General features: G+C 63.5%; 64 protein-coding genes and 1 tRNA gene (2 of these 65 only partly in view). 35 read left to right on the plus strand and 30 right to left on the minus strand.

Annotated features, from left to right (window positions below; all coding sequences use genetic code 11):
* Positions 1-1962, minus strand: partial view of a response regulator gene (locus tag LB535_RS19775; protein WP_224633388.1) — the 5' portion only. 1383 nt of this gene lie to the left of the window's left edge; the window shows 1962 of its 3345 coding nt (coding positions 1-1962); it begins with the start codon at positions 1960-1962; its stop codon lies beyond the left edge, outside the window.
* 198 nt (positions 1963-2160) lie between these two features.
* On the opposite strand from LB535_RS19775, the gene LB535_RS19780 reads away from it, so the two are divergent.
* Both LB535_RS19780 and LB535_RS19785 read left to right on the plus strand, forming a co-directional pair.
* A complete protein-coding gene (locus LB535_RS19780) occupies positions 2161-2508 on the plus strand; it encodes a hypothetical protein (RefSeq protein ID WP_224633389.1) in 348 nt (115 codons plus the stop codon).
* A gap of 170 nt (positions 2509-2678) precedes the next feature.
* On the plus strand, positions 2679-2906 hold the full coding sequence (locus tag LB535_RS19785; RefSeq protein WP_224633390.1) for a hypothetical protein: 228 nt from the start codon (positions 2679-2681) through the stop codon (positions 2904-2906).
* Between the two features lie 62 nt (positions 2907-2968).
* On the opposite strand, the gene LB535_RS19790 is transcribed toward LB535_RS19785, so the two are convergent.
* The 6 genes from LB535_RS19790 to LB535_RS19815 form a co-directional block, all read right to left on the minus strand.
* Positions 2969-3325: a hypothetical protein gene (locus tag LB535_RS19790; RefSeq protein WP_411969588.1), complete on the minus strand. Its 357-nt coding sequence runs from the start codon at positions 3323-3325 to the stop codon at positions 2969-2971.
* Between the two features lie 290 nt (positions 3326-3615).
* Positions 3616-4470, minus strand: coding sequence for a glutathione S-transferase family protein (locus LB535_RS19795; RefSeq protein ID WP_224633392.1), 855 nt, complete (start codon positions 4468-4470; stop codon positions 3616-3618).
* Positions 4471-4493: 23 nt separating this feature from the next.
* The gene (locus LB535_RS19800) at positions 4494-5075 is read right to left on the minus strand and encodes a VOC family protein (RefSeq protein WP_224633393.1); all 582 of its coding nucleotides are present in this window, start codon (positions 5073-5075) and stop codon (positions 4494-4496) included.
* 143 nt (positions 5076-5218) lie between these two features.
* Positions 5219-5293 (minus strand) — tRNA-Glu (locus LB535_RS19805).
* Between the two features lie 85 nt (positions 5294-5378).
* Positions 5379-5792, minus strand: coding sequence for a VOC family protein (locus LB535_RS19810; protein ID WP_224633394.1), 414 nt, complete (start codon positions 5790-5792; stop codon positions 5379-5381).
* Positions 5789-6172: a fimbrial protein gene (locus LB535_RS19815; protein WP_140693096.1), complete on the minus strand. Its 384-nt coding sequence runs from the start codon at positions 6170-6172 to the stop codon at positions 5789-5791. The genes LB535_RS19810 and LB535_RS19815 overlap by 4 nt, the downstream gene beginning before the upstream one ends.
* Before the next feature lie 26 nt (positions 6173-6198).
* Here LB535_RS19815 and LB535_RS19820 point away from each other — a divergent pair, with 26 nt between their 5' ends.
* On the plus strand, positions 6199-7269 hold the full coding sequence (locus LB535_RS19820) for an RluA family pseudouridine synthase (RefSeq protein WP_224633395.1): 1071 nt from the start codon (positions 6199-6201) through the stop codon (positions 7267-7269).
* A 215-nt stretch (positions 7270-7484) separates the two neighbouring features.
* Entirely contained in the window at positions 7485-8396 is a 912-nt protein-coding gene (gene rpoH, locus LB535_RS19825) for an RNA polymerase sigma factor RpoH (protein ID WP_095767360.1), read from the plus strand.
* 266 nt (positions 8397-8662) lie between these two features.
* Here rpoH and LB535_RS19830 read toward each other — a convergent pair whose 3' ends face one another.
* From LB535_RS19830 to LB535_RS19840, 3 genes are all read right to left on the minus strand, one after another.
* The gene (locus tag LB535_RS19830) at positions 8663-9322 is read right to left on the minus strand and encodes a peroxiredoxin (protein ID WP_140847021.1); all 660 of its coding nucleotides are present in this window, start codon (positions 9320-9322) and stop codon (positions 8663-8665) included.
* A gap of 187 nt (positions 9323-9509) precedes the next feature.
* A complete protein-coding gene (locus tag LB535_RS19835) occupies positions 9510-9875 on the minus strand; it encodes a cell division protein ZapA (protein ID WP_140847018.1) in 366 nt (121 codons plus the stop codon).
* Positions 9876-9879: 4 nt separating this feature from the next.
* Positions 9880-10152, minus strand: coding sequence for a DUF4164 domain-containing protein (locus LB535_RS19840; protein ID WP_023763725.1), 273 nt, complete (start codon positions 10150-10152; stop codon positions 9880-9882).
* A 260-nt stretch (positions 10153-10412) separates the two neighbouring features.
* On the opposite strand from LB535_RS19840, the gene tkt reads away from it, so the two are divergent.
* The 6 genes from tkt to LB535_RS19870 all read left to right on the plus strand — a co-directional run bounded on the left by tkt (position 10413) and on the right by LB535_RS19870 (position 19117).
* Positions 10413-12404 (plus strand): transketolase, encoded by a 1992-nt coding sequence (gene tkt / locus LB535_RS19845; RefSeq protein WP_095767357.1) that lies wholly within the window; start codon positions 10413-10415, stop codon positions 12402-12404.
* 144 nt (positions 12405-12548) lie between these two features.
* Entirely contained in the window at positions 12549-13559 is a 1011-nt protein-coding gene (gene gap / locus LB535_RS19850) for a type I glyceraldehyde-3-phosphate dehydrogenase (protein ID WP_095767356.1), read from the plus strand.
* A 271-nt stretch (positions 13560-13830) separates the two neighbouring features.
* On the plus strand, positions 13831-15720 hold the full coding sequence (locus LB535_RS19855; protein ID WP_224527131.1) for a potassium/proton antiporter: 1890 nt from the start codon (positions 13831-13833) through the stop codon (positions 15718-15720).
* 160 nt (positions 15721-15880) lie between these two features.
* Positions 15881-17077, plus strand: a complete 1197-nt coding sequence (locus LB535_RS19860) for a phosphoglycerate kinase (RefSeq protein WP_224633396.1) — start codon at positions 15881-15883, stop codon at positions 17075-17077.
* 117 nt (positions 17078-17194) lie between these two features.
* Entirely contained in the window at positions 17195-18220 is a 1026-nt protein-coding gene (locus LB535_RS19865) for a class I fructose-bisphosphate aldolase (RefSeq protein ID WP_224633397.1), read from the plus strand.
* Between the two features lie 156 nt (positions 18221-18376).
* Positions 18377-19117, plus strand: coding sequence for a DUF899 domain-containing protein (locus LB535_RS19870; RefSeq protein WP_224633398.1), 741 nt, complete (start codon positions 18377-18379; stop codon positions 19115-19117).
* 50 nt (positions 19118-19167) lie between these two features.
* Here the strand turns inward: LB535_RS19870 and LB535_RS19875 are convergent, their stop codons facing one another.
* A complete protein-coding gene (locus LB535_RS19875; RefSeq protein WP_042641561.1) occupies positions 19168-19347 on the minus strand; it encodes a hypothetical protein in 180 nt (59 codons plus the stop codon).
* 187 nt (positions 19348-19534) lie between these two features.
* Between LB535_RS19875 and LB535_RS19880 the strand changes: the two genes are divergently transcribed.
* The 3 genes from LB535_RS19880 to LB535_RS19885 all read left to right on the plus strand — a co-directional run bounded on the left by LB535_RS19880 (position 19535) and on the right by LB535_RS19885 (position 20769).
* Entirely contained in the window at positions 19535-19699 is a 165-nt protein-coding gene (locus LB535_RS19880; protein WP_095767353.1) for a hypothetical protein, read from the plus strand.
* A gap of 206 nt (positions 19700-19905) precedes the next feature.
* The gene (locus LB535_RS28870; RefSeq protein ID WP_263490834.1) at positions 19906-20031 is read left to right on the plus strand and encodes a hypothetical protein; all 126 of its coding nucleotides are present in this window, start codon (positions 19906-19908) and stop codon (positions 20029-20031) included.
* 18 nt (positions 20032-20049) lie between these two features.
* Positions 20050-20769 (plus strand): helix-turn-helix transcriptional regulator, encoded by a 720-nt coding sequence (locus LB535_RS19885; RefSeq protein WP_095767352.1) that lies wholly within the window; start codon positions 20050-20052, stop codon positions 20767-20769.
* 70 nt (positions 20770-20839) lie between these two features.
* On the opposite strand, the gene LB535_RS19890 is transcribed toward LB535_RS19885, so the two are convergent.
* The 3 genes from LB535_RS19890 to LB535_RS19900 all read right to left on the minus strand — a co-directional run bounded on the left by LB535_RS19890 (position 20840) and on the right by LB535_RS19900 (position 23240).
* Positions 20840-21538 carry a DUF1013 domain-containing protein gene (locus LB535_RS19890; RefSeq protein WP_095767351.1) on the minus strand — a complete coding sequence of 233 codons (699 nt, stop codon included), beginning with the start codon at positions 21536-21538 and terminating at the stop codon, positions 20840-20842.
* A gap of 254 nt (positions 21539-21792) precedes the next feature.
* A complete protein-coding gene (locus tag LB535_RS19895) occupies positions 21793-21933 on the minus strand; it encodes a DUF1127 domain-containing protein (protein ID WP_095767350.1) in 141 nt (46 codons plus the stop codon).
* 296 nt (positions 21934-22229) lie between these two features.
* On the minus strand, positions 22230-23240 hold the full coding sequence (locus LB535_RS19900) for an NAD(P)H-quinone oxidoreductase (RefSeq protein WP_224633399.1): 1011 nt from the start codon (positions 23238-23240) through the stop codon (positions 22230-22232).
* Positions 23241-23454: 214 nt separating this feature from the next.
* Between LB535_RS19900 and LB535_RS19905 the strand changes: the two genes are divergently transcribed.
* The 3 genes from LB535_RS19905 (at position 23455) to LB535_RS19915 (ending at position 25286) form a co-directional block, all read left to right on the plus strand.
* Positions 23455-23649 (plus strand): DUF1192 domain-containing protein, encoded by a 195-nt coding sequence (locus LB535_RS19905; RefSeq protein WP_095767348.1) that lies wholly within the window; start codon positions 23455-23457, stop codon positions 23647-23649.
* 81 nt (positions 23650-23730) lie between these two features.
* The gene (locus LB535_RS19910) at positions 23731-24978 is read left to right on the plus strand and encodes an MFS transporter (RefSeq protein ID WP_224633400.1); all 1248 of its coding nucleotides are present in this window, start codon (positions 23731-23733) and stop codon (positions 24976-24978) included.
* A 32-nt stretch (positions 24979-25010) separates the two neighbouring features.
* Entirely contained in the window at positions 25011-25286 is a 276-nt protein-coding gene (locus tag LB535_RS19915) for an ArsR/SmtB family transcription factor (protein WP_140841513.1), read from the plus strand.
* Positions 25287-25347: 61 nt separating this feature from the next.
* Here the strand turns inward: LB535_RS19915 and LB535_RS19920 are convergent, their stop codons facing one another.
* The 4 genes from LB535_RS19920 to LB535_RS19935 form a co-directional block, all read right to left on the minus strand.
* The gene (locus tag LB535_RS19920; RefSeq protein ID WP_224633401.1) at positions 25348-25842 is read right to left on the minus strand and encodes an SRPBCC family protein; all 495 of its coding nucleotides are present in this window, start codon (positions 25840-25842) and stop codon (positions 25348-25350) included.
* Positions 25843-25853: 11 nt separating this feature from the next.
* A complete protein-coding gene (locus tag LB535_RS19925; protein ID WP_095767344.1) occupies positions 25854-26189 on the minus strand; it encodes an ArsR/SmtB family transcription factor in 336 nt (111 codons plus the stop codon).
* Positions 26190-26195: 6 nt separating this feature from the next.
* Positions 26196-26852: a glutathione S-transferase family protein gene (locus tag LB535_RS19930; protein ID WP_224633402.1), complete on the minus strand. Its 657-nt coding sequence runs from the start codon at positions 26850-26852 to the stop codon at positions 26196-26198.
* A gap of 93 nt (positions 26853-26945) precedes the next feature.
* Complete coding sequence (locus tag LB535_RS19935; RefSeq protein WP_224633403.1) at positions 26946-27773, minus strand: alpha/beta fold hydrolase; 828 nt, start codon at positions 27771-27773, stop codon at positions 26946-26948.
* An 88-nt stretch (positions 27774-27861) separates the two neighbouring features.
* Here LB535_RS19935 and LB535_RS19940 point away from each other — a divergent pair, with 88 nt between their 5' ends.
* A complete protein-coding gene (locus LB535_RS19940; protein ID WP_224532573.1) occupies positions 27862-28380 on the plus strand; it encodes a winged helix-turn-helix transcriptional regulator in 519 nt (172 codons plus the stop codon).
* On the opposite strand, the gene LB535_RS19945 is transcribed toward LB535_RS19940, so the two are convergent.
* From LB535_RS19945 to LB535_RS19955, 3 genes are all read right to left on the minus strand, one after another.
* Positions 28372-28773 (minus strand): hypothetical protein, encoded by a 402-nt coding sequence (locus LB535_RS19945; RefSeq protein ID WP_140545089.1) that lies wholly within the window; start codon positions 28771-28773, stop codon positions 28372-28374. The two genes, LB535_RS19940 and LB535_RS19945, sit on opposite strands and share 9 nt — an antisense overlap.
* 229 nt (positions 28774-29002) lie before the next feature.
* Positions 29003-29185: a 50S ribosomal protein L32 gene (gene rpmF, locus LB535_RS19950; protein WP_006203806.1), complete on the minus strand. Its 183-nt coding sequence runs from the start codon at positions 29183-29185 to the stop codon at positions 29003-29005.
* A gap of 294 nt (positions 29186-29479) precedes the next feature.
* Entirely contained in the window at positions 29480-30238 is a 759-nt protein-coding gene (locus LB535_RS19955; RefSeq protein ID WP_095767340.1) for a transglycosylase domain-containing protein, read from the minus strand.
* Between the two features lie 76 nt (positions 30239-30314).
* Here LB535_RS19955 and LB535_RS19960 point away from each other — a divergent pair, with 76 nt between their 5' ends.
* Both LB535_RS19960 and LB535_RS19965 read left to right on the plus strand, forming a co-directional pair.
* The gene (locus LB535_RS19960; RefSeq protein ID WP_411969139.1) at positions 30315-31232 is read left to right on the plus strand and encodes a polyprenyl synthetase family protein; all 918 of its coding nucleotides are present in this window, start codon (positions 30315-30317) and stop codon (positions 31230-31232) included.
* Positions 31233-31444: 212 nt separating this feature from the next.
* A complete protein-coding gene (locus tag LB535_RS19965) occupies positions 31445-31663 on the plus strand; it encodes a tautomerase family protein (RefSeq protein ID WP_095767338.1) in 219 nt (72 codons plus the stop codon).
* A gap of 75 nt (positions 31664-31738) precedes the next feature.
* Here the strand turns inward: LB535_RS19965 and LB535_RS19970 are convergent, their stop codons facing one another.
* Complete coding sequence (locus LB535_RS19970) at positions 31739-32713, minus strand: alpha/beta fold hydrolase (protein WP_224633404.1); 975 nt, start codon at positions 32711-32713, stop codon at positions 31739-31741.
* A 244-nt stretch (positions 32714-32957) separates the two neighbouring features.
* Between LB535_RS19970 and LB535_RS19975 the strand changes: the two genes are divergently transcribed.
* Positions 32958-33557, plus strand: coding sequence for an HXXEE domain-containing protein (locus tag LB535_RS19975; RefSeq protein ID WP_224633405.1), 600 nt, complete (start codon positions 32958-32960; stop codon positions 33555-33557).
* Here LB535_RS19975 and LB535_RS19980 read toward each other — a convergent pair.
* On the minus strand, positions 33548-35551 hold the full coding sequence (locus tag LB535_RS19980) for a PAS domain-containing sensor histidine kinase (RefSeq protein WP_224633406.1): 2004 nt from the start codon (positions 35549-35551) through the stop codon (positions 33548-33550). The two genes, LB535_RS19975 and LB535_RS19980, sit on opposite strands and share 10 nt — an antisense overlap.
* 95 nt (positions 35552-35646) lie before the next feature.
* Here LB535_RS19980 and LB535_RS19985 point away from each other — a divergent pair, with 95 nt between their 5' ends.
* From LB535_RS19985 to LB535_RS19995, 3 genes are all read left to right on the plus strand, one after another.
* On the plus strand, positions 35647-35970 hold the full coding sequence (locus tag LB535_RS19985; protein WP_224545567.1) for a hypothetical protein: 324 nt from the start codon (positions 35647-35649) through the stop codon (positions 35968-35970).
* A 14-nt stretch (positions 35971-35984) separates the two neighbouring features.
* Positions 35985-36203, plus strand: a complete 219-nt coding sequence (locus tag LB535_RS19990; protein ID WP_224611154.1) for a hypothetical protein — start codon at positions 35985-35987, stop codon at positions 36201-36203.
* 182 nt (positions 36204-36385) lie between these two features.
* Complete coding sequence (locus LB535_RS19995; protein WP_224633407.1) at positions 36386-38719, plus strand: response regulator; 2334 nt, start codon at positions 36386-36388, stop codon at positions 38717-38719.
* Positions 38720-38954: 235 nt separating this feature from the next.
* Here LB535_RS19995 and LB535_RS20000 read toward each other — a convergent pair whose 3' ends face one another.
* The 5 genes from LB535_RS20000 to LB535_RS20020 form a co-directional block, all read right to left on the minus strand.
* Positions 38955-40091, minus strand: coding sequence for a sterol desaturase family protein (locus tag LB535_RS20000; protein WP_224633408.1), 1137 nt, complete (start codon positions 40089-40091; stop codon positions 38955-38957).
* Positions 40092-40328: 237 nt separating this feature from the next.
* The gene (locus LB535_RS20005) at positions 40329-40445 is read right to left on the minus strand and encodes a hypothetical protein (RefSeq protein WP_224545660.1); all 117 of its coding nucleotides are present in this window, start codon (positions 40443-40445) and stop codon (positions 40329-40331) included.
* Positions 40446-40473: 28 nt separating this feature from the next.
* Positions 40474-41334 (minus strand): lytic transglycosylase domain-containing protein, encoded by an 861-nt coding sequence (locus LB535_RS20010; protein ID WP_224627830.1) that lies wholly within the window; start codon positions 41332-41334, stop codon positions 40474-40476.
* A 4-nt stretch (positions 41335-41338) separates the two neighbouring features.
* Positions 41339-42589 (minus strand): flavodoxin-dependent (E)-4-hydroxy-3-methylbut-2-enyl-diphosphate synthase, encoded by a 1251-nt coding sequence (gene ispG / locus LB535_RS20015; protein ID WP_224627831.1) that lies wholly within the window; start codon positions 42587-42589, stop codon positions 41339-41341.
* Positions 42590-42828: 239 nt separating this feature from the next.
* The gene (locus tag LB535_RS20020; RefSeq protein WP_042641511.1) at positions 42829-43008 is read right to left on the minus strand and encodes a YdcH family protein; all 180 of its coding nucleotides are present in this window, start codon (positions 43006-43008) and stop codon (positions 42829-42831) included.
* A 239-nt stretch (positions 43009-43247) separates the two neighbouring features.
* Between LB535_RS20020 and LB535_RS20025 the strand changes: the two genes are divergently transcribed.
* Positions 43248-43451: a YdcH family protein gene (locus LB535_RS20025; protein ID WP_040985243.1), complete on the plus strand. Its 204-nt coding sequence runs from the start codon at positions 43248-43250 to the stop codon at positions 43449-43451.
* A gap of 18 nt (positions 43452-43469) precedes the next feature.
* Here LB535_RS20025 and LB535_RS20030 read toward each other — a convergent pair whose 3' ends face one another.
* Positions 43470-44270 carry an IclR family transcriptional regulator gene (locus tag LB535_RS20030; protein WP_224633409.1) on the minus strand — a complete coding sequence of 267 codons (801 nt, stop codon included), beginning with the start codon at positions 44268-44270 and terminating at the stop codon, positions 43470-43472.
* A 122-nt stretch (positions 44271-44392) separates the two neighbouring features.
* Here LB535_RS20030 and LB535_RS20035 point away from each other — a divergent pair, with 122 nt between their 5' ends.
* The 8 genes from LB535_RS20035 to LB535_RS20070 all read left to right on the plus strand — a co-directional run bounded on the left by LB535_RS20035 (position 44393) and on the right by LB535_RS20070 (position 50869).
* Entirely contained in the window at positions 44393-45265 is an 873-nt protein-coding gene (locus LB535_RS20035) for a transporter substrate-binding domain-containing protein (protein WP_411966407.1), read from the plus strand.
* Positions 45266-45382: 117 nt separating this feature from the next.
* Positions 45383-46048 (plus strand): amino acid ABC transporter permease, encoded by a 666-nt coding sequence (locus LB535_RS20040; RefSeq protein ID WP_140841553.1) that lies wholly within the window; start codon positions 45383-45385, stop codon positions 46046-46048.
* A 1-nt stretch (position 46049) separates the two neighbouring features.
* Positions 46050-46700: an amino acid ABC transporter permease gene (locus LB535_RS20045; RefSeq protein WP_224545560.1), complete on the plus strand. Its 651-nt coding sequence runs from the start codon at positions 46050-46052 to the stop codon at positions 46698-46700.
* A gap of 3 nt (positions 46701-46703) precedes the next feature.
* Positions 46704-47495, plus strand: a complete 792-nt coding sequence (locus LB535_RS20050; protein WP_224633410.1) for an amino acid ABC transporter ATP-binding protein — start codon at positions 46704-46706, stop codon at positions 47493-47495.
* 37 nt (positions 47496-47532) lie between these two features.
* Complete coding sequence (locus LB535_RS20055) at positions 47533-47994, plus strand: RidA family protein (protein WP_140841559.1); 462 nt, start codon at positions 47533-47535, stop codon at positions 47992-47994.
* A gap of 19 nt (positions 47995-48013) precedes the next feature.
* The gene (locus LB535_RS20060; RefSeq protein WP_224633411.1) at positions 48014-49219 is read left to right on the plus strand and encodes an aminotransferase class V-fold PLP-dependent enzyme; all 1206 of its coding nucleotides are present in this window, start codon (positions 48014-48016) and stop codon (positions 49217-49219) included.
* Positions 49220-49298: 79 nt separating this feature from the next.
* Positions 49299-49796 carry a 5-(carboxyamino)imidazole ribonucleotide mutase gene (purE, locus tag LB535_RS20065; RefSeq protein ID WP_224627836.1) on the plus strand — a complete coding sequence of 166 codons (498 nt, stop codon included), beginning with the start codon at positions 49299-49301 and terminating at the stop codon, positions 49794-49796.
* Complete coding sequence (locus LB535_RS20070) at positions 49793-50869, plus strand: 5-(carboxyamino)imidazole ribonucleotide synthase (RefSeq protein WP_224633412.1); 1077 nt, start codon at positions 49793-49795, stop codon at positions 50867-50869. The genes purE and LB535_RS20070 overlap by 4 nt, the downstream gene beginning before the upstream one ends.
* A 7-nt stretch (positions 50870-50876) precedes the next feature.
* On the opposite strand, the gene LB535_RS20075 is transcribed toward LB535_RS20070, so the two are convergent.
* Positions 50877-51302, minus strand: coding sequence for a lysozyme inhibitor LprI family protein (locus LB535_RS20075; protein WP_224633413.1), 426 nt, complete (start codon positions 51300-51302; stop codon positions 50877-50879).
* Between the two features lie 184 nt (positions 51303-51486).
* Here LB535_RS20075 and ykgO point away from each other — a divergent pair, with 184 nt between their 5' ends.
* From ykgO to LB535_RS20090, 3 genes are all read left to right on the plus strand, one after another.
* Entirely contained in the window at positions 51487-51612 is a 126-nt protein-coding gene (gene ykgO, locus LB535_RS20080) for a type B 50S ribosomal protein L36 (protein ID WP_040974291.1), read from the plus strand.
* Positions 51613-51747: 135 nt separating this feature from the next.
* Positions 51748-52368, plus strand: coding sequence for a tetratricopeptide repeat protein (locus tag LB535_RS20085; RefSeq protein WP_224633414.1), 621 nt, complete (start codon positions 51748-51750; stop codon positions 52366-52368).
* A gap of 154 nt (positions 52369-52522) precedes the next feature.
* Positions 52523-53069 carry the 5' portion of an alpha/beta fold hydrolase gene (locus LB535_RS20090; RefSeq protein WP_224633415.1) on the plus strand. Its footprint extends 515 nt past the window's final position, so the window shows 547 of its 1062 coding nt (coding positions 1-547); it begins with the start codon at positions 52523-52525; its stop codon lies beyond the right edge, outside the window.

Consider the following 53069-nt stretch of genomic DNA (forward strand, 5'->3'; position numbering starts at 1 on the left):
CGACACCAGCGTCGCCACATCCTCGATCGCCTCGGCCAGATTGAAGGGTGCAGGGTCGAGCACCAGTTGGCCGGCATCGATCTTCGAGAAGTCGAGGATGTCGTTGATGATGGTGAGCAACGCATTGCCGGATTTGACAATGATGTCGGTGAACGTCTTCTGCTTCGGATCGAGGTCCGACTTTGCCAGCAGCTCTGCCATACCAAGAACCCCGTTCATCGGCGTGCGGATCTCGTGGCTCATATTGGCGAGGAACTCCGACTTGGCCCGGTCGGCGAGCACGGCGCGCCGGCGTGCCTCGCTGAGCTCCGCCTCGCGCTGCTTGAGTTCGGTGATGTCGGTGGTGGAGCCGATGAGATAGAGCGAGCCGTCCGAGGCGATCATCGCGCCCTTGCGCGCGAATTGATGCCTGACGCTGCCGTCCGGCATCGTCACCGTCTCTTCGATCTCCTGCGTCTCGCCGGTGCGCAGCACGGCAAGGTCGCCGGCGACGAAGGCTTCGCCGTCCGCGCCGAAAATCTCGACATCTGTCCTGCCGACGGCTTCTTCCTTGCTGAAGCCGGTGAGATCGCACCAGCCCTTGTTGACGTAGAATTGCCTGAGGTCCGAACGCTTGGCATAGATCGACACCGGCACATTGTCGATGAGGCTGCGGAACACCTCGTTCTCGCTCATGCTCCGCCGCAGCGCCTGCTCGCGCGCCTTGACGTCAGTGATGTCGGTGCTGGAGCCGACCAGATGCACCGACCCGTCGATCGCCACCAGCCGACTCTTGCGCGTCATCAGCTGGCGCACCGTGCCGTCGCGGTGGGTGACGGCTTCCTCGATCTCGCGTCCCGCGCCGGTCGCCACGACTTCGTTGTCGTCATTGCTGAAACCGTCCGCCTCTTCGGTCGCGAAAAGCTCGCGATCGGTCTTGCCGAGCACCTCGTCCTTGGGCAGTCCGGTCAGCGCGCACCAGGCCTTGTTGACGAATTCTATGGTGAGATCGTCGGCCTTGATGAAGGCTGCCACAGGCAGTTCGTCCATCACATGCCGGTAAAGGTCGATCTGGCGCATGGAATCGCGCAACGCCTTCTCGCGCGCCTTGATGTCGGTGATATCGACACGCACGCCGATGAATGTGCCGTCGTCGGTGCGCATGTCATAGACCTGGTACCAGCGCCCGTCGGCGTTGAGGCGTTCGTAGGCCGAGCTCGGCAAACGGTACCGCTTGAGCATGGCGTCAAGCCAGCGCTCGGTGTCGACGCCATACAGGCCGTCGATTCCGGGGTCGCCGCTCGAGCGGAAATAGCCGACGGAATGGCCAAGCGCCAACGCCTCGCGGAACGTGCGGCCAGGCTGCCAGGCCGGCTTCAGCGCCGGCAGCGTATCCTGCAGCTTGCGGTTGGCGAAGACGAAGCGGTCGTCGCGATCGTAGATGATGACCCCCGCCGGCAGCGACTCCAGTACGGTGACGAGATTCTTGCGCGCGTCCTCCGCCTCGTTCTCGCGCTGTTTCATGTCGGTGATGTCGACATAGGAGATCAGCCGCTTGCCGCCTGGAAGAGGCGCCAGCGAGGCGATCAGCGTGCGGCCGTCCTTGCGCGGCAACTGCCTGGACCCTGCGCTTCCAGCCCGGATTTCGGCCTCCCGTTCGGCCACATGGCTTTGCCAGGCCTGTTCCTCGGCGCCGAACGGATCGGCATCACGACTGGCTTCCATGAGGTCGCGAAAGCGACTGCCGGCCGGTGCGCGCCGAGGATCGATCTGCCAGAAGTCGTAAAATGCCCGGTTGACCACCTCCGCCCGCAATTCGGCATCGAGAACGATGACGCCGATCGGCATCGAATCGACCATCAGCCTGAGATTGGCAAGCGCCTCCGAGGTCCCGGCCATATCGTGGACGTCGCCGAGAAAGGCCTCGTTGCCGCGTCTGTCCGCCTTGTTGTCCGCCTCGACAGTCCCGTCCGTATCCGCCATTCCTACCCCCAAGGCCGAACTGTGCAGGTTCGTCGGGGGAATGTGCCCGACAAGCATTAACGATCCGCTAACCATATTGATTGCAACCGCCTGCCCCCGGTGCCGTTGAGCCAGCTTCCGGCCCTGGCGCCGGCTGCGGTAATCCGCCCGTTGGCGATCATGGCAACAACGCATTATAAGGTGCCTGAGGTGTTGCTAATGTTTGGTCGAATCGCGGCTTTCATCCTGTGCCCGGCGCTGCTTGCGGCGGGCGGCTGCGCGCGCAGCGACGACGGCACGGTGATCGTCCCGAGCCGGATGGACGTCAGACGTGTCTGGGACAAGGCGCCGCCGGGAACGACCGCGTCGCGGCAGATCGCGCCGGACGTGTTTCCTTTGCCGCCGCCGGGCGCGCCGCAAGGCCCGTCGGTCCGGCGCTATTCCAGGTCTCCGGCAAGGCCTTCATATAACCAGAATCTGGCTGATCAGTCTTCGGACGAGCAGACCGCTCTTACCTGCAGGAATGTCGGCGAAACCGGCAAGCGCTACCGCGTCATCTGCGAGTAGCCTCAATCCGCCGATCGATGCCGGCTGGATCCACTGCCCGTGAAGAAAGACAGCCCGACAGATTCAGCCCGGCCGCGACCGCGGCGATCACGGATCGCTGATGAAACCTTTGCCCGGTGACGGACGTTGTTGGCGTTGATGTGACGCGCGCTGCGCAGAGGAGACTGAAGATGTCCATTCACTTCACCGTCTCTGGCCTGACCAGGAACCTGATCCATTCGCTTGGGCTGGATCATGAGCATGCGCCGAGAGCCCTTACCCCCGAACAAAGCCTTCTGCTGGATTGCTACCTGGCCGGGCAGATCCCGGACTCCGCCTGGAACGATTATGTCTTCGAGATGCCGGAGCTGGAAAAGCACGCCCAGATCAGGCGCGCACGCGGACATGCCAAAACCTGAAGCGCATGGAGCGAATCTAGAAAGATCGCGACGCGCCTTAGGCTCGGTGCCTTCGCCGTGGCCTACTTCTTCGGCGAGTTGAACTGCAGCGTGAAGACGTTTCCGGCGATGCCTTGCGCCAGCGAGGGCGAAAGGCTGAGCGGCAGGCAATCGTTCAGGGCCTTGGTCGCAGCGTCGATATACGCCTTACGCGCCTTGTCGTCGCCGCTGACATGGATAGCAGTTGTTTTCGGCGGCCCGATCAGCGTGCCGTCGCGTTTGAAGCTGAAGCTGAGCGTCACCGAGGAATTGTCGGAATTGGCCGGCGGCGTCCAGCAGGCGAGCAGGGCGGCGCCAACCTCGTTCATACCGTTGAGCGGCGCGGCTTCGGCCGCGGCGCTCGCCAGGAGCGCGCTCGCGACCGAGGAAAGTTTCACCATTCTTTTCATCGCAGCCCTCATCGCTTTTTGCCCGGCTCGCAACTGTCAACCCTAGGTAATGGTAGGATCAATCACGCCGATGACAATAGGATTTCAACCGGTTCGGCACCGGATAAGTCGTATGTCGTCATTGCCGTGGGAGGCGATACAACCGCCGGAAAAGCAAAAGGCCGGCGCTGGGCCGACCTTTCCCTTCGCCTCCGCTTCGCGCCAGTACATCCGTGGTCGCGGCGAGGACTGTGACCAGTAGACAGGCGTTGGGTAAATGAAACCTTAACCTGAGCCGGCTGTTAGGCCCTGGCCTGCGATTTCACATGCGCGATGTAGCCGCGCACGTCGCCTGCCGGCTCCGCATAGGCCTTGCCGAGCTTCTTCTCCATGGCCGCCATGTATTCCTTCGCCCAGCTGGGCAGCGCGTAGTCGATGACCGCCAGGAACTCGAGCGTTGCCGCCAGCCTTATGTCGGCGATCGACGGGTTGTTGCCGCCGATGAATGGTTTGCCGTTGCGAAAGAAGGAGTGAAACACCTCGAGCGGCTCGGCGATCGCAGCCATCGCTGCCTTCTGCGCTTCCGATTTCTTGTCGGGATGGGCGTCGCTGTGGCCGACCTCGCCGGCATATTGCGGAAAGCCGAGCGCCGGATACGTCGCGCGCGCGACATAGGGATAAAGCGTGCCGACAAGGTAGAACATGGCGCTATCGATCATCGCCCGCTTTGCTGGCGCCTTCGGATAGAACTTGTCCAACCCGTGCTTGTTGGCGAGATACTGCATGATGGCGCAGCTTTCCCACAGCACGCCGCGCGGCAGGCCCTTGTCCTCGATCATCGGCGTCAGATGCGCCGGATTGCGCGCCAGGAATTCGGGCGAACGCGTGAGGCCCCAGGCATCGGTCTCCGCCGGATCGAGCCCGGCCGCGCGCGCGAACACTCGCACCGTCATGTTGTTGACGCTCGGCCTCAGCATGCTGAGTTTTATGCCAGGCTTCTTAGCTGGCTTCGCCATTTTCGATGTCGCCTTCGCGGCCGCTTTGGCAGTCGCCTTCGCCGATGTCTTGGCGCCCGATTTCGCGGCGGCTTTTACTGCGGCTTTCGGCGCGGTCTTGGCAGCGGGTTTCTTCGCGCTCTTTGTTGCGGCTTTTGCCATTTCATGTCCCTCCCTTTGCTTGCTCAGTACGGATTCCTCGGCACCCTGTTTTCCGACAGGGTTTCGCGTGACCGCTCGACCAGCGCCTGGATGGCGTCGGCAAGGTGCAATTCGGCGATGTTGTAGTCGCCCCGCGCCACGCGGATCTTGTGCGCCTCCATCAGCACGTCGGCATGGGTGAAGCCGGCCGGCGGGTCGAAGCGGTAGGACGCGAGCTCGATCAACAGCCCGAGCGGATCTTCGAAATAGATCGAATCCATGAAGCCGCGATCCTTGACGCCGCTGTGCTTGATGCCGCGCTCGTCGAGCCGCGCGACAGCCTGCAGGAAGGTGACCCGCGACACCGAGAACGCGATGTGATGGACGCAGCCGATATCGGTCGGTGTCCGCCGCTTGACCGGGACCCGGGTCTCGTCGGTGAAGACGGTGATCAGCCGCCCGTCGCCGGGATCGAAATAGAGATGGCTTTCGCTCGCCTTGTCGAGATTGGGCTGCTCGAAGATGAAAGGCATGCCGAGCACGCCCTCCCAGAAGTCGATCGAGGTCTGGCGCCCGGCGCCGACCAGCGTGATGTGATGAACGCCTTGCGACTGCAGCTTCCGCATTGGACTCCTCCCGCCCGCACTTGCGGCAGGCTTTGTGCAGAGAATGCTAAAGCAACTGCAAGCGCTGCGCCAGAACGGACGAACGCGCGAACGCCAGATTGGACCCAGCAGGGATTGGTCTTTCGGTCTACAGGAGAGTTGCTTGGTACGCCCAAGGGGAATCGAACCCCTGTTCCCGCCGTGAGAGGGCGGTGTCCTGACCGCTAGACGATGGGCGCGCTCAAGAACCGGCTACATAGGCTGGCCGCTGGGAAAAAGCAACTGGGGTTTCAGGTTGTCCGTAGACTTAGCGAAATGCCCCGGTCAGCCCTGCCGTTTCGGCTCGATCAGGTCCCAGAGATTGCCATGGAGATCGGAAAAGACCGCCACCGTGCCGTAGGCCTCGAAGCGCGGCGCCTCGCGGAACTCGACGCCCTTGGCGAGCATCGCCTGGTGATCGCGGGAAAAATCGTCGGTCTCGAGGAAGAGAAACACCCGGCCGCCGGTCTGGTTGCCAATGCGGCTTGCCTGCTCTTCGCCGGATGCTTCCGCCAGGAGCAGCCTCGCCCCCTTGCCCTTCGCCGGCGCGACGGTGACCCAGCGCTTGCCGCCGCCGAGATCGACATCCTGGCTCAGCACGAAACCGAGCCGCTCGACATACCAGGCGATCGCCTCGTCGTAATTGCCGACGACGAGCGCGACGGTCGCAATGCTGCGCTGCTCGGCAAAGCCGCTCATTTGTTGCGAACCGCGAATTGGCCGATGATGCGGCGCTCGGCGATGTCGTAGACGAAGATCGAACGGCCGCCATCGGCAAGCTCGGCGTCGATCGACAGGCGGTTGCCGGAGAGCGACTGGCTGATCACCTTGGCGCCGACGGGCAGCACGATGTCGCCCGAGAGCGGCGCACCGGCCGGAGCCTGAACATCGCCGGCGGGCGCCGATCCGGCCACCGGCGCGTTGCGGGCTTTGTAGACAAGCGCCCCGATCACCACCATAAGGGCCAGGAACAGAAGGCCGAGATTGACGATCATGAAGCGGACGAGCTTGCGGCGCACATTCTCGGCCGCGGGGTCGAGCGGCTTTTCCTCATCTTCTTCGGCGATCGGCCGGGCCATGGCTAAACAATCCGCAACGGGTTTCGATGAGCGCTCATAACGAAGAGAGTTCGACATTGATAGGGGAGGAGCCGACGGACGATGAGTTGGCCGCAGGCGAAGCCACCGTGCTGGAAGCCGGCGCCGATGCCGCCGGCCAGCGCCTCGACCAGTGGCTTGCCGCCAAGCTCGGTCCGGAGCTCTCGCGCAGCCGCGTGCAGGCGCTGATCAAGCAAGGCGCGGTCTCCGTTGCCGGCAGGAAGGTGCTGGAAGCCAAGCGCAAGCTGACGGTCGGTGAGAAGATCGAGATCCTGGTGCCCGCTCCGGAGCCGGCAGCGCCGCAGGGCGAGGATATTCCCCTCGACATTCTTTACGAGGACGACGAGCTGATCGTCATCAACAAGCCGGCGGGACTGGTCGTCCACCCCGGCGCCGGCAACTGGACCGGCACGCTGGTCAACGCGCTGATCCATCACTGCGGCGACAGCCTGTCCGGCATTGGCGGCGTCAGGCGTCCTGGCATCGTCCATCGCCTCGATAAGGAAACCAGCGGCGTCATGGTCGTGGCCAAGACCGACCGCGCCCACAAGGCGCTGTCGGAAGCCTTTGCCGATCATGGCCGCACCGGCGACCTCGAGCGCGCCTATCTGGCGCTGGTCTGGGGCATCCCGCCGCGGCCGGCCGGCACCATAGAGGCTGCCTTGGGCCGCGCCGCCGACCGCGTCCGCCGCGCGGTGGTGTCTGAAAGTCGCGACGACGCCCGCCATGCCGTCACCCATTTCAGCGTCGTCGAACGTTTCGGCGAAGGGCAGCAGGCTTTCGCCACGGCAAGCCTGGTCGAATGCCGGCTGGAGACAGGCCGGACCCACCAGATCCGCGTCCACATGGCCCATATCGGGCACCCCGTGATCGGCGACCCGGATTACGGGCAGGCCTTCCGCACCAAGGCCAACCGGCTGCCCGAGCCCTTGAAAACCAAGGTCAAAGCCTTTCCCCGGCAGGCCCTGCATGCCTGGCTCCTTGAATTCCGGCATCCGACCACCCATTTAACGATGAGGTTCGAAGCGCCGATACCGGGAGACATGGAGGAACTCGTCGGCGACTTCCGAAAACTCTGAACCGACCTGCTACGAACAAGCTGCAAACCAGCCATCAAAAAACCTGACCGGCGTTGTTCACTTTAGCGTGACAGACTGTTTAGCGTTGAACAAATGCCTGTCTTTTCTGGTTTTGTTCCTATATACACAGGTTGTCGCGGATGAGCCTTTGGCATCCGTGACGAACGCCCGCCGCGTTTCGGGGGCATCCACTCCAAAGAGAGAGGGGCGCTATCATGGCCCAATCATTACCCAGTATCGTTTCCGGTGAAGGCGGTCTCGCCCGTTACCTGGAAGAAATCCGCCGCTTTCCGATGCTTCAGCCGCAGGAAGAGTACATGCTCGCAAAGCGTTATGCCGAGCATCAGGACACCACGGCTGCGCACAAGCTCGTCACCAGCCATTTGCGGCTCGTCGCCAAGATCGCCATGGGCTATCGCGGCTACGGCCTGCCGATCGGCGAGGTGATCTCGGAAGGCAATGTCGGCCTCATGCAGGCCGTGAAGAAATTCGAACCGGAGCGTGGTTTCCGGCTCGCCACCTATGCCATGTGGTGGATCAAGGCCTCGATCCAGGAATACATCCTGCGCTCGTGGAGCCTGGTCAAGATGGGCACCACCGCCAATCAGAAGCGTCTGTTCTTCAACCTGCGCAAGGTGAAGGGCAAGATCCAGGCGCTCGACGATGGCGACTTGAAGCCCGAGCAGATCGCCGAGATCGCCACTCGCCTCAACGTTTCCGAGGCCGAAGTGGTGTCGATGAACCGCCGCCTTTCGGGCGACGCTTCGCTCAACGCCCCGATCCGGGCGAGCGAAGGCGAGTCCGGCGAATGGCAGGACTGGCTGGTCGACGATCACGAGAGCCAGGAAGAGATGCTCATCGAGCAGGACGAGCTGGAAAACCGGCGCACCATGCTGTCGGGCGCCCTGTCGGTGCTCAACGACCGCGAGCGGCGCATCTTCGAGGCGCGTCGCCTGGCCGAAGAGCCGCTGACGCTAGAAGAACTCTCGGCCGAGTTCGACATCAGCCGCGAGCGCGTGCGCCAGATCGAGGTGCGCGCCTTCGAGAAGGTGCAGGACGCGGTCAAGGCGGCCGCCAAGCGCCAGACCCAGGCGCTGCGGACCATCGAGGCGCAGCCGGCGGCGTAAAGCCACCACGCATTGAGCAGCAAAACGGCGGCGCCAGAATCTGGCGCCGCCGTTTTTTTGGCGAAAGCGGTCGCGCGCCCCTTTTTCCCCGTCACTATACGGGGAGAAATGACCGGTAGGACAATGAGGGGCAGCGCCGACGCTGCGAGGTTATCGTTCAGGGCAACAATCGCTTCAAAGGGCCGGCGCGCTGATCCTCGACCGCGGCGCCGCCCCTCATCCGCCCTTCGGGCACCTTCTCCCCGTGAACGGGGAGAAGGAAAGGCTCAGGCCGTCGGCTGCTTGGTCTTCCTGAGGTACGGCAGCACCGTCTCATACGCGCCGAAACGCTTGATCGCGTCCTCGTTGGAGACGGCGGCGGTGATGATGACGTCGTCGCCCTGCTTCCAGTTGGCCGGCGTCGCCACCTGGTGCTTGGCCGTCAGCTGGATGGAATCGATGACGCGCAGGATCTCGTCGAAGTTGCGGCCCGTGGTCATCGGATAGGTCAGCGCCAGCTTGATCTTCTTGTCCGGGCCGATGACATAGACCGAGCGCACGGTGGCGTTGTCGGCCGGCGTGCGGCCCTCGGAGGTCTCGCCGGCGCCTGCAGGCAGCATTTCATAAAGCTTGGCGACCTTGAGGTCCTTATCGCCGATCAGCGGATAGTTCACCGTCTGGCCGGTGGCGGTCTTGATGTCAGCCTGCCACTTCTCGTGGCTCGATACCGGATCGACCGAGATGCCGATGATCTTGACGTTGCGCTTTTTGAACTCGCCTTCGAGGCCGGCCATGGTGCCGAGCTCGGTGGTGCAGACCGGCGTGAAATTCTTCGGATGGCTGAACAGCACCGCCCAGCCGTCGCCGATCCAGTCGTGGAACTTGATGGTGCCCTGCGTGGTTTCGGCCGTGAAATCCGGCGCGACATCGTTGATACGAAGACTCATGACCTATCCCTACCCTTTTTTATGAAACGATGGCCGGCGCGGCCGGCAAGCATTCTAAGCTACCACCATCGCGGCATCGGTCAAACGCCAGGAGCCGTAACCTAGCCCGCTGCAGCCAAATATTTTTTTGGCGAGCACGGCGCTCTTCGGCAGGATTTTGCACTTTCGCGAGAGGGTGGGCCCCCGCTCAGGCTTTCCTTATCGCGAGCGTCGCCGTGAGGTCTTCCATGCGCTGCGCGAGCGCGCCGAGCGCGGTCGTGAGCACGCTGTCGCTCTTGTCGGCCTTGGTCAGCGCCTCGTCGCGCGTCTTGCGCAAGGTCAGCACTTCGCTCTCCATGCCTTTGACACGCTTGGCGAGCTCCGAGAGCTCGTCCATCACCATGATGCCCGCCATGACGGTTAGCCTCTGGTCGCCGATCTCGCCGAAGGAATCCTTCAGGTGCGAGACATAACGGTCGAAGCGCTCGGCAAGGTCGATCAGATGCTCTTCCTGGCCCTCGTCGCAGGCCATCCGGTACTGCTTGCCGTCGATGGAAACGGTGACCTGTGCCATTGCCTTACCTGTCCAGAACCGCGCGGATAGTTTCCATGGCGGTCACCAGCCGCCGCGACACTTCCTTGTTGGCGTCTTCCAGCCGCTCGGCGCGCGCTTCGGAATTGTCGAGCTCCTGCGCCAGGCGCGAACGGTCGGCGTTCATGCGCTGCACCTCGGCCTCGGCTTCCGAATAATCGCGCTCATGCTCGAGCTTCGCCGCCACGGCGTTTTCCAGCCCTTCCATGGCCTTGCCCAGCCTGGCGATGACTTCCTTGAGGGTCGTTTCCCCGGTCATGGCTTCGTCCTATGCCCTGCCCATCACCGAATCGCACGCGTTCAGAATGCGTTACCTGGGAAAGATTAGGCGCCGGGTGAAGGGCGCGTCAACAAAGCTCTCGCGACTGTCCCCCGCTATCGCTAATGTAGGCGCCGGGCGCCATCACAAGCCCGGCAAAATCCATCCCGATTTGTTGACTAAAAGACCGCGCCTGCTATGTGTCGCGGCATCCTTTTCCAAGGGTTCTCCCCAGGCTCCAACTCACTTCCGGAGGAAGCATGACCTCGCGTGAACAACATGATCGGATGGCCAACGCGATCCGTTTCCTTTCCATGGACGCCGTCGAGAAGGCGAACTCCGGTCACCCAGGCCTGCCCATGGGCTGCGCCGACATTGCCACGGTGCTGTTCAGCCGTTTCCTGAAATTCGATGCCAAGGCACCGCACTGGGCCGACCGCGACCGCTTCATTCTGTCGGCCGGCCACGGCTCGATGCTGCTCTATTCGCTCCTCTACCTCACCGGTTATGAGGACATGACGATCGACCAGATCAAGAATTTCCGCCAGCTCGGCTCCAAGACCGCCGGCCATCCCGAATACGGCCATGCCGCCGGCATCGAGACCACCACCGGCCCGCTCGGCCAGGGTCTTGCCAATTCGGTCGGCTTCGCGCTCGGCGAGCGCATCATGAACGCCGCCTTCGGCAACGACCTCGTCAACCATTATACCTATGTGCTGGCCGGGGACGGCTGCCTGATGGAAGGCGTCTCCCAGGAAGCCATCGCGCTGGCCGGGCATCTGAAGCTCAACAAGCTGATCGTCTTCTGGGACAACAACAACATCTCGATCGACGGTCCGGTCTCGCTGGCCGACAACACCGACCAGGTCGCCCGCTTCCAGGCCTCGGGCTGGAACGCCAGTCACATCGACGGCACCGATCCGGAAGCGATCGCGTATGCCATCGAGGCGGCGCGCCATTCCGACAAGCCGACGATGATCGCCTGCAAGACCACCATCGGCTTCGGCGCCCCGACCAAGGCCGGCACCAACAAGGCGCATGGCTCGCCGCTGGGCGCCGAGGAAATCGCCGGGGCGCGCAAATTCTTCAACTGGGACTCGCCGCCCTTCGAGATTCCGGCCGACATCCTCGATGCCTGGCGGACCGTCGGCACGGGTGGCGCCAAGGCCCGCGCCGACTGGGAAGGCCGCCTGGCGAAGGCCGAGCCGAAGCTCAAGGCCGAGTTCGAGCGCCGCCTCGCCGGCAAGCTGCCCTCCAACTTCGACGCCGTCATCGCCGACTACAAGAAGCAGCTGTCGGCCGACAAGCCGAAGGTCGCCACCCGCAAGTCGTCGGAGATGGCGCTGGAAGTCATCAACGGCGCGGTGCCGGAAACCATCGGCGGCTCGGCCGACCTCACCGGCTCCAACAACACCAAGACCAGCCAGACCAAGAACATCACCCCCGATGATTACGGCCAGCGCTATGTCCATTACGGCATTCGCGAACACGGCATGGCGGCGGCGATCAACGGCCTGACCCTGCATGGCGGCCTGATCGCCTATGGCGGCACCTTCCTGTGCTTCTCCGACTACGCCCGCCCGTCGATGCGCCTTGCCTCGCTGATGGGCATCCGCTCGATCTTCGTCATGACGCATGATTCGATCGGCCTCGGCGAGGACGGCCCGACGCATCAGCCGGTCGAGCATCTGGCGGCGCTGCGCGCCATCCCCAACCACAATGTCTTCCGCCCGGCCGACGCGGTCGAAACCGCCGAATGCTGGCAGATTGCGCTGGAATCCGAAAAGACGCCCTCGACGCTGGCGCTGACCCGCCAGAACCTGCCGACCGTGCGCACGGAGCATTCGGCGACGAACCTCTCCAGCCAGGGCGCCTATGAGCTGGCCGCGGCCGGCGGCGAGGCCGTGGTGACGATCTTCGCCACCGGCTCCGAGGTCGAGATCGCGCTTGGCGCGCGCGACCTGCTGGAAAAGCACGGCCATCCGACCCGCGTCGTCTCTGTGCCCTGCTTCGAGCTGTTCGACCAGCAGAGCGAGGATTACCGCAAGAAGACTATCGGCAACGCCAAGGTGAAGGTCGCGATCGAAGCCGGCATCCGCCAGGGCTGGGATCACCTGATCGGCACCGACGGCATTTTTGTCGGCATGCACGGTTTTGGCGCCTCCGGCTCGATCGAGCAGCTCTATCCGCATTTCGGCATCACCGCCGAAGCTGCGGCCAAGGCGGTCGAAGCCCGGCTGCACGGCAACTAAGAATTGGCTCAGCCCGGCAACGTCGGTTGACGCTTTGCCGGGCTGGACCAACCTAATCGATTTAAATGCGACCTTCTGCGGCTGGATTCTTGCGCCTTCCGCCGTTATGACACTGCGGACCCATCCGCCCCAAGGGAGAGAACAATGACCGTCAGAGTTGCCATCAACGGATTTGGCCGCATCGGCCGCAACATCCTGCGCGCCATCCATGAATCCGGCCGCAAGGACATCGACGTGGTCGCCGTCAACGACCTCGGCCCGGTCGAGACCAATGCGCACCTGTTGCGCTATGACAGCGTGCATGGCCGCTTCCCGCATGAAGTGACCGTGGACGGCGACCAGATCTCGGTCGGCAAGGAGAAGTTCAAGGTCACCGCGATCAAGGACCCGACCCAGCTGCCCTGGAAGGAGCTCGGCGTCGACATCGCGCTCGAATGCACGGGCATCTTCACCGCCCGCGACAAGGCGGCCGCGCACCTGACCGCCGGCGCCAAGCGCGTGCTCGTCTCGGCCCCGGCCGAAGGCGCCGACCTCACCGTCGTCTACGGCATCAACCACGACAAGCTGACCAAGGACCACATCGTCATCTCGAACGCGTCCTGCACCACCAACTGCCTGGCGCCGCTGGCGGCCGTGCTGCACGAGACCGTCGGCATCGAGAAGGGCATGATGACGACGATCCACTCCTACACCGGCGACCAGCCGACGCTGGACACCATGCACAAGGATCTCTACCGCGCCCGCGCCGCGGCGCTGTCGCAGATCCCGACCTCGACGGGCGCCGCGAAGGCGATCGGCCTTGTCCTGCCCGAGCTCAAGGGCAAGCTCGACGGCATTTCGATCCGCGTGCCGACCCCGAACGTCTCGGTTGTCGACTTCAAGTTCATCGCCAAGCGCTCGACTTCCGCTCAGGAGATCAACGAAGCGGTCATCGCCGCGTCCAATGGCAAGCTGAAGGGCGTTCTGTCGGTCACCCATCACCCGAACGTGTCGATCGACTTCAACCACGACCCGCATTCCTCGATCGTGGCACTCGACCAGACCAAGGTGATGGACGGCAACTTCGTCTCGGTGCTGTCCTGGTACGACAACGAATGGGGCTTCTCGAACCGCATGGGCGACACCGCCGTCGCCTTCGGCAAGACCATCGGCTGATCGCTCGTCAATTTACAGTTCAAAACGCCCGGCTTCGGCCGGGCGTTTTCGTTTAAGTCGCGGCGGATCAGCGCACCATGGTGACTAGCCGGAACACCAATCGCGTCGTCATTCCAGAATCCGCGGCTGAGCTTCGCTCCTGCTTCGCCCTGGAATGACGAAGTTTGGAAGCATTGAACCCAAAAAACATCCTGTTGCCTTGCACTGGTCATGTCTTCGCCCCACTCTCCCGTAAAGCCACAAGCAGAGGGATTTGGAGGGGCAATAGCGGATGGAGCATGCGATCTATCTCGTGACGCTGGTCGGCACGGCGCTCATTGTCGCCGCCGCGTTTTCGAGCCTGATCGCCTTCCGCTTCGGCGCTCCGTTGCTGCTGCTTTTCCTCTGCATCGGGCTGGCCACCGGCGTCGACGGCCTCGGCATCGAATTCGACAATGCGCGGCTGGCTTATTTTGCCGGCTCACTGGCTTTGGCCGTGATCCTGTTCGATTCCGGTTTCGGCACGCCGCTCAACGCGCTCAGGCAAGCAGCCGGGCCGGCGCTGTCGCTGGCCACGATCGGCGTTATCCTGACCACAGCCATCTTCAGCGCCGCCGCTTCCTATGTTCTCAAGCTCAGCTGGCTGGAATCCTCCCTGCTTGGCGCTGCCGTCGCCTCCACCGACGCGGCCGCCGTCTTCTTCCTGCTGCGCGCCGGCGAGATCCACCTGCGCGAGCGCGTGCGCGCAACGCTCGAAGTGGAATCCGGCACCAACGACCCGATCGCCATCTTCCTCACCATTACCCTGGTCGAGATCATCGCCGCGCATGCCAACCCGGAAGCCAACGTGCTGGCCACCAACCTTTTGCTCGGCTTCCTCGCCAATATGGGGCTCGGCGCCATCATCGGCGTGCTCGGCGGCTTTGCCATCGTGCGTCTGGTCGAGCGGCTGAATCTCGATCACGGCCTGCTGCCCATCTTCGTGCTGACGCTATCGCTGATGGTGTTCGCGGCAGCCGGCGCCGTCGGCGGCTCGGGTTTCCTCGCCGTCTATCTTGCCGGGCTGATCGCCGGCAATTCCGACATACGCGCCGTCACCATCCTGAAGCGTTTCCAGGACGGCATGTCGTGGCTGGCGCAGATCATCATGTTCCTGATCCTCGGCCTGTTCGCCACACCCTCGCAATTCCCCGAAATCCTAGTGCCGGCGATCCTGCTCGGCCTGTTCCTGATCTTCGTCGCCCGCCCGGTCGCGGTCTGGCTCTGCCTAATCCCGTTCCGGCTGCCGCGTCCCGAGGTCGCCTTCGTCTCCTGGGTCGGCCTGCGTGGCGCGGTCTCGATCCTGCTCGCCATCACGCCGCTGCTCGGCGGCCTCGAGCACGGCCGGCTGATCTTCAACGCCGCCTTCATCATCGTGCTGGTGTCGCTGGTGGTGCAGGGCTGGACGGTCGGTCCGCTGGCGCGCCGCCTCGGCCTGATCGTGCCGGCCCGTCTTGGGCCGCTGGACAAGGTGGAGCTCGAATTGCCGGGCTCGGCACATCATGAGCTGCTCGCCTATCGCGTAGCAGCCGGCAGTCCGGTAGCGCGCGGCGAGCGCATCCCGCGCTGGGCGAGGCCCTCGCTGGTGCTGCGCGACGGCCGCTCGATGCGCTTCCAGGACATGGGCCGGCTGGCGGCCGGCGATCAGGTCTACATCTTCGTACCGGACCGCTACCCGCGCCTGCTCGACAAGCTTTTTGCCAGCCGCGCCGTGGTCGATCCGGAGGATGCCGACTTCTTCGGCGCCTTTGCCGTCGATCCGGCCCGCTCGGCCGCGGAGCTGGAAGCCGCCTATGCCCCCGGCCTGTCCGAGGCCGAGCAGAAGCTCACCGTTGCAGCGCTCGTTACCGAGCGGCTCGGCGGCCGTGCCGAATATGCCGACCGTGTGATGATCGGACCGATCGAGCTGATCGTGCGCGATGTCGATGAGAAAGGCAGAATCACCGGCCTTGGCCTGTCCTTCGAGCCGACCGCGCCGGTCGCGCGCGTGCCGGTGTTCATGAGCGCCGGTGAGATCGGCGACCGCATCGCAGCGCTGATCCGCAGCTGGCGCAGGCCGGCGGCGAAGCAGGCAGCCGACGACGTGCCGGTCGACACCGTTGCGCCCGCACCGGACGGGCAAAAGGCAACCGGCGAAGGCTGATGTCTCACGGCGACATCATTTTTGCGCGCGCGCCATTGACGCGGCCCTTGCATCGTCTTCCGCGCCGAGTAAGGTCGCCGCGTTTTCGCTAGAGCAATTTCAGGAAAAGTGTGGGCGGTTTTCCGTCCGGATTGCGTCAAGGCACCAGGAAGGAACGACCATGGCCGGCTTCAAGACACTCGACGATATCGGCGCCGTCAGCGGCAAGCGCGTCCTGGTGCGCGTCGACCTCAACGTTCCCGTCGCCGACGGCAAGGTGACCGACGCCACTCGCATCGAGCGCATCGCGCCGACCATCGCCGAGCTCTCGAAGAAGGGGGCCAAGGTCATCCTGCTTGCGCATTTCGGCCGCCCCAAGGACGGCCCGTCGGACGAATTCTCGCTGGAGCCGATCGCCAGGGCCACGGCTGACGTTCTCGGCCGCCCGGTCGGTTTCGCCGCCGACTGCATCGGCGCCAAGGCCGCCGAAGCCGTCGCGGCGATGAAGGACGGCGAGGTCCTGCTGCTCGAGAACACTCGCTTCCACAAGGCGGAGGAGAAGAACGAACCGGCCTTCACCGAACAGCTCGCCGCCAATGGCGACATCTATGTCGACGACGCCTTTTCGGCCGCGCACCGCGCGCATGCTTCGACCGAGGGTCTGGCGCATCATTTGCCGGCCTTTGCCGGCCGCACCATGCAGGCCGAGCTCGACGCGCTGGAAAAGGGCCTCGGCGATCCGGTACGGCCGGTAGTGGCCATCGTCGGCGGCGCCAAGGTCTCGACCAAGATCGACCTGTTGATGAACCTGGTGAAGAAGGTCGATGCGCTGGTGATCGGCGGCGGCATGGCCAATACCTTCCTTGCCGCGCGCGGCACCGATGTCGGCAAATCGCTCTGCGAGCATGACCTCGCCGGCACCGCCAAGCAGATCATGATCGAGGCGGCGGAAGCCGGCTGCGCCATCATCCTGCCCGCCGACGGCGTGGTCGCCAAGGAATTTAAGGCGGGCGCCGCCAGCGAGACCGTCGCCATCTCGGACGTGCCGTCCGACGGCATGATCCTCGATGTCGGCGCAAAGACCGTGCAGAGCGTCAACGACTGGATCGACCGCGCCGCGACGCTGGTCTGGAATGGGCCGCTCGGCGCCTTCGAGATCGAGCCTTTCGACCGCGCTACGGTGGCCGCGGCAAAACATGCCGCCGCACGCACCAAGGAAGGCAAGCTGGTCTCGGTAGCCGGCGGCGGCGACACGGTGGCCGCGCTCAACCATGCTGGCGTCGCCGACGACTTCACCTATGTCTCGACCGCCGGCGGCGCGTTCCTCGAATGGATGGAAGGCAAGCCGCTGCCCGGCGTCGAGGTGCTGAAGCGGTAAACAATCCGAGACCAGGCAAAGCCCGCGCGGCTTTCAATCGATTCTAGCTTTCCGGCGTCATTCCTTTGGCGGTAGTGTTCTGCTAGCGCGGAATAAACGCAGCGTAGGAGAGCACCCATGAGCGAACGTCTCGAAGATATCGCCGCCGCGATGGTGAGCGGCGGCAAGGGCCTGTTGGCCGCCGATGAGAGCTCCGGCACCATCAAGAAGCGTTTTGACGTCATCGGCGTCGAATCCACGGCCGATAACCGGCGCGACTATCGCGAGATGATGTTCCGGTCCAGGGAGGCGATGTCAAAATACATCTCCGGCGTCATTCTCTACGATGAGACCATTCGCCAGAAGGCCGCCGACGGCACACCGCTGGTCGACATCATCAAGGCGTCCGGCGCCATTCCCGGCATCAAGGTCGATCTCGGCGCCAAGCCTCTCGCCGGCTTTCCCGGCGACACCATCACCGAGGGCTTGGACGGGCTGCGCGAGCGGCTCGCCGACTACTACAAGCTCGGCGCCCGCTTCGCCAAATGGCGCGCGGTGATCGACATCGACACCAACAAGGGCGTGCCCTCGGCCAATTCGATCGCCTCGAACACCCACGCGCTGGCCCGCTATGCCGCGCTGTGCCAGGAGGCCGGCATCGTGCCGATCGTCGAGCCGGAAGTGCTGATGGACGGGGCGCATTCGATCGACACCTGCTACGACGTCTCCAAGGCGACGCTGATCAAGCTCTACGACGAGCTTTACGCGGCCCGCGTCGTGCTGGAAGGCTCGATCCTGAAGCCGAACATGGTCATCTCCGGCAAGAAGTCGGGCAAGAGCGACAGCCCGGAGGAAATCGCCGAAAAGACGATCAAGCTGTTCCGCGAAGTGGTGCCGTCGGCAGTGCCCGGCATCGCCTTCCTCTCCGGCGGCCAGGAGGACGAGGAGGCGACCGCCAACCTCAATGCCATCAACGCCATCGGCCCGCATCCTTGGAAACTGACCTTCTCCTATGGCCGCGCGCTGCAGGCCGCGCCGCAGAAGGCATGGAGCGGCAAGGCCTCGAACGTTGCTGCCGGCCAGGCTGCCTTCACCCACCGCGCCCACATGAACCATCTGGCGGCGCTCGGGAAATGGCAGCCGGCGCTGGAAAAGGCCGCCTGACGCCATCCCTGAGCAGTGCATAAAACCCGGGCCGGCAACCCGGGTTTTTTTGCTTTTTGCGAGCCGCCTTCCCACTTGTCAGGCGCCGACCGCTATCGGCCATGTCGGATCGCGCCGATGTCGAACGTCCTTGGCAGGAGAGGACAGGAGATGGTCATGCATCGCAATGCCGTGGTTTCGCGCGAAGACTGGTTCGAAGCGCATCGCAAGCATCTCGAACGCGAGAAGGAGCTGACAAAGTTCCGCGAGCTTATCGCCGCGGAGCGGCGGCAGTTGCCCTGGTTCAAGCTGCGCAAGGATTATGTTTTCGAGAGCGAAGCAGGGCCGAAGCATCTTGCCGAGCTGTTCGCCGGCAAGAGCCAGCTCATCGTCTATCATTTCATGATGGCGCCGGGCTCCGACCACCGCTGCGAGGGCTGCTCGTTCCTCGCCGACCATATCGATGGCGCCGACCAGCATCTGAAGCATCATGACGTCTCGCTGGTCGTCGTCTCGCGCGCGCCGCTGGCCGAAATCCTGCCTTACAAGCAGCGCATGGGCTGGAAGTTCGACTGGGTGTCGTCTTATGCGTCCGATTTCAACTTCGACCTGCAGGTCTCCTTCACCGACAGGCAGATCGCGGCGGGCGAAACCACCTATAATTTCGAGAAGCGCCCGCTGCGGTCGAAAGACCTGCCCGGCACCAGCATCTTCTATCGCAACGAGTGCGGCGACATCTTTCTCACCTTCATGTCGCGCGCCCGCGGCGGCGATGCGCTGATCGGCGCCTATCATTATCTCGACATGACGCCGAAGGGCCGCGGCGAGACGGGTCCCTATCACAACCTGATGGACTGGGTGCGCCTGCATGACGAATATCGGGACAAAGACAAGGATCGGTCGGACCGCTGTGCGTGAACGGCAGGACGCGCCACTCGCGAGCCGTCCTCCCCCGAATATGGACAGGCCTACGCCCAGTGCCCAAGCACCGCCGCCAGCGAGATAGCGGCCATCGCAAGCAGCGCCAGCTTCCAAAAATCGCCGCGCCGCTTCAGCCCCGGCCAGCCCAGCGGCTTGATGACCTGGATCAGCATGATGCCGCAGATGACAAGGGCGAGCAGTTTCGTCATGCCGCCTTTGACCAGCATCGATGGCGACTGTCAAAGCTGTTCTCGAGCGCACCCTCGGGCGGAGCATTCCTGACAGAAATAGGGCCTATTCGAACGCTGCGAGCGGCACCGCACCGTCTTCCTCCGCACCCTGCCAACCTCCTGACAGACTGCTGTCAGGAGGGGTGTGAGATACTCTTCTCATCAAAAAGAGAGGAGTGAGGTCATGAACGGTTTTACAATTCTGCGTAGTGTGCAGCATTATGTCGGCAGAATCCGCACCGTGCGCAACGAGATTCGCACCCAGCGTTTCCTGAACACCTTGCCGGCGGACATCCGCAAGGACATCGGCTGGCCGGATCTTTACCAGGGCCGCGTGCGTGAAAACTGAAATTTGCCGCCGCGACTTGGATTGTGGCGGCAGCGCGCCCAGATGTAATGGCGGCCAGCGATGTTGAGTTCAGGGAAAGAAACCTTTGTTTGCCGGCAGCTTCGCCGCAGCCTCCTAACAGTATGTTGTCAGGAGGCATGCGGTAATTGGAGCGGCTTCGATCCTGACAGCAACGAACATGGTTCGACGATCCGGAGTAATCCGCAATGGTGAGAAGCTGGAACGACAAGCTGAACGCACCGGGCGTCAACCACATCAAGCCGTCGCCGCGACTGTCCTTCGGAGCGAAATTCATTGCCGCGCTGCGCAAGCGCGAAGCGCTTATGCCATAATCCTCGGGGGATCTAGCGATGCGTCGTGCTGACAGGCTTTTCCAGATCGTGCAGCATTTGCGAGGCGGCCGGCTGGTCACCGCGCAGAAGCTTGGCGCATGGCTCGAGGTTTCAGAACGCACCATTTACCGCGACATAGCCGACCTGCAGTCGACCGGCGTGCCGATCGATGGCGAAGCGGGCGTCGGCTACATGATGCGGGAGGGATTCGATCTTCCCCCGCTGATGTTCACACGTGACGAGATTGTGGCGCTGGTTGCCGGCGCCCGTATGGTGCGCGCCTTCGGCGGCGCTACGATGGCGAGGGCCGCCGACGAGGCGCTGGTCAAGATCGGCGCCGTGCTGCCCGACACCGAGAAGGACCGCATCGCCCGCACCGAGATCCACACGCCGATGTGGGTGGTGAGCGACGCCGCGCGGGAAGCGATCGACCTGATCGAGCGCGCCATCGAGAAGCGCCAGGTGCTGACCATCGACTATTCCGACGAAGCCGGCCGCGGCACCGCGCGCGACATCAGGCCGTTGGGGCTGTGGTTCTGGGGCAAGGTCTGGACACTGGTCGCCTGGTGCGAGATGCGCGATGATTTCCGCGCCTTCCGCATCGATCGCATCGCCTCGGTCGTCATTGCCGGCCGCATCTTCAAGCCGGAGCGGGGCAAGCAGCTCGCCGATTTCTACCGCGCCGTCGAGCGCTCAGAGGATTACGGCATGGCCCCCGACCGCGCCGCGCGGACGTGACTTCCTCCCAAGCCATTGTCCAATAAAAAAGCCCGCTTCGAGCGGGCTTTTTTATTGGATGCCGGGACGCTTACTCCTGATCGTCGTCTTCGTTCTTGTCCTTCGACTTGAGCGCCGAAAGCTTGGCGAAGACGGCGTTGGCATCGAGCTCCTGGTCCTCGTCCTTCGGCTTCTCCGGCGCCGGCACCAGCCGTTCGGTGAGCGCGGCGGGCAGCAGTGTGTCGCCGACGGGCTGCGCCGGCTCGCGGCCGCGCGAGGCGCGGTTGACTTCGAGGTCCAGGTCGATCTGCGAGGTGAGGCCGAGCGTCACCGGATCCATCGGCTGCAGATTGGCCGAGTTCCAGTGCTTGCGCTCGCGGATCTGCTCGATCGTCGACTTGGTGGTGCCTACGAGACGAGCAATCTGCGCATCCTTGAGCTCGGGATGGTTGCGCACCAGCCACAAGATGGCGTTCGGCCGGTCCTGGCGCTTCGACAGCGGCGTGTAGCGCGGGCCTTTGCGCTTCGATTCCGGCACCCGCACCTTCGGCTCCGACAGCTTCAGCCGGTAGTTGATGTCCTTCTCGCCGCGCGCGATCTCGTCGCGCGTCAACTGGCCGGTGATGATCGGGTCCATGCCCTTGATGCCCTGGGCCGACTCGCCGTCGGCGATCGCCTTGACCTCCAGCGGATGCAGCCCGCAGAACTGCGCGATCTGCTCGAAGGAAAGCGCGGTGTTGTCGACCAGCCAGACGGCGGTCGCCTTGGGCATCAGCAGCGAATTGGCCATATCAAAAATCCTTCTCGTTCGCCCGCGTTCCCGCGCGGGCGGTGGTTTTAGAGCCACCAAAATGGGAAATTCGCGGCCTGTATAAACGCTCCCTCCAATTTTCGCAATGTTTTTGGGAAGGGCCGATTCAAGGCCCTAAAAAGACAAAACCCGCTGGACGAGGTCCAGCGGGCTTGGAACCGGAAACAAAGCAAGCGTCTCGACGGCTCTGGCTTGCATGTCGCAGCCCGACCGCGAGGCCGGGCTGCGTCTGATTACACCGCCTGGCGGGCGATACGCTCGATGTCGGCCCGGTTGATGCCGAGGTCGCTCAGCTGGCGGGCATTGAGCTTGTTCAATTCGCGCACGGTCTCGTTGTACATGCGCCACTTACGGAAAGCACTGATCGGGTTCATGATGGTTCTCCAGTCGTTTGGTCAAATCGTTTGATGCCGCGTAAATAGGCACTCCTGCCCACAAATTGAACGGACGCTTTTGCATGGCCGCAATGCGTTTTGTGCAATGCAGCATTAAGGTTTCGTTCAGCTTGGAACCGGACACGCGCCGACGCCAGGATGGGTCGAGATTCAGGTCAGGCCGAGTTGAAAATGGTGGACTTCGAGAACCGGAGCGGAGCGTACTTAGTACGTGAGCACCGGAAGCGCAGAAGCCCGGCATTTGCAGGCCGGCCTCACCTGAATAACGACCCATCCTACTCCACGTCGAGGACGATCTTGCCGATATGCTCGCCCTCTTCCATCCGCTCGTGCGCCCGCCAGGCTTCGGTCAGCGGAAAGATCATGTCCATCACAGGAGCCACCTTGCGCGTGCCGAGCAGTGGCCACACCTGGGCCTCGAGCGCGGCTGCGATCGCCGCCTTGAACTCGACGGTACGCGGGCGAAGCGTCGAGCCGGTATGGGTCAGCCGCTTCACCATGATCTTGGAGAAGTCGGCGCTGGCCACGGCCCCGGCCTGCACCGCGATCTGTACGATGCGCCCTTCGACGGCCGCGGCATCGTAATTGCGCCCGACATAATCGCCGCCGACGATGTCGAGGATGACGTCGGCGCCCTTGCCATCGGTCGCATCCTTCACGGCGGCGACGAAATCCTCCTCGCGATAGTTGACTGCCCGGTCGGCGCCGAGCTTCAGGCAGGCGTCGCATTTCTCCTTGCTGCCGGCAGTGGTGATCACAGTGGCGCCGAAGGCCGAGGCGAGCTGGATGGCGGTGGTGCCGATGCCGGACGAACCGCCATGGACAAGCAGCGTCTCGCCTTTCTTGAGGCCGCCGCGCTCGAATACATTGTGCCAGACGGTGAAGTAGTTTTCCGGAACCGCGGCGGCTTCCGAATGCGTGAAACCCGCCGGCAGCGGCAGCACGCTGCCGGTATGAACCTTGACATATTCGGCATAGCCGCCGCCCGGCGTCAGCGCGCAGACCCGGTCGCCGATGCGCCAGCGCGATATCTCGTCGCCGAGCGCCGCGATTTCGCCCGACGCTTCGAGGCCCGGCAAGTCGGATGCACCGGGCGGCGGCGGATAGGCGCCCTTGCGCTGCTGGACGTCCGGCCGGTTGACGCCGGCCGCGTGCACCCGGATCAGCACTTCGCCGGGGCCGGGCACCGGCACGTCGCGCGTTTCCGGCTTGAGCACCTTTGGCCCACCCGGTTGCGAGATCGCGATGGCCGTCATCTTCGCCGGAATCTTCTGTCCGTTTGCCATGATATCGTGTTCTCCCTGTATCCCGGTCTATCGCCGCCCGTTTGCATCGGCGCTCCTGCCTGGAGCAGTTCGTGCTTGAAGAAGCGCCAACCTGCTCCAACTCTTTGTTCTTACGCTATTCCGGACGGAAAACCGCTACGCACTTTTCCCGGAATTGCTCTATGTATGCCGATTGCCAAATCAGGCAAATGGCCGAGTAAGAGAGGAGCGACGGATGGCGATCTTCGACGACGAACCCAGGAAAAAGCAGCGCCCGCACGAGATCGGCCAGGACCTGTCTTTGTTGTCCGTCGACGAATTGTCCGAGCGCATCGCATTGCTGCGCGACGAGATCGCCAGGCTGGAGGCCGAGCGCACCGCCAAGGGCGCCACCAAATCCGCCGCCGAGTCGCTGTTCCGCCGCGGATAAATTGTTCGGCGTGCTCTCTCGCCGCCGAAAAGCCCGAATACATCTGTCTTCAGGCCCTGCGTCTCGAACCCGGATCAAACGATGTTTGCAACCTACAGACCGATCCTCTCGCTGCTGCGCGGCACCGCGTTCCTGCTCGCCGCATCCGGCCTGCACGGGCTGCTCCTGCCGCTGCGCGGCCAGGTGGAAGGCTTTTCGACCGCATCGCTCGGCCTGATGGGCACGGCCTGGGCCGGCGGCTTCGTCGCCGGCTGCTTCTTCGCGCCGCGTCTCGTGCGCCGCGCCGGCCATGTCAGGGCTTTCGGCGCCTTCGCCGCGTCGGGCGCGATCATCGCGCTGCTCACCGGCCTCATCATCGACGAATATTTCTGGATCCTTTTGCGCGCCTTCACCGGCTTCACCATGGCCGGGGCCTTCATGGTGATCGAGAGCTGGCTGAACGAGAAGGCCACCAACGAGAACCGCGGCACCGTCTTCGGCCTCTATATGATGGTCACCTATGCCTCGATCATGGGCGGCCAGATGATCGTCGCCGGCGGCGATGTTCGGTCGGCCTCGCTGTTCATGATCACCGGCATCCTGTTTTGCCTGTCGCTCATTCCGACGGCCGTGTCGACGCAGTCGCATCCCAAGCCCCTGCAGGACGTCAAGCTCGACGTCAAAGGCCTTTACGCCAACTCGCCGGTGTCGGCGGTGGCCTGCCTCCTGATCGGCATCGCCAACGGTGCCTGGGGCACGCTGGGCGCCGTCTATGGCGCGCGCGTCGGCATTTCGACCGCCGAGATCGCTTTGATGATGAGCCTGGTGGTCATTTCCGGTGCCGCCATGCAGCTACCGGCCGGGCGCCTGTCGGATACAACCGATCGCCGCTTTGTGCTGGCCGGCGCGGCCTTCGGCGGAGCCCTGGTCGCGATGCTGATCTTCCTCATCGCGCCGCGTTCAGGCGTCTTCATCATCGTGATGACCGCCGCCTACGGCGCCTTCGCCTATACGCTCTATTCGATCGCCGTCGCTCATGCCAATGACCACGCCCGCTCCGAGGACTTCGTCAAGGTTTCGGGCGGTCTGCTCTTGCTCTACGGCTTTGGCACGATGATCGGCCCGCTTTTGGCCGCGGCCTTGATGGGCTGGGTGCGTCCGGAGGGGCTTTTCCTGGCAACTGCGCTCGCGCATCTCAGTCTCGCCGGCTACACGCTGCTGCGCATCCGCGCCCGCGCGCCGGTGCCGATCGAAGACCGCGATGCCTTCAAGACGCAGCCCGCGGACCGCGCCGTCACGCCCGAGGCCACGCGGCTCGATCCGCGCAGAAAGGTTGAAACCGATAGTTGAGATTCGCGAGACTTTGCCTCACAAATAAAGGCATGATGTTTTCTGACGCCTTTATGGCGATAGCCGATCCCAACCGGCGCTATCTCTTGGAAGAACTCCGGCGCGGCCCAAAGACGGTGAACGAATTGGCCGCCGGATTGCCCGTCTCACGTCCGGCGGTTTCCCAGCATCTGAAGGTCCTGCTGGACGCCGGCCTGGTCAACGCCAAGCCCGAAGGCACGAGGCGCGTCTATACCGTCAGCAGCGCCGGCTTCCTCAGGCTCAACATCTGGCTCGACCAATTCTGGGAAACGGCGCCTGGGGAATAGTCTTCGGCGTTTGATGCATGTCGCTCAGAAGTGTGCAGCGGTTCTGAGACAACGACAGGCGTCAAGACCCAAAGCGCGATGCGCTTTGGCCGGAGCCCTCAGCTCCCAGTGCCGTCCCGAGCGCGTCGAGCAATTCGCCGGTGCCGTGCTCGCGGGTGGCCGGTGAGTCGATGCCGTCGAAAAAGGCGCCCTGTTCCGTCAGGATGAGCCGCGTTCCCTTGCCTTCGGCGATGAGCTCGATCGTCGCAAGCGACACGGAGACTCGGGTTTCGCCGAACAGAAGCTCATAGCTGTAGACGATGCGCCGGTTGGGCACGATATCGTAATAGATCGCGTTGTAGAAATGCATCTGTCCGTCGCTGGGACAGCCGGCATTCACTTCCTTGCCGCCGACCCGAAAATCCATCTCATGCCGGCTGGGCATGGGGTTGTCGGGGTCAAAGAACCAGCGCTTCTTCGCCGTCGGATCGCTCAGCGCGAAATAGACCTTCTCCGGCGTCGCCGGATAGACGCGCTCGATGACGAAGGTGGAATGGACGACGGATCGTTCGGTCATGACGGGACCCTTCAGGTTTCATCTTTCGTTTCAGCGAGGAAATCGCCGAGGCGGTCGAGCCGACGCTCCCAGGCAAGCCGTCGCTCGTTGATCCAGTGCTCGGCGGCCCGAAGCGCCTGCGGCTCGATCCGGCAGGTCCGCACCCGGCCAAGCTTTTCGGTCCGCACCAAGCCGCTTGCCTCAAGCACGTTGAGATGCTGGACGACGGCCGACAACGACATCGCTAACGGTTCAGCAAGCTGGCTGACCGAAGCCGGCCCGCGCGACAGACGGTCCACCATCTGCCGCCGCGCCGGGTCGGCGAGCGCCTGGAACATCAGGTCGAGCTGGGCGGGATCGTGGAGCATCTCGCTCTAGCCGTTATTGTACGGAAAGAGCTTGAAGTAAGGTCCCGCTTCCTCGATCACCCGGGCGAAGGACGGGCGCGCGAGCAGCCGGTCGTGGTAGCGTTTCAAGGCCGGGAATTTTTCGCCGAAGGGCTCGACCTTGTTGGCGTAGAACAGCGCCGGCGAGGCGCCGCAGTCGGCCATGGTGAAGCTTTCGCCTACGGCCCAGGTCCTTGCCGCCATCTCCTCGTCGACAATGGCGTAGGAGTTGCGCAGCTGCGCGCGGGCCTCCTCGACCCCGAACGGATCGGTCTTGTCCGTCGGCCGCAGCCTGTCGCCGACGATCTTCTGCATCGGATGCTGCACGTAGAAATCGTAGAAGCGGTCTGCCTGTCGGACCTGCAGGGCGAGATCGATATCGGCGGGAATGAGCTCGACCGGCCCGGGGTAATGCGCGGCGAGATATTCGACGACGATGGTCGATTCCAGCACGGTGCGGTCCCGCGCATCGTCACGCAGCGCCGGCATCTTGCCGGTCGGCGACACTTTCAGGAATGCGGCGCGGGAAGCCTCGTCGCCGAGGTCGACAATGACCGGCTCGAATGGCGTGTCGTTCTCGTAAAGCGCGATTAGCGGCTTCCAGCAGAACGAGGCCAGCGGGTGGAAATGCAGCGTCAGGGACATTCCGGCTCTCTTTCGCATTGGGATAATCAATACTGAAGTAACTACTTCACTATTGTCGCGGACGGCTCGAGTCAAGCCGGCGTCTTGCCGGCGCTAGCCGTGTGCGGCGATGGCCTCGATGATCTGCGACCAGTCGTTGCGATGCAGTTCGTGGCCGCCCCCTTCGACCTTGACCAGCTTTGCGCCGAGAACCGCCTTGGCGAGCGCTTCGCCATGTTCGATCGGGAAGAGCGGATCGGCGCTACCGTGGATGACGAGCAGCGGCACGCGAAGATCCCGCACCGTCCGCTGCGGGCCGCCGCCTTTGAGCAGGAAATGGTTGGTCGCGCTGGCCAGACCGCCGGAGCGGTCGTAATCCTCCTCGATCATCTTGCGCGTCCGCCCCTCATCGAACGGATGGCGAGTGCTGGCAATCGCACAGGCGTCCTTGACCATGAAGTCGATCACCTGCTCCCGCTTCGACCAGTCGACATTGCCGCCTTCGGCCGAGTGCTCTTTGTAAGCCTCGGTCGTTCCGGGCAGGGCGGACGTATCGACGCCGAGCGGCGAACAGGAGATCACGGTGAGCGCGCTGACGCGTTCGGGATATTTCAGCGCCACGCTTTGCGCGAGCATGCCGCCCATCGACATGCCGGCGACATGCGCCTTGGCGACGCCACGGTCGTCGAGCACGCGCATGGCGTCGTCCACCATATCCTCGAATGTGTAGGGGGGCGCGCCCGGCGGAAATTTGGTCGACAGGCCCGTGTCGCGGTTGTCGTAGCGGATGACGAAGCGGCCGCGCTCGGCAAGTTGCCGGCAGAAGGCTTCCGGCCACCACAGCATCGAAGCCATGGCGCCCATAATCAAAAGGATCGGCGGATCTTTCGGACTGCCGAAGCTTTCCGAAATGATGTCGGGAAGCTGCGCCGCGTTGGTCATCTGCTCCTCCTATCCGATTGCAATTTGCAATCAGTTGCACGATAATCAAACCGATATCATAATGCAACTGGTTTTTCTGGAGAGTGCCATGAGCATCGACCGTCGGTCCGGCTGCCCGATCAATCTGTCGCTCGAAGTCTTTGGCGACCGCTGGAGCCTGATCATCCTGCGCGACATGATCTTTGGCGGCCGGCGCCATTTTCGCGAGTTGCTCAACGGCTCGCTGGAAGGCATCGCCTCCAACATCCTGGCCGACCGGCTGAAACGGCTGATGGAGCTTGGCCTGCTGACCAAGGCCGACGACCCCAGCCACAAGCAGAAGGCGATCTACAGCCTGACCGAGATGGCGATCACGCTGGTGCCGATCATGGCGCAGCTCGGGGCGTGGGGGCGGGTCTGGCTGCCGGTTACGGAGGAATTGTCGATCCGCGCCGAGTTGCTCGAAAAAGGCGGCCCGCCGCTATGGGAGCAATTCATGGACGAACTGCGCCACGAGCATCTCGGAGCGCCATCCAAGACGCCGCCAGGCACGCCAACCGTGCGCCAGCAACTGCGCGCTGCCTACGAGGAAGTGGTCGCACGAAAAGCTGAGGCAACGTCAATTTAAGTTTATATCCCGGCTCGCCGACCGCATCGACACCGAGAAGCCGGCCAGCACGTCGAACAGCGCGATGACCATCAGCGTGAAGAAGACGGAGTGCGCCGCGCCTTTCACCAGCAGGAATTCGACCAGGAAGGCGATGAAGACCAGCGTCGACAAAAGGTGATCGAGGATCGAGGCATTGGTGGTGCGCACTGATTTTGAGATCTCGACGAACAGGAAGATCAGCCCGATCAGCACCATCAGGCCACCGAGCGTCATCGAGAACACGCCGCCCGACATCATGCGGAAGGAGAACATCTCGGTCGTCCAGGGATCGTCGCCGCCGCCGAACAATCCCAGCAGGCCGAGATTGTAGAGGACGAAGGGCACGATCAGCAGCGGGATGGCACCGAACATCTGGGCGACTCCATGGGCACCCCTTTTGTAAAATCCGCGGCAGGCGCGCCGTCAAGGCTTTTCGCCGGCGGCGGCGAACACGCTCTAAGACCTAATGAAATAACAATGTCAGCCGGTTGTCCGGCTTTTCTGCAGCCTGCGAGGCCCAGGTCTCCCTCAACCAAGGGCCGCACGCAAAAAGACCGGCCAGAGGCCGGTCTTTTGAAACGTCACGAACCGCGGAAGCCTCTCAGCTTTCCTTCGGCTCAAGAACCTGGCGGCCGCGATACATGCCGGTCTTCAGGTCGATGTGATGCGGGCGGCGCATTTCGCCGGAATTCTTGTCCTCGACATAGGTCGGGGCCTTGAGCGCGTCGGCCGAGCGGCGCATGCCGCGCTTCGACGGAGAGGTTTTTCTTTTTGGAACGGCCATGGATATGCTCCACTACATGGTCAAAATGCCCCGGCAACCCTCGCGAAAGGGCCGCATCGAGGCCATAATCTGAGAAAGTCGGGTGCCTATACACGCCTTGCGCCGTTTTGGCCAGCGCCGGCGCGAATTTTTTTGCCGCAGGAGGACAGGAACTAGGTGTGTCGAGATTCAAGTCAGGCCGAGCCGAGAACGGTGGCCACCGAGAACCGGAGCGGAGCGTACTTAAAGTACGTGAGCACCGGAAGCACAGGTAGCCGCCGTTCGCAGGTTGGGCTCACTTGAATATCGATGCACCTAGTCAAGGCAGCCGACATAGGCGCCTGACCTGCTCGCGCGCCGCTCGATCAGCGAGGCCAGCCGCCGCAGGCCCGGCCCCGGCCTGGCGGGATTGCGCGCGATCGGGTTGGGAAGGCTGACGGCGAGCAGCGCCGCCTGCCGGCGCGACAATTGCTTGGCAGAGACGCCGAAATGATGCCGGGCGGCGGCCTCGATGCCGTAGATGCCCGGCCCCCATTCGGCGATGTTGAGATAGATTTCCATGATCCGCCGCTTCGACATCACAGCATCGAAATAGACGGCCAGGGGCAGCTCGACCACCTTGCGCACGCTGCCCAATGGGCGCGACCACAGAAAAAGGTTCTTCACCGTCTGCATGGTGATGGTGGAGGCGCCGCGCGTCGCCTCGCCAGCCAGCGCGTCGTCGACCACGCCGCGCAACTCGCCCAGATCGACGCCGCGATGAAAGCAGAACTGCCCGTCCTCCGACATGATCACCGAATGCGCCAGCACCGGCGCCACGTCATCGATCGAAACCCAGCGCCGGTCGTAGCCGGAAAAAGTCACGAGGTCCTTCAGCATCAGCGTCGAGACCGGATGCACGAAAGGTGGCAGATAAAGGAAGGTGAGCACGACCGGTATGACTGCCAGCACGAGCGCCACGACCAGGCAACGCCGGCCAAGCCGCTTGAGACCGGCGCGGTTCAGGCGCCGACGTCGCGCCATGTCCAGCCCTTCGCTTTCATATTCGACGATCGGTTCCGTCAAGCCGTCCACCCGTGCCTCGCCTCCTCCGGCATAAAGGCGCGAGCCTGCTTGCGCAATGTCTGAGTGTCGGCTACCGGTCCCGGCCATGGGCAAAGACGACCAGATCGCCTTCGAATCCGCGCTTTTCATGCGCGCCGCCGCGGTCGAGACCGAGCTGCGGCGGATCCTCGACGCGCGTCCGCTCACCAGTGAGATCGTGCGGCCGGAGCGCCTGATGGCGGCCATCCGCCATGGCGTGCTCAATGGCGGCAAGCGGCTGCGGCCATTTCTGGTCATGGAAAGTGCCGCGCTGTTTTCGGCCGATAGCGAGGCGGCGCTGCGCGTCGCCGCGGCGCTCGAATGCGTGCATTGCTACTCGCTCATCCATGACGACCTGCCTTCCATGGATGACGACGATTTGAGGCGCGGCCAGCCGACGGTGCACAGGGCCTTCGACGAAGCGACCGCGATCCTCGCCGGCGACGCGTTGCTGACATTGGCCTTCGACGTCGTCGCCGACGAAGCGACCTTGCTGGCGGCGGAGCGCCGCGCCACCCTGGTTCTCGCCCTTGCCCGAGCGGCCGGTGCCGGCGGCATGGTCGGCGGCCAGATGCTGGACCTGGAAGCCGAGCGCGAACGGCCGGACGAGGCGGGCATCATCACGCTGCAGGCGATGAAGACCGGCGCGCTGATCCGCTTCGCCTGCGAGGCCGGCGCGATCGTCGCCGGCGCGCCTGCTGCCGACCGCGAGCGGCTGGCGGAGTTCGGCTCGGCGATCGGCCTTGCCTTCCAGCTCGCCGACGACCTGCTCGACCTGACCGCCGACGCAAAGCAGATGGGCAAAGCGACGAACAAGGATGCGGCCGCCGGCAAGGCGACGCTCGCAGCACTGCACGGACCAGACTGGGCGCGCGGTCAGCTCCACGGCCTCATCGACCAGGCGCATGCCCTGCTCGAGCCCTATGGCGAGCGGGCTGAGCTGCTCAAGCAAGCGGCGACCTTCGTGGCGACGCGCAGCAACTGAACTGTGGCGCGGCGGGCGCCCATTGCGGAAGCCGACAACGGCTCCGATTGTTCGCCATGTTCGAATACTGCTGTCGATGGCCGGGTGATTATCCGGCATCCGCAGCAGTCTATATCCGCTCCAGGACAACGAACGGACATCATCGGTCCGGTCGCTGACGCCTCCCCGGCCCTCCATCCAGAGCCGTGAAATCCACCGGAAGGAACCTGGAAATGCCCTTTGCCAACTTCAAGATGCCCGAGGCCGCCCTCACAAAGGCGCAAAAGGAAGACCTCGTCCACAAGACCACGCAGATGTTCGTCGACTATTTCGGCGAAGGTGTACGCCCCCACACCATGGTGCTGATCGAGGAAGTTCCCGACGGAGGCTATGGCCGCGCCGACGAGGTCTTCATTCTTCCCGACGCCTACCGGGCCGAGGATAGTGCCTGACTTGAACCGGGCGAGTCGCTTGCCGAGCGCACGCCCAACTTTCCGTGTCGGAGCCGATACTCGCTTTCCCTTGGATCAGCCCCGCTTCGGCAAGCTCCGCAGGAAATCGATCATCGCGGCGTTGACCTCGTCCGGGCGCTCCTGCTGGGTCCAATGCCCGCAGCCGGGCAGCATCAGCGTATCGCGGATTTGCGGGACGAAGTTCCTGAGATTGGCCAACAGTTGATCCATGCCGGGGAAGGCGACCACAAGGTCACGGTCGCCCGCTGCGTAGAGAGCGGGAACCTTGATCCGCGCGCCGGCAAAGGGCGCCATCAGTTCCCAGTTCCGGTCGATGTTGCGGTACCAGTTGAGACCTCCGGCAAAGCCGGTGCGCTGGAACTCGCCGGCGTAGAAATCGCTGTCGCTTTCGCTGAGCCAGTGCGGCAGACTTGCAGGAACCTCGGCGGCTTGCAGGAGACCTCCGCCGTGCGGGACCATGGCAATTCTGGCGCCGCCGTCCGAAGCGTCTCCCGACACCGCGTAAAGCATGGCGCGCACCGTGGCCCGCGGGTCCCTTTCCAGCTCCGCCTCGGCAATGCCGGGTTGCTGGAAATAGAGCTGGTAGAACTGGGACTCCGCCGTTCGCGGCATGAGGCTGGTCGGACGCGCATTGCCGCGCGGCCGGAACGGAACGCTGAGGCCGACGACGGCATGGAAGCGGTCCGGCCGTAGCAGCGCGGCATGCCAGGCCACCACCGCACCCCAGTCGTGGCCGACGATGACGGCGCTGGGGACCTCGAGGGCGTCGAGAAGACCCACCATGTCGCCGACCAGATGAAAGAGTGTGTATTGGTCGATCGCTTCCGGCCGGTCGCTCTTGCCGTAGCCTCGCATGTCGGGGGCGACGGCACGGAAGCCCGCTGCTGCGAGCGCGCCCAGCTGATGCCGCCAGGAATACCAGGATTCAGGGAAGCCATGGCACAAAAGCACCACCGGCCCTTTGCCCTGCTCCGCGACATTGAGGCGGATGCCGTTGGTCTCAACTATCCGCTGTATAGGTTCGCTCACGGCCGCTTCTCATGCTCGCATTCCACCTCTGATCAATGGCGAAAGGCCAGACGCCGCGACGGGTGGCCGAGCCAGCGGGGTGCCAAGTTTTGGAGGCGCGCATCTTCCATTGACTGTCTCAGGGGCGGTCGCGGCAGTCAATATCCGACATGGTCACGTAGCGCCACGGCCTCCACGCACTTGAATAGTTCTGGCGATGCGCGTCCATTCGTGCAGGATCGCTGACTGAGGAGGCGGGGAACCAATGCTTAAGCTGCAAGCCTGGCTGGCCGATTATTGGGTCATCGGTGCAGGGTTCATGGCAGCATCGCTCATAGCGGCCGCGCCGGTCTTATCGCTTCCGCTGCCGGTGTTCCTGATCTTCCTGCACAGCCCGTTTTACATGGTCCACCAGGTCGAAGAGCACGCCGGCGACCGATTCCGAAAATTCGCGAACGAAAATGTTTTCGGCGGCCGTGACGCCCTTACCGTCGCCTCGGTTCTCGTCATCAACCTGCCGTTTGTCTGGGGCATCAACCTGCTGGCTCTTTATGCGGCATTCCTGTGGGGACCCGCCTGGGGCCTGGTTGCCCCGTATGTCATGATCGTGAACGCGCTCGCGCACCTCGTCACATCGGCGCGGCTCGGCAAATACAATCCCGGCCTCGTCACCAGCGTCATTTTGTTTTTGCCACTGAGCGTCGTCACGATCTGGATGATCGGCCGGGCGGGAGGTCTTGTCCCGCAATTGATCGGCGCAGCTCTCGCGATCCTGCTTCACCTGGCGATCATTTCGGTCGTGGCCGCCCGATACCGCTCTCTCGTCGTCACCTCACAGCATCGGCGGCGACGTCATCAGTCTTGATCATCGGCAAAACGGCCCTTTGTCCTCAACCGCACCACATTCGCGCTGGCCGGCTGTTCCGGCTCGGCGCTCTGCGCGGCGACTGCCATATCGGCCCGGGGCAGATAGATCGTCACCGTCGTGCCCTTGCCGACTTCGCTTTCAATTGTGACCGCGCCGCCGGACTGCTGCGCCAAGCCGTAGACCTGGGCGAGGCCGAGACCTGTACCCTTCTCGGGCCCTTTGGTCGTGAAGAACGGTTCGAAAACCTGCGGAAGCACGTCTGCCGCAATGCCGATGCCTGTGTCGGTCACCCGCAACGCGACGAATTCACCTTGCAGGCCGGCTGCGTTATCCTCGCTCGACAACAGCACGTTCTCCGCCGTTATCGTTACCAGGCCACCGTCTGGCATGGCGTCCCGCGCGTTGAAGGCAATGTTGACGAGACCAAGCTCCAGTTCGCCGGGGTCGACCTTGACTGGCCAGGTTTCGGGTCCGACAGCGGCGACCAATTTCACCGATTTGCGCATGGAGCCCGCTATCATTGCGCGGACGGCTTCCACGCGCTCTGCCAGCGAGACGACCTCGGCGCGGGCAGCCTGCTTGCGCGAGAAGGCCAGCAACTGGCGTGTCAATGCGGCGCCGCGCTGGAGCGCAAGCTCCACGGATTCGGTCGCGCGCTTCATTTCGGGATCGGCACCGACCTTCTTGCCCAGTCGAACAAAGCTTTCGACCACCGTCAGCAGATTGTTGAAATCATGCACGATGCTGCCGGTCAGTTGGCCGAGCGCATCCATTTTCTGCGTATGAACGCGTTGCGCTTGCGCCTGCCGGAGTGCGATCTCAGCATCGCGTCGATCGGTGATGTCGCGCGTGATCTTGGCGAAACCGATCAGCTCTCCCCGCTCGTCGCGGATCGGATCGATCACGACATTCGCCCAGAACAGCGTCCCGTCCTTACGGACGCGATGGCCCTCGGTCTCGAAGCGTCCATCCCGTGTTGCCGTATAGAGCGCGCGGCCAGGTAAACCGGCGGCGCGGTCGTGCTCCGTGTAAAACCGGGAGAAGTGCTGACCGATGATTTCTTCGGCCGCATAGCCCTTGATGCGCTCCGCGCCGGCGTTCCAACTGGTCACCAGCCCGTTGGGGTCAAGCATCAAGAGCGCATAGTCGGTCACGCCGCTCACCAGAAGGCGGAACTGGCGCTCGCTTTGGCGCAAGGCTTCGTGCGCCGCACGGCGTTCGGTGATGTCGCGCGTGACCTTGGCGAATCCTTCGAGTCGGCCTGCGTCGTTATGGATCGGGGTAACGACAACCGATGCCCAGAAACGGCTGCCGTCCTTGCGTACGCGCCAACCCTCGCCTTCATATCGCCCGTTCTGCACGGCTGCTTCGAGGACGCGGAGCGGCGTGCCTTTTGCGCGTTCTTCACGGGTATAGAATTTGGAGAAATGCTGGCCCACGATTTCCTCGGCAGCGTAGCCTTTCAGCCGCTCGGCGCCGGCGTTCCAATTGGTGACAATGCCGCTTGGATCGAGCATGTAGATGGCATAGTCGGTCACGCCGTCGACAAGGATGCGGAAGCGTCGCTCGCTCTGCAGCAGCGACTGATGCGCGGCGACGCGCTCGGTGATGTCGCGCGTGATCTTCGCGTAACCCAAAAGAACGCCGTTGCGGTCCAGTACCCGTTGAACAAGGCCGCTCGACCAGAACCTGGTTCCGTCCTTGCGCACCCGCCATCCTTCGGCCTCGTATCTTCCCTCCGCCTTTGCCGCGGCAAGCATCCTGCTCGGAACCCCATTCGCCTGATCTTCGACTGTGAAAAATCGGGAAAAATGCTGCCCCAGGACTTCCGAAGCCGCGTAGCCCTTTATCTTCTCGGCGCCGGCATTCCAGCTGGTGATGAGGCCATCTGCATCGAGGGTGTAGATCGCGTAGTCGGCGACAGCGTCGATGAAGAGTTCGAGGCGGCGGCTGTCGGAAAGATGTTGCGCGTCGGCTGTGGTCAGTGGCATTGTCGAACCCGCATTACGCTCGCATCAGGCAGTTCGTCCGGTGACACGTCTGCAACATAAGCGTGCCTATCCTGCATAGCAACGAGCTTGGATCAATGGCGACATATTCATCCGCTCTCGCAGCCAATCTCAGAAACCCGGGTTATTTGTACAGCTTTGCTCCGGAAAACGAGCCTGGAGATGACGAGGAAAATCCCGTCTCTCACGAACTCGGCTCTGCCGAGCATGACGAACTCCCGTATAGGGTCGAGTTGTGGAACGCCGCCAAGAACGGTGTCGAACAAGTCCTCGCCGTCACGGCAAATGCCAGCATCGGCTACGCTGCCTACTACGCAGCGACGCGTGAGCACCCGGACCGCTACGTCACCTTGCGGCACAAGAACAATTTCGTTTCGAGATGGAACGGTCCGGCGAATTAGGCAGGGGCCTGTCTATGACACGGAGCGCCAACTCTTCCCGTTCGGCCGAAGCGCTGCCCTATCGTATCGAACTCTGGCACGCTGACAGCCATGAGGTCATCGAACGGGTCCTCGCACGCGCCGCTACGGCCCAGCTTGCCCGCGCCATTTTTCAAGCCGCGAGAGACGAGCATCCTCGACGGCGGATCACGCTGCGCAAGGGAAACGGGATCCTCTCCGATACATCGGATTGACGATCTGCCGTTCGGTTCGAGGCGCTGTCCGGAACTCGAGTGCGCTTACCCTGTCTGTCACGGACAGCGATACGTCGCCTTGTCAGAAGCTGCGACAAGGCCACCCTCCCTCCAACGAAATCTTAATGTAAATCAAGCGTAATCCCGACCATTAAAATTGTGCGTATGTGTTGGGGTTGCGCATGCCGGAATATTCTTCCTTCCTCCGGTCGATCCGGATCCGTTACATTTCGGGATTGTTTGTCTTCGCGCTGGCCTCGGCCGCCGTCATGTTCGCGCTCAACCGTGTGAATTCGTACCGCCACGAGGTCGATGCTCTCAGCGGCAATTTCGTCATCTTCGCCCGCGACCTGCGCAACGCCACCAATTTCGCCGAGACCACCGGCACCGCCTGGCGCAGCGAGACGCGCGATGCGTTGGCGACCGCCGCGCGCGGCCATTCCGAACGGCTGATGGGCGAGATCGGGATCCTGAACGCCCAGCTTGCCGCGATCAGGCCGCGCCTGTCGAACAACACCGTCAACGCGCTGGACACTGCTTCGGTCAATGACGACCTGTTCTGGTCGGCGCGCGATATGGTGCGCAACTTCAACTTGATGGCAGTCGCCCAGAAGGTCGACGAGTGGAGCTACCGCGAGATCCGTAACCAGAACGACCTTTTCGCCCAGCCGATGCTGGTGAAGGTGCGCACCGCGCTCGACGAGGAGCGCCGCCTCGCCGATGCTTCCAGCGACCGGCTGCTCCTGTGGGCGAGCGGCCTGCTGTTCGCCGTGCTCGCCATCGCGGCGTTTCTGATATTCCGGCCGATGGAGAATGCGATCCGCCGCGCCTTCGCCGAGACCGCCGCATCTTTGTTCAAGGCCGAGGCCGCCGACCGCGCCAAATCAGAATTCCTTGCCAATATGAGCCATGAGATCCGCACGCCGATGAACGGCGTTCTCGGCATGGCCGAGCTGCTTGCCAAGACCGAGCTGACGCCGCGACAAAAGACCTTCACCGACGTCATCGTCAAATCCGGCAACGCGCTGCTCACCATCATCAACGACATCCTCGATTTCTCGAAGATCAATGCCGGCCAGCTGACGCTCGACCCCGCCCCTTTCCGCCTCGCGGAGGCGGTCGAGGATGTGGCGACGCTGGTGTCGGCGCGCGTTGCCGAAAAGAACCTCGAGCTCATCGTGCGCGTCGACCCGCGCCTGCCTGCCTTCGTCGTTGGCGATGCCGGGCGCTTCCGCCAGATCGTCACCAACCTGCTCGGCAACGCAGTGAAATTCACCGAGAAGGGCCATGTCCTGATCGATGTCGGCGGCGATGTCGTCAACGGTGTGGTCCAGCTCAAGGTCCGCGTCGAGGACACCGGCATCGGCATCCCGGCCGAAAAACTGCAAAGCGTGTTCGAGAAATTTGCCCAGGTCGACGGCTCCTCGACCCGCCGCCATGAAGGCACCGGCCTTGGCCTTGCGATCGGCGCCCGGCTTGTCGACCTGATGGGCGGCAAGATCGGCGTCGAAAGCGAGATCGGCCGCGGCTCCGTGTTCTGGTTCGCCGTGCCGCTGCCGGCGCATAGCCAGCAGGCGCGTGACGAGCTGGTGCCGGTCGACGTCACCGGCGCCCGTGTCCTGGTCATCGACGACAATCCGGTCAACCGCGAGATCCTGCTGGAGCAGCTCAGAAGCTGGAGCTTCGACTGCGCGGCCGCCGAAAGCGGCGCGGTCGGCCTCGCTTTCCTCGACCGAGCCTGCCAGCTCGGCGCCTCGGTCGACTGCATCATCCTCGATTACCAGATGCCCGGCATGAACGGCGCCGACGTCGCCAGAGCCATCGCCGCCGACAGCCGCCTCTCCTCCATCCCCGTCGTGCTGCTCACCTCGGTCGACCAGGTCGATTTCGGCCGCATGGTGATCGATTTCGGCATCGTCGCGCATCTCACCAAGCCGGCGCGTTCGGCGGTGCTGCTGGGCACCGTGATCGCCGCCATCCAGAAGGCGCGCACGCAAGGCGCCAAGGCGCATTTCGTGCGCGAGCCGGTCGCGGCCCAGGCGGCCCCGCCGGCCTTCACCGTCATCCGCGGCCCGTCGGTGTCCTTGCCGGCGGCGCCGGAATCGACGGCAGCGCCGAGCGGCCCGATCGATATCCTGATCGCCGAGGACAATGACGTGAACCAGCTGGTCTTCGGCCAGATCCTCAACGGTTTTGGCCTCAGCTATCGCATAGCCGGCAATGGTCGGACGGCTGTCGAGATGTACCGCTCGTTGCGCCCGCGCCTGGTGCTGATGGACGTCTCCATGCCGGAGATGAACGGCTATGAGGCGACCCGCGCCATCCGCGCCATCGAAGAGCAGAACGGCGATCACACGCCGATCATCGGCGTCACCGCGCATGCGCTCAAGGGCGACCGTGAAAAATGCATCGAGGCAGGCATGGACGACTATCTGCCGAAACCGGTCTCGCCCGACCGCCTCGGCGCCAAGATCGGCACCTGGCTCAGCGAGACCGTGGCGGCGAAGACGGCTTAAGCGTCAGGCGCCAGGTGCGTTCGGCGGCCACCGCCGAGTTCCTTCGCGCCCCCCTCTGCCCTGCCGGGCATCTCCCCCACGAGGGGGGAGATCAGCAGTTCCGGCGCTTCGTCCGTCCGTTGGAGATTGGCGAAAGCAAACGTGACGGCCAATCTCCCCCCCTTGTGGGGGAGATGTCCGGCAGGACAGAGGGGGGCGCTGTCCCGCCGACTCTGAACCAGCTCTTTTCGAGCCTTCAGCCCCGCCGGAACGGATACAGGAATTGCCGCCAATATCCTTTCGGCACCGGATGGCCGTGAATGCCATAGCCCTTCGGCCAGCGTCCCTCGGGCAGATGATAGGTGCCGAACAGCCGGTCGAGCAGCGGGAAATGAATGGCGAAATTGACGTCGATCGCCTCTTTCTCGAGGCCGTGATGCCAATGATGGAAGCGAGGCGACACGAGCATCTTTTCGACCGGACCGAAACTGGTTCCGATGTTGGAATGGATGAAGGACGAATAAACGTAGACGATCAGGATATAGGCCTGGATCGCCGATTCATCGAAGCCGAGCACGAACATCGGCGTCGCCGTCAGGCTGCGAAGAACGATGATTTCCAGGAAATGCATCCGCGCGCCGGCGATCCAGTCCATCGACTTGGCTGAATGATGCACGGCGTGGAAATTCCACAGGAATGGGATGCGATGGAAGGCGCGGTGCACCCAATATTGGGCGAGATCGGTCAGGAACATCACCGCCAGCAGTTGCACGATCCAAGGCAGGTCGTGGACCCAGGCGCGCACCGACCCAAGACCGCCTTGCGCATTGACGAAATTGGACGGCGCGAGCGTCAGGTAGGTCAATATTTGCACCAGCAGCGACGAGACCAAATAGTAGAACAGGTCCTCGCGCCACTCGTCGCGGAACACGGTCTGGCTCTTGTTGCGGGCAAAGATGCGTTCGAGCGGGACGAACAGCACGCCCATGAACAGGACATTGAGAATGAAGAAATCAAGGCCGAAGAACACGCCGTCGACATGCAACGCGTGACGCACCGGGAGCATGCCGATGAGCGAGGCCAACAGCACCGTGACCATAGCCGCCACGCCGAGCGTCTTTTCCCGGCGCAGCATCATGCTCAGGATGGCCAGAATGTAGCCGGAGATAAGCACGAAATAGAGGACCGGCTTGAAGAACAGCATCTGGTGGATCGGAGCCAGGTCCGGCATCGAGGTCAGCGATGGATAGCGCAACACGATGACCATCAAGAGGGCGGTGATGCCCGCAAGCAATGCGATCGAGCCGGACAGCCAGCCGGACCCGAATGGCCGCTTGGTGCGCGGCGTCTCGAGTTCGCCGACAACCTTTTTTAGGAAATTCTCCTCCGGCATGATTCTCCCCCTTATAAGATCGTGAATAAAAATGGGCCCTGGAAATACTGAACCCACCCTTACTATGGCAAAGCGCATTAAGATTTGAACGCCACTGCCCTGACAAGCGGATTCTCGTCGCAACATTAGCAATTGGCTATCGGCATTGTTGACGACCCGGAAGCCGGAGCCGTCGCAAGGAATGCAAGTCGCTACAGTCCGAATCGCTGCTGGATGAGGCGGGCGCATTCGCCGGCATCAGCCGGCTGGTGTCGAGCTCAAGGTCGTAGGCGACACCCGGTGCACGCGTTCGAATTGCCAGCGGGCAAGTCCGGGCAGTCGGTCTGCACGCCGGCTTTCGCGCGTTTCGAGCACCTCTTGCGGCCCCTGTCCTGGCGTTGCGTCACCGATTGCGCAACACCACGCAGGCGCCGCCGACGCTTTGCAGCTTGTCGCAGATACCGTTGGCCTCGCCGCGCGAGTCGGCGCCGATCCTGACCGCGTAGATGCCGCGCCGGCCGATCGGCGTGCGAACCCGGCTCACCACCGGATCACGGCTGGCGAGCAAAGCCGGGAACCGGCCCCTGACCCGCAGCCACTGGCCTATCGCCGCCGAGCGGCGGAAATTGCCCGCCACCTGCACGCCCCACGGCTTCACGTTGATCGAAGCCATGGCGACGGTCCGCGACATGATCACCGGCAGCCTGCGGCAGGCAAGCGCGAAGCTCATCTTCGGGTCGAGCGGCTGGACGGTGCCGGCATAGGACCTGTCCGAGAACTTATCCACGGGCTCGCCCATAACGTCGAAGACATAGCTTTCCGTCTCCATTGGCAGGAAGCCGCCCGAGCTCAGCCAGCGCGACACGCGGTTCTCGCCGGCATTGTAGGCCGCGGCCGCGAGCCCGAGATTGCCATAGCTGACCTTCATCTCGGCGAGATATTTCGCCGAGGCCGGGATGGCCTGCCCGATGTCGAAGGGATCGGCGAGCCCACGCATCTTCGCGGTGCCCGGCATGAATTGCGCGATGCCTTCGGCGCCGACCGGGCTCACCGCGCCCGGATCGAAGCGGCTCTCCTTCCAGATCAGCCGGGCGAAGAAATCCTTGGGCAGCCCGTTCTGTTGGGCCTGGGTCTCGATCAGATCGCAGACGCGGGAAATCAGGCGCTTGGCGGCCGACTTCGACTGCGGCGGATCGGCGAATGCGTGTGTCGCCGGGATCAGCACGAAAAACAAGAGCAGCGTTGCCTTTAGGAAACGCCGCATCGGTTCATTCCGCGGCGGCTTTGCCGTGCCCGTACCGCTGCTCGATATAGTCGCCGACCATCTTCTCGAAATCCTGCGCGATCGAGGGCCCGCGCAGCGTAGCAGCCTTCTTGCCGTCGATGAAGACAGGCGCCGTCGGCGTCTCGCCGGTGCCGGGCAGCGATATGCCGATATCGGCGTGCTTGGATTCGCCGGGACCGTTGACGATGCAGCCCATCACCGCGACCTTGAGGTTCTCGACGCCGGGATATTTCTCGCGCCACACCGGCATGTTCTTGCGGATATCGGCCTGGATGCTCTGGGCAAGTTCCTGGAACACAGTGGAGGTGGTGCGGCCGCAGCCGGGGCAGGCTGCGACAATCGGCACGAACTGCCGGAAGCCCATGGTCTGCAGAAGTTCTTGCGACACCTGCACCTCGCGCGTGCGGTCGCCATTCGGCTCCGGCGTCAGCGAGATGCGGATCGTGTCGCCGATGCCCTGCTGCAACAGGATGCCCATCGCGGCGGAAGAAGCGACAATGCCCTTGGTGCCCATGCCGGCTTCGGTGAGGCCCAGATGCAGCGCATGATCGGAGCGGGTGGCAAGCTCGGTGTAGACGGCGATCAGGTCCTGCACACCGCTGACCTTGGCCGACAGGATGATCTTTTCGCGGCCAAGCCCGATCTCTTCCGCCATCTCGGCCGACAGGATCGCCGACTGCACGATCGCCTCGCGCGTGACTTCCTGCGCGGTGAGCGCCGAGCCCTTCGCCTGGTTGTCGTCCATCAGCCGGGTCAAAAGCTCCTGGTCGAGCGATCCCCAATTGACGCCGATGCGTACCGGCTTGTCATATCTGATCGCCATCTCGACGATCGCGGCGAACTGGCGGTCCTTCTTGTCCTTGAAGCCGACATTGCCTGGATTGATGCGGTATTTGGCCAGCGCTTCGGCGCAGGCCGGATGATCGGCAAGCAGCTTGTGCCCGATATAGTGGAAGTCGCCGACCAGCGGCACGTCGATGCCGAGCCGCAACAGCCGCTCATGGATGCGCGGAACCGCCGCCGCGCTCTCGTCGCGGTCGACCGTGATGCGCACGATCTCGGAGCCGGCACGATGCAGCGCCGCGACCTGGGCGACGGTCTGGTCGACATCGGCGGTGTCGGTGTTGGTCATCGATTGCACGACGACCGGAGCGCCGCCGCCGACCATCACGCCACCGACCGATACGCCGACTGACCGGCGACGCGGGAAGGGAGAAGAAAAATATCCGGTCATGCCGGTCGCCTTCATTTGGGAGTTTCGGCATGAGGTGGCGGAGCAAAGATGGCTTGTCAATGGCAACCGGCGAGCCAGCCTGCAAATCGGCTAGAGCCGTGCGGGAAATAATAACCGGCCCGACCGCAAGATTTGCGGCCAGCTTTCCGTCAATTTCAGTTAAAAGCACCGGCCCGGTGGCATTTCTTGCCACCGGAAATTCACCGCGGCGGGTTGCGATGATGGTGCCTGGAAGAGCTTCAGTGTGTCGTCGGACTAGCTTTCAGCTTTTCAATCTCGTCCTTGATTGCCAGCTTGCGTCGCTTGAGATTCACGATTTCGAGGTCGTCGACCGAAGGATGGTTCATCGCATCGGTGAGCTCGCGCTCGATATCACCGTGTTTCCGCTGCAACTCGTCAAGATGGGATGCAAGAGACATGAATGGTTCTCCCTTTCATGGTTTCCTCGATTGCAGCCGTCGCAGGAGCCTCCACCGCAGGTTGCGACTGTGACGGCACCATGACAGTTTGCCACCAACCGATCTCGATGTCGAATGCCACGTGGTAGCATTCCACGACAAAGTGAAATGTGGTAAGGGCTGCGCGCCGGTCGCAAACCCGCAAGTCACGGCCCCGCCCAAACAGCCCGATTGGGCGATGCATACGCAGACGGTAGATAATGTCCGAACAGGAACAGGCTGAAATACGCCTCGAATATTCCCGGCTCAAACAAGAACACGCCGATTTCGACGCCGCCATCAACGCGATGATCGCCACCGGCTGCGACCCGCTTCAGATCCAGCGCATGAAGAAGAAGAAGCTGATGCTGAAGGACCGGCTGTCGGCGCTGGAAGACCGCATCATTCCCGACATCATTGCCTGAGCGGATCGCCCCGCACCGTCAAGAGATCGATAGCCGTGCCGCGCGTTCGCGCAGCAGCGCGAGAAGTTCGCCGGTCCGTTCTTCGGACGTGTCGATCGGCACCACAAGGCACATGGTCGCTTCGACCTTGCCTGGCGCAGAGAACACCGGCGCCGCAAGGCATTTGGTGTAGGCATCGACCAGGCCTGACGTGACGCAATAGCCGGTGACGCGCGCCCGCGCGATATCGTCGATGAAATCATCGAGTTCGAGCTTGCGGCCGTCCGGCAGCACGAGGTCGTCTCGCGTGACCATCGCTTCGATCCCGCCGCGGTCGAGGCCGGCAAGCAGCAGCCGGCCGGAAGCAGTCCAGGGCAGCGGAATCTGCAGGCCGGTGGCCGAACTGATGCGGAATGGCCTGGTGCCCGGGCTCGAATGGACGATCGTGTAGCGGCCGCTCTGCAGCATGCAGAGTTCGGAGGTCTCGCCGGTCTCGCGCGACAGCGTGTCGACCTCCTGGCGGCCGCGCCTGAGCAGGTCGTTGCCGCGCATATAAGCCATTCCATAGAGATAGAGCTTCTTGCCGAAATAGACGCGGTTGCCGTCGCCAGCCATTTCCAGCAGCCCGGCTTCGACCAACTCGCGCACAAGCGTATAGGTCGTCGAGCGCGGCGCGTTGAGCCCTTTGGCCAGGTCGCCGATGCCGATCGCACGCTGGTTGGCGTGCAGGAATTCCAGGATGTTCAAGGCCCTGTTGAGCCCCTTCTCGCGCGAGCCCGCCGGCCGCTCTTCATCCGCACCGTCGCTTGGCCACTCGGTCAGCGTTTCACTCTCTTGCATTGTCGATTCCTAGTGCTAGTATCTGTCTTGTACAGGATACACACGTCTCTTGTAAGAGACAATCGCTGATTGCGACGCGTATCTCTGCTGCATTGGGGAACACACCATCAAAGGAGGTCGCCGTGAACGACACATCCGGCAGACGTGATTTTCTGAAACTGGGAATGGCGGGGCTGGCCACCGCCGGCGCGCTCACCGCCATCAGCGCCGAGAAGGCGGCGGCGCAAGCCGCGTCCGACAGCGTGCTGCGCACTGCGCTCGATCGCGGCAAGCTGATCGTCGGCACCGGCAGCACCAACGCGCCGTGGCATTTCGAGAACGATGCCGGCGAGCTGGTCGGTATGGACATCACCATGGGCCGCATCCTTGCCAAGGGCCTCTTCGACGACCCGACCAAGGTCGAGTTCGTCATGCAGGATCCGGCGCAGCGTATTCCGAACGTGACGACCAACAAGGTCGACATCACCATCCAGTTCATGACCATGACGGCGCAGCGCTCGCAGCTGATCCACTTCTCGCGGCCATATTACGTTGAAGGCGTCGCGCTGCTGACGCTGCCTGGCTCCGAGAACAAGACCTTCGACAAGCTCCTGGCGAACGGTGCCAATACCCGCATCTCGATCCTGCAGAATGTCGACGCCGAAAGCTCGGTGCATTTTGCCTTGCCGCAGGCGCAGGTGCTGCAGATCGACACCCAGGCGAACGTTCTGCAGGCGTTGGAATCCAAGCGCGCCGATGCCGCCGCTGTCGATCTGTCGACGGTGCGCTGGCTCGCCTCGCGCAATCCCGACAAGTATTTCGACGCCGGCAAGAGCTGGTACTCGATGCTTTACGGCGCTGCGGTCCGGCAAGGCGACCTCGACTGGCTGACCTTCGTCAACCAGACCTTCACCATCGCCATGTTCGGCCATGAAACGGCGCTCTACGATGCCGCCTTCAAGGAATATTTCGGTCAGGAGCCGCCGCCGCGCCATCCGGGCTTCCCGGTCATCTGACGCGCCACACGACCAACCGGCGGAAGGGCGGGGCAACCGTTCTTCCGCCTGTTCTCCTCACACCGGCCCATGGGAATGATGAATGCTACGTTCACCGCGGGCCATTGAGACGGACGCATGGGCTATACGCTCAATTTCAACCTGATCTGGCGGCATTTCGACAAGCTGTGGGGCGGCTTGCTGCTCAGCCTCGAGCTTGCCGTCATCTCGATCGCCATCGGCATCGTCATCGGCTTGGTGCTGGCCGTCTGGTATGTCTCGGCCGGACGCGTGGTGCGCGCCATCATCGCCGCCTATGTCGAATTCATCCGCAACGTTCCGCTGATCCTGCTGGTCTATTTGGTCTTCTATGGCCTGCCGACGGTCGTCGACCTTGCCTACAGCGCCCCTACCTCGTTTGTCCTGACGCTATCGGTCTATAGCGGCGCCTATCTTGTCGAGGTGTTCCGCTCAGGCCTGGAAGCGGTGCCGCGCGGTCAGCTCGACGCCGGCAAGGCGATCGGCCTTACTCCATGGCAGCGCCTGATCCACGTACGCCTGCCGACGATGCTGCGCATCACGCTGCCCGCACTGTCCAACACCTTCATCTCGCTGTTCAAGGACACCTCGATCGCCTCGGTGATCTCGGTGCCCGAGCTCACCTACGGCGCCCAGTGGATCAACTTCAACACGTTCCGCATCGTCGAGGTCTATCTGGTGACGACGGCGATGTATCTGGTGACCGGCTACACCTTGCTGTTTGCGCTGCGGCTGGTCGAACGCCGGTTCAGGGCGGCGCGCTGAGATGCTGAGCCAGATCCTCTACGCCCTGCCGTTTCTTGCCGAAGGCTTCGCCGTGACCTTATGGGTCTCGCTGCTGGTCGTGGTCCTGTCCTTGATCGCCGGGGTCCTGCTGGGGGTCGGCCTGGTCTATGGGCCAGCGCCGCTGCGTTGGGCGGTGCGCATCTTTTCGGACACCATCCGCGGCATCCCGATCCTAGTGCTGATGTTCTTCGTCTATTACGGCCTGCCCGCGGTCGGCGTGCACCTTCAGTCCTTCTGGGCAGCGGTGTTGGCGCTGACCTTGTTCAAGACGGCGCAGGTCGTCGAATATCTGCGCGGCGCCGTCGCCTCGATCCCAAAAGGCCAGTCGGAAGCAGCGATGGCGATCGGCCTCACCTTCCGCCAGCGCCTCACCTCGGTGATCTTCCCGCAGGCCTTCCGCCGCTTCCTGCCGCCTTGGATCAACGGCGTCACCGATGCCGTGAAGGGCAGCGCGCTGGTTTCGCTGCTCGGCATCACCGATCTGATGCAGGCGATCAACCAGGTCATCGGCCGCACCTATGAGGCGATGCCGCTCTATATCCTCGGCGCTCTCATCTATTTCGCCGTCAACTATGCGCTCTCCTATGCCAGCCGGCGGCTGGAACGGCGCTTCGCTTTCATCCGGGATTAAGTGATGGCCAGTTCGAACGACAACCCAGCGCTTCTCGATATTGCCGAGGTCTCGAAATCCTTCGGCTCGGTCAGCGTGCTGCGCTCGGTCAGCTTGCAGGTGGCTAAGGGCGAGGTGGTGACCATCATCGGCCCTTCGGGCAGCGGCAAGACCACGCTGCTGCGTTGCGTGAATTTCCTGGAAAGCTATGACTCGGGCTCGATCCGCATCGACGGCAAGGAGGTCGGCTTTCGCGACGGCGGCGCGCGCCAGCGGCGTAGCGAACGCGATTTGGCCGCCATGCGCGCCGAGACCGGTATGGTGTTCCAGAGCTTCAACCTCTTTCCGCATCTGACCGCCGCCGGCAACATCATGCTCGGCCTGACCAAGGTGCGCGGCAAGAGCAAGACGGAGGCGCGCTCGATCGCCGAGCATTGGCTGGGCCGCGTCGGCCTCGCCCACAAGGCGGACAGCCTGCCCGCCGAACTTTCGGGTGGCCAGCAGCAACGCGTCGGCATTGCCCGCGCAGTCGCCATGGAGCCCAAAATCCTGCTGCTCGACGAGATCACCTCGGCGCTCGACCCGGAGCTCGTCGGAGAGGTGCTGGCGGTGGTCCGCAGCCTCGCCGAAGACGGGATGACCATGGTGATGGTCACGCACGAGATGGCCTTCGCCCGCGATGCCTCCAGCCGCATCGTCTTCATGGCCGATGGCGGTGTCTCGGCCGTCGGTCCGCCGAAAGAAGTGCTCGCGGCGGAAACGACCAACGAGCGCCTCCGCGCATTTCTGGCGCGTTTCCGCGCCTCGCATTTCTGAAAGCGGATGGCCTCGGCCATCCAGGGAGTACCCTTCCATGTCGCCTTACATACGGCTCGCCGAGCTTGGCCTGACGTTGCCGGAGCCGCCGACGCCCATCGCCAATTTCGTCACCCATGCCGAGAGCGGCCGGCTGATCTTTCTTTCGGGACAGGGGCCGCTGCGTGCCGACGGCACGCTTTGCACCGGCAAGGTCGGCGATGACGTGACCGTGGATCAGGCCTATGAGCATGCCCGCCTCACCGGCCTCAATCTGCTCGCCGTCATGCATGCCGCGGCGGGCGATCTCGGCCGCATTGTGCGGGTCGTGAAGCTGCTCGGCTTCGTCAACGCCACGCCGACCTTCAGCGACCACCCCAAAGTGGTCAACGGCTGCTCGGACCTCTTCGCCGATGTTTTCGACAAGCTTGGCGGCCATGCTCGCTCGGCCATCGGCGTCGGCTCGCTGCCACGCAATATCACTGTCGAAATCGAAGCGGTCGTGGAGATCGCCGCCTGACTTAACGGAGTCCACTCACATGAAGACCTATTCCGACACCGGCTCCAACACCACCATCCGCGAGCGGCTGGGCTTGAGGCCAATCATCAATGTCTCGGGCACGATGACGGCGCTGGGCGCCTCGATCATCGTTCCCGAAGCGATCAGCGCCATGGCCGAGATCGCCTCGCAATGGGTGGAGATGGACGATTTGCAGCGAGCCGCGAGCGCGGTGGTCGCGCGCCTCACCGGCGGCGAGGCCGGCTTCATCACCGCCTGCTGCGCCTCGGGCATCACCATGGCCATCGCCGGCGCGATGACAGGCAACAACATTCTCGCGATCGAACGCCTGCCGGACGACACCGAAGGGCTGAAGTCCGAGGTCGTCATCCAGCTCGGCCACATCGTCAACTATGGCGCGCCCATCGACCAGTCGATCCGCGTCGCCGGCGCCAAGGTCATTCCGGCGGGTACCGTCAGCGTCACCCAGGACTATCACGTGCGCGAAGCGATCAATGAGCGGACGGCCGCGGCTCTCTACGTCGTCGCCCACCACACCGTGCAATACGGCATGCTCTCGCTGGAGGAATTCTGCGAGATTTGTCATGCCAAGAACATTCCAGTGATCGTTGACGCCGCGTCCGAATATGACCTGCGCAGCTTCCTGGCGCGTGGCGCCGACATCGTCGTTTATAGCGGCCACAAATTCCTTTCGGGCCCGACCAGCGGCATCGTCACCGGCCGCAAGGACCTGGTACGCGCCGCTTATCTGCAGAACCGCGGCGTTGCGCGCGCCATGAAGGTCGGCAAAGAAAGCATCGCCGGTACCATGGCGGCGCTCGACGCTTGGGAGAAACGCGACCATGCCGGCATCCGCCGGCGCGAGGAGGCGGCGCTCAATCTGTGGAAAGATTCACTTCAAGGCATTCCCGGCATTGGCGCTGAGATCATTCCCGACCCGACGAACAATCCTCTCGACCGCCTGCAGGTGTTCGTGCGTCCGGAAAGCCGCTTCACCGCCGCCGGCCTGGCTTCCGCTTTGGCCACCGGCTCGCCGCCGGTGATCGTCCGCAACCACGAGGTCGAGCGCGGCCATTTCTTCCTCGACCCCTGCAATTTGCATCCCGGCGAGGCGGAGATCGTCGCCGAGCAGCTGCGCGCCGTGTTGACGGCGAAGGAGCGTCCGTCCGATGCGATGAAAATCGCGCGCAAGGACTCTTCGGGCTCTTTGCGTTGGCCGGACTAGCTCGGTGCGCATTCGCCACATCCTTGCGGCTGTCGGCGAATTCCGCTAAGGCGCGCCTTTGCCGCCGCGGAGCCACACCTTGACCGATCAGCGTGCCGACGTCGCCATCATCATGGGCAGCCAGTCCGACTGGGCGACGATGCGCCAGGCGGCGGAAACGCTGGAGGCGCTGGGCATCCCGCACAGAAGGCTGATCGTCTCCGCGCACCGCACCCCCGACCGCCTCTATGAGTTCGCCAAGGGCGCCAAGGCGGCCGGCTACAAGGTGATCATCGCCGGCGCCGGCGGAGCGGCGCATCTGCCGGGCATGACGGCGGCGATGACGCCGCTGCCCGTCTTCGGCGTTCCGGTGGAATCCAAAGCGCTGTCGGGACAGGATTCGCTGCTCTCCATCGTGCAGATGCCGGCCGGCATTCCAGTCGGCACTTTGGCGATCGGCAAGGCGGGGGCAGCCAATGCAGCGCTTCTCGCAGCGGCGGTGCTGGCGCTGAACGACGATAAGCTCGCTGCCCGGCTCGACGCCTGGCGCGCGGCGCAGACCGCCAAGGTCGCCGCCGAGCCGACGGACACGCCGTGAGTCTGGCGCCCGGATCGACCATCGGCATCATCGGCGGCGGCCAGCTCGGCCGCATGCTGGCAATGGCCGCGGCGCGCCTCGGTTATCGCATCGTCGTGTTGGAGCCCCAGCCCGACTGCCCGGCCGCCCAGGTCGCCAACCGGCAGATCGTCGCCGCCTATGACGATCCGGCAGCGCTTGCCGAACTGGCCAGTGCCAGCGCCGTCGTCACTTACGAATTCGAGAACGTCCCGGTCGCCGCGGCGCAAACGCTGGCGGCAACGGTCCCAGTCTATCCGCCGGCCCGCGCGCTCGAAGTCGCGCAGGATCGCCTCACCGAAAAGAGCTTTCTCAACGGCATCGGCATCCCGACGGCGGAGTTCTGTCCGGTCGACAATGACGACCAACTGACCGAGGCGTTGAGCAAGTTTGACGGCAGCGGCGTGCTGAAGACCCGCCGCATGGGCTATGACGGCAAGGGCCAGCGTGTCTTCCGCAACATGCAGACCGGCGGCTTTGCCGGTACCTGCGAGGCGATGGGCAATGTGCCGCTGATCCTGGAATCGCTGGTCGCCTTCGAGCGCGAAATTTCGGTGATCGCCGCGCGCGGGTTGGACGGCTCGGTCGCGGCTTACGATCCGGCCGAGAATGTACACCGCGAAGGCATCCTGCGGACCTCGACCTTGCCGGCCGCCATCCGCCCGGAAACGGCCGCCGCCGCCAAGGATGCCGCCGCGAAAATCCTTTCGGCGCTCGGCTATGTCGGCGTCATCGGCGTCGAGTTCTTCGTCCTTGCCGACGGCGCGCTTCTGGCCAATGAGCTGGCGCCGCGCGTGCACAATTCCGGCCACTGGACCGAGGCCGCCTGCGTCGTCTCGCAGTTCGAGCAGCATATCCGCGCCGTCGCCGGCCTGCCGCTGGGTTCGCCCGCCCGGCATTTTGACTGCGTGATGGAAAACCTGATCGGCGACGACATGCTGAAAGTGCCGGCGCTGGTGGCCGAGCCCGACCTGATGTTGCATCTCTACGGCAAGGCCGAGTCGCGCCCCGGCCGCAAGATGGGCCATTTCACGCGCCTCATCAGACCCCGATAACCGTCGCTTACTGCATGTCCTGGTCGTCGTCGCCCGCGTCCGAGCCTGCGCAGCTCGGATCGCTGAGCTTGCAGTTGGCGCCGGAGGTGAGCTGCTTGATGCGCTCGTTGGTGAGCTTGGTCAGGCATTGCGAAACCTCCATCGGGTGGATGGAGCCACCCTCGCTGTCGGCGGTCGAATAGGCGCACTCAGCGTCGCGAAAAGCGATCCAGGCGCGTTGCGCCGTCTGCAGCAGCTTGTTCGAGGCCTGATCGTTGCTGCTGACGATGTTCTTGTACGCGGCATTGAGCTTGGCATCGGCCGCCTGGTAGTCGGCGTCCGCGCAGATGTTCAGCATCGACTGGCTGTCGTCGTTGCGGTCGCAGTCCTCGGCAAAGGCTGCCGGAGCGGTCGCTAGAAGGGCCAGGCAGGCGGACAAAACCAGACGGCGCATGGGAATCTCCAGTCGCTGGCGAATATTTGATGGATCGCGCCGATTGCCCTAATCGGGCACCGTCACGTGGTTGACATGGACGACACTCCTCGGTTATGAGCCACGCCAAGTTCAAGGCGCGCTTTTTTCCGGGCGCGCCTTTAAAATTCGGCCCGGGACGGGCCCTGACCGAACAGGCAAGACCATGAAGATCAAGAATTCGCTCAAGGCGCTCAAGGCGCGTCACCGCGACAACCGGCTGGTTCGCCGCAAGGGACGCATCTACATCATCAACAAGACCGCCCCGCGCTACAAGGCGCGCCAGGGCTGAGCCTTGCGAGCGGCGTGGTGCATGTCGCCCAAGGAAGCGACATGCGAAAGCCGCGTTGATGTCGAACGCCGGTTTGCCGGCGCTCTCACGTTAAAATCACTTTGACGATCCGCCGTCGGGGTCTAGATTCCGGCGATGCGGATTCTTTTTACATCTCTCACCGCCTTCTTGCTTTCCGTCGCGGCTTTGCCCGCGGGAGCAGAAACGGTGCCGGGGGCGCTGCCTCCGGATACCGCGCCGCCAGCCGCCACGCCGCCGCCGGCCGCCCCGACCAAGCAGGGCCGCCTCGACCAGCTCTTCGCTGAGTTGAAGCGCGAGCGCAATGAAAAGGCCGCCGAGCGCATCGCCGGCCGCATCTGGAACGAGTGGAACCAGTCGGGCAGCGCCTCGATCGACCTGATGATGCAATGGGCGCAAAAGGCGACGGAAGACCAGAAATTCGACGTCGCCCTCGACTTCCTCGACCAGGTGGTGACGTTGCAGCCCGACTATGCCGAAGGCTGGAACCGCCGCGCCACCGTGCATTTCATGATGAAGAATTACGGGAAGTCGATGGCCGACATCGACCGTACCCTTGAGCTCGAGCCGCGCCATTTCGGCGCGCTCTCTGGCCTCGCCCAGATCATGGCCGAAACCGGCCACAAGCAGTCGGCGCTGGATGCCTGGCAAAAGGTGCTGGCGATCTACCCGATGATGCGCAGCGCCCAGAACCAGGTCTCGACGCTCTCGGAAGAGCTGGCCGGCGAGGGGATTTAGGCAGTAGGAATTGGGCAGTAGGCAATAGGAAAGAGAGCAACCTACTGCCTACTGCCTACTGCCTACTGCCTACTGCCTACTGCCTACTGCCTACTGCCTACTGCCTACTGCCTACTGCCCTAAACTAATTCCGCCCTACCCCGTATCTCCCCGCATGAACCTCATCTGCGCCGCCCTCCTCTTCCTCGTCGCTCTCCTCTTTGCCTTCGCCGGCGTCACCCGCGCCGGTGTCTGGCTGGTCGAGCGACGCAGCCCGCCTGCCGGCGCCTTCACCGAGATCGATGGCGCGCGCATCCATTACGTCCATATCCCGGCGCCCGCCGGCGCCGACCTGCCGCCGGTCGTCTTCATCCATGGCGCCAGCGCCAATCTCAAGGACCAGATGCTGCCGCTGAAGCCCCTCCTCGAGGGTCGCGCCGAAATGCTGTTCCTGGACCGCCCGGGGCTCGGCTGGTCGGAGCGCGGAGACAATGAGACGTTGGCGAAGCAGGCGGATACCATTGCCGCGCTGATGGACCGGCTGGGAATCCGCGACGCAGTCATCGTCGCCCATTCCTTCGGCGGCGCGATCACCACGGCCTTCGCCCGTCAGCATCCGGAAAAAACGCTTGGCCTCGTCTTCCTTTCGCCCGCCACGCATCCCTGGCCGGGCGGCGCGACCGCCTGGTACTACAAGCTCACGGCCACGCCGGCGATCGGCT

The sequence above is a fragment of the Mesorhizobium sp. CA10 genome (genome assembly GCF_020165285.1).
Lineage (GTDB): Bacteria > Pseudomonadota > Alphaproteobacteria > Rhizobiales > Rhizobiaceae > Mesorhizobium.

Excerpts from the sequence above, each read along its gene's own strand:
- LB535_RS19990 (WP_224611154.1), top strand. The coding sequence starts at position 35,985 with ATGACACGGAGCGCCAACTCTTCCCGTTCGGCCGAAGCGCTGCCCTAT.
- LB535_RS19860 (WP_224633396.1), top strand. The coding sequence starts at position 15,881 with ATGGCCGGCTTCAAGACACTCGACGATATCGGCGCCGTCAGCGGCAAG.
- rpoH (WP_095767360.1), top strand. The coding sequence starts at position 7,485 with ATGGCCCAATCATTACCCAGTATCGTTTCCGGTGAAGGCGGTCTCGCC.
- LB535_RS19790 (WP_411969588.1), bottom strand. The coding sequence starts at position 3,325 with ATGGTGAAACTTTCCTCGGTCGCGAGCGCGCTCCTGGCGAGCGCCGCG.
- LB535_RS19930 (WP_224633402.1), bottom strand. The coding sequence starts at position 26,852 with ATGTCCCTGACGCTGCATTTCCACCCGCTGGCCTCGTTCTGCTGGAAG.
- LB535_RS19870 (WP_224633398.1), top strand. The coding sequence starts at position 18,377 with ATGCATCGCAATGCCGTGGTTTCGCGCGAAGACTGGTTCGAAGCGCAT.
- LB535_RS20085 (WP_224633414.1), top strand. The coding sequence starts at position 51,748 with ATGCGGATTCTTTTTACATCTCTCACCGCCTTCTTGCTTTCCGTCGCG.
- gap (WP_095767356.1), top strand. The coding sequence starts at position 12,549 with ATGACCGTCAGAGTTGCCATCAACGGATTTGGCCGCATCGGCCGCAAC.
- LB535_RS19795 (WP_224633392.1), bottom strand. The coding sequence starts at position 4,470 with ATGGCAAAAGCCGCAACAAAGAGCGCGAAGAAACCCGCTGCCAAGACC.
- tkt (WP_095767357.1), top strand. The coding sequence starts at position 10,413 with ATGACCTCGCGTGAACAACATGATCGGATGGCCAACGCGATCCGTTTC.
- LB535_RS19945 (WP_140545089.1), bottom strand. The coding sequence starts at position 28,773 with ATGTTCGGTGCCATCCCGCTGCTGATCGTGCCCTTCGTCCTCTACAAT.
- LB535_RS19855 (WP_224527131.1), top strand. The coding sequence starts at position 13,831 with ATGGAGCATGCGATCTATCTCGTGACGCTGGTCGGCACGGCGCTCATT.
- LB535_RS19905 (WP_095767348.1), top strand. The coding sequence starts at position 23,455 with ATGGCGATCTTCGACGACGAACCCAGGAAAAAGCAGCGCCCGCACGAG.
- LB535_RS19985 (WP_224545567.1), top strand. The coding sequence starts at position 35,647 with ATGGCGACATATTCATCCGCTCTCGCAGCCAATCTCAGAAACCCGGGT.
- LB535_RS19880 (WP_095767353.1), top strand. The coding sequence starts at position 19,535 with ATGAACGGTTTTACAATTCTGCGTAGTGTGCAGCATTATGTCGGCAGA.
- LB535_RS19800 (WP_224633393.1), bottom strand. The coding sequence starts at position 5,075 with ATGCGGAAGCTGCAGTCGCAAGGCGTTCATCACATCACGCTGGTCGGC.
- LB535_RS20060 (WP_224633411.1), top strand. The coding sequence starts at position 48,014 with ATGAAGACCTATTCCGACACCGGCTCCAACACCACCATCCGCGAGCGG.
- LB535_RS19830 (WP_140847021.1), bottom strand. The coding sequence starts at position 9,322 with ATGAGTCTTCGTATCAACGATGTCGCGCCGGATTTCACGGCCGAAACC.
- LB535_RS19965 (WP_095767338.1), top strand. The coding sequence starts at position 31,445 with ATGCCCTTTGCCAACTTCAAGATGCCCGAGGCCGCCCTCACAAAGGCG.
- LB535_RS19820 (WP_224633395.1), top strand. The coding sequence starts at position 6,199 with ATGAGCGCTCATAACGAAGAGAGTTCGACATTGATAGGGGAGGAGCCG.
- LB535_RS20050 (WP_224633410.1), top strand. The coding sequence starts at position 46,704 with ATGGCCAGTTCGAACGACAACCCAGCGCTTCTCGATATTGCCGAGGTC.
- LB535_RS19895 (WP_095767350.1), bottom strand. The coding sequence starts at position 21,933 with ATGAACCCGATCAGTGCTTTCCGTAAGTGGCGCATGTACAACGAGACC.
- LB535_RS19915 (WP_140841513.1), top strand. The coding sequence starts at position 25,011 with ATGATGTTTTCTGACGCCTTTATGGCGATAGCCGATCCCAACCGGCGC.
- LB535_RS20020 (WP_042641511.1), bottom strand. The coding sequence starts at position 43,008 with ATGTCTCTTGCATCCCATCTTGACGAGTTGCAGCGGAAACACGGTGAT.
- rpmF (WP_006203806.1), bottom strand. The coding sequence starts at position 29,185 with ATGGCCGTTCCAAAAAGAAAAACCTCTCCGTCGAAGCGCGGCATGCGC.
- LB535_RS19885 (WP_095767352.1), top strand. The coding sequence starts at position 20,050 with ATGCGTCGTGCTGACAGGCTTTTCCAGATCGTGCAGCATTTGCGAGGC.
- LB535_RS28870 (WP_263490834.1), top strand. The coding sequence starts at position 19,906 with ATGGTGAGAAGCTGGAACGACAAGCTGAACGCACCGGGCGTCAACCAC.
- LB535_RS19995 (WP_224633407.1), top strand. The coding sequence starts at position 36,386 with ATGCCGGAATATTCTTCCTTCCTCCGGTCGATCCGGATCCGTTACATT.
- ykgO (WP_040974291.1), top strand. The coding sequence starts at position 51,487 with ATGAAGATCAAGAATTCGCTCAAGGCGCTCAAGGCGCGTCACCGCGAC.
- LB535_RS20045 (WP_224545560.1), top strand. The coding sequence starts at position 46,050 with ATGCTGAGCCAGATCCTCTACGCCCTGCCGTTTCTTGCCGAAGGCTTC.
- LB535_RS20030 (WP_224633409.1), bottom strand. The coding sequence starts at position 44,270 with ATGCAAGAGAGTGAAACGCTGACCGAGTGGCCAAGCGACGGTGCGGAT.
- LB535_RS19890 (WP_095767351.1), bottom strand. The coding sequence starts at position 21,538 with ATGGCCAATTCGCTGCTGATGCCCAAGGCGACCGCCGTCTGGCTGGTC.
- LB535_RS19975 (WP_224633405.1), top strand. The coding sequence starts at position 32,958 with ATGCTTAAGCTGCAAGCCTGGCTGGCCGATTATTGGGTCATCGGTGCA.
- LB535_RS19925 (WP_095767344.1), bottom strand. The coding sequence starts at position 26,189 with ATGCTCCACGATCCCGCCCAGCTCGACCTGATGTTCCAGGCGCTCGCC.
- LB535_RS20025 (WP_040985243.1), top strand. The coding sequence starts at position 43,248 with ATGTCCGAACAGGAACAGGCTGAAATACGCCTCGAATATTCCCGGCTC.
- LB535_RS20055 (WP_140841559.1), top strand. The coding sequence starts at position 47,533 with ATGTCGCCTTACATACGGCTCGCCGAGCTTGGCCTGACGTTGCCGGAG.
- LB535_RS19865 (WP_224633397.1), top strand. The coding sequence starts at position 17,195 with ATGAGCGAACGTCTCGAAGATATCGCCGCCGCGATGGTGAGCGGCGGC.
- LB535_RS20000 (WP_224633408.1), bottom strand. The coding sequence starts at position 40,091 with ATGCCGGAGGAGAATTTCCTAAAAAAGGTTGTCGGCGAACTCGAGACG.
- LB535_RS19900 (WP_224633399.1), bottom strand. The coding sequence starts at position 23,240 with ATGGCAAACGGACAGAAGATTCCGGCGAAGATGACGGCCATCGCGATC.
- ispG (WP_224627831.1), bottom strand. The coding sequence starts at position 42,589 with ATGACCGGATATTTTTCTTCTCCCTTCCCGCGTCGCCGGTCAGTCGGC.
- LB535_RS19960 (WP_411969139.1), top strand. The coding sequence starts at position 30,315 with ATGGGCAAAGACGACCAGATCGCCTTCGAATCCGCGCTTTTCATGCGC.
- LB535_RS19935 (WP_224633403.1), bottom strand. The coding sequence starts at position 27,773 with ATGACCAACGCGGCGCAGCTTCCCGACATCATTTCGGAAAGCTTCGGC.
- LB535_RS19815 (WP_140693096.1), bottom strand. The coding sequence starts at position 6,172 with ATGGCCCGGCCGATCGCCGAAGAAGATGAGGAAAAGCCGCTCGACCCC.
- LB535_RS20075 (WP_224633413.1), bottom strand. The coding sequence starts at position 51,302 with ATGCGCCGTCTGGTTTTGTCCGCCTGCCTGGCCCTTCTAGCGACCGCT.
- LB535_RS19835 (WP_140847018.1), bottom strand. The coding sequence starts at position 9,875 with ATGGCACAGGTCACCGTTTCCATCGACGGCAAGCAGTACCGGATGGCC.
- LB535_RS19785 (WP_224633390.1), top strand. The coding sequence starts at position 2,679 with ATGTCCATTCACTTCACCGTCTCTGGCCTGACCAGGAACCTGATCCAT.
- LB535_RS20010 (WP_224627830.1), bottom strand. The coding sequence starts at position 41,334 with ATGCGGCGTTTCCTAAAGGCAACGCTGCTCTTGTTTTTCGTGCTGATC.
- LB535_RS19980 (WP_224633406.1), bottom strand. The coding sequence starts at position 35,551 with ATGCCACTGACCACAGCCGACGCGCAACATCTTTCCGACAGCCGCCGC.
- LB535_RS19840 (WP_023763725.1), bottom strand. The coding sequence starts at position 10,152 with ATGACCGGGGAAACGACCCTCAAGGAAGTCATCGCCAGGCTGGGCAAG.
- LB535_RS19875 (WP_042641561.1), bottom strand. The coding sequence starts at position 19,347 with ATGCTGGTCAAAGGCGGCATGACGAAACTGCTCGCCCTTGTCATCTGC.
- LB535_RS19780 (WP_224633389.1), top strand. The coding sequence starts at position 2,161 with ATGTTTGGTCGAATCGCGGCTTTCATCCTGTGCCCGGCGCTGCTTGCG.
- LB535_RS19810 (WP_224633394.1), bottom strand. The coding sequence starts at position 5,792 with ATGAGCGGCTTTGCCGAGCAGCGCAGCATTGCGACCGTCGCGCTCGTC.
- LB535_RS20040 (WP_140841553.1), top strand. The coding sequence starts at position 45,383 with ATGGGCTATACGCTCAATTTCAACCTGATCTGGCGGCATTTCGACAAG.
- LB535_RS19920 (WP_224633401.1), bottom strand. The coding sequence starts at position 25,842 with ATGACCGAACGATCCGTCGTCCATTCCACCTTCGTCATCGAGCGCGTC.
- LB535_RS19940 (WP_224532573.1), top strand. The coding sequence starts at position 27,862 with ATGAGCATCGACCGTCGGTCCGGCTGCCCGATCAATCTGTCGCTCGAA.
- LB535_RS19910 (WP_224633400.1), top strand. The coding sequence starts at position 23,731 with ATGTTTGCAACCTACAGACCGATCCTCTCGCTGCTGCGCGGCACCGCG.